60 protein-coding genes (2 of these 60 running past the window's edge) are annotated in these 54,430 nt (G+C 71.5%); 36 read left to right on the top strand and 24 right to left on the bottom strand.

Annotation, left to right across the window (positions count from 1 at the left end):
• The 5 genes in view from GQ466_RS14865 to GQ466_RS14845 are tightly spaced (at most 49 nt apart) and all read left to right on the top strand, a layout consistent with a single transcriptional unit that may run on beyond the window.
• Positions 1–1,166: the 3' portion of a purine-cytosine permease family protein gene (locus GQ466_RS14865; RefSeq protein WP_161103427.1), read on the top strand. Its footprint begins 226 nt before the window's first position; the window shows 1,166 of its 1,392 coding nt (coding positions 227–1,392); the start codon falls outside the window, past its left edge; the stop codon is at positions 1,164–1,166.
• The gene (locus GQ466_RS32780) at positions 1,163–2,107 is read left to right on the top strand and encodes a 2-oxoglutarate and iron-dependent oxygenase domain-containing protein (RefSeq protein ID WP_161103426.1); all 945 of its coding nucleotides are present in this window, start codon (positions 1,163–1,165) and stop codon (positions 2,105–2,107) included. Before GQ466_RS14865 ends, GQ466_RS32780 begins: the two co-directional genes overlap by 4 nt.
• Positions 2,104–3,129 (top strand): adenosine deaminase, encoded by a 1,026-nt coding sequence (gene add / locus GQ466_RS14855; protein ID WP_161103425.1) that lies wholly within the window; start codon positions 2,104–2,106, stop codon positions 3,127–3,129. Before GQ466_RS32780 ends, add begins: the two co-directional genes overlap by 4 nt.
• Entirely contained in the window at positions 3,117–4,139 is a 1,023-nt protein-coding gene (locus GQ466_RS14850) for an isopenicillin N synthase family dioxygenase (RefSeq protein WP_161103424.1), read from the top strand. Before add ends, GQ466_RS14850 begins: the two co-directional genes overlap by 13 nt.
• A 49-nt stretch (positions 4,140–4,188) precedes the next feature.
• Positions 4,189–5,043, top strand: coding sequence for an alanyl-tRNA editing protein (locus GQ466_RS14845; protein WP_161103423.1), 855 nt, complete (start codon positions 4,189–4,191; stop codon positions 5,041–5,043).
• Positions 5,044–5,061: 18 nt separating this feature from the next.
• Here GQ466_RS14845 and GQ466_RS14840 read toward each other — a convergent pair whose 3' ends face one another.
• Positions 5,062–5,775: a C40 family peptidase gene (locus GQ466_RS14840; RefSeq protein ID WP_337193474.1), complete on the bottom strand. Its 714-nt coding sequence runs from the start codon at positions 5,773–5,775 to the stop codon at positions 5,062–5,064.
• Between the two features lie 87 nt (positions 5,776–5,862).
• Positions 5,863–6,603: a M15 family metallopeptidase gene (locus GQ466_RS14835; RefSeq protein WP_161103422.1), complete on the bottom strand. Its 741-nt coding sequence runs from the start codon at positions 6,601–6,603 to the stop codon at positions 5,863–5,865.
• A gap of 127 nt (positions 6,604–6,730) precedes the next feature.
• On the opposite strand from GQ466_RS14835, the gene GQ466_RS14830 reads away from it, so the two are divergent.
• A complete protein-coding gene (locus tag GQ466_RS14830) occupies positions 6,731–7,135 on the top strand; it encodes a hypothetical protein (RefSeq protein ID WP_103561156.1) in 405 nt (134 codons plus the stop codon).
• A 3-nt stretch (positions 7,136–7,138) separates the two neighbouring features.
• Here the strand turns inward: GQ466_RS14830 and GQ466_RS14825 are convergent, their stop codons facing one another.
• The gene (locus tag GQ466_RS14825) at positions 7,139–7,597 is read right to left on the bottom strand and encodes a MarR family winged helix-turn-helix transcriptional regulator (RefSeq protein ID WP_161103421.1); all 459 of its coding nucleotides are present in this window, start codon (positions 7,595–7,597) and stop codon (positions 7,139–7,141) included.
• A gap of 144 nt (positions 7,598–7,741) precedes the next feature.
• Between GQ466_RS14825 and GQ466_RS14820 the strand changes: the two genes are divergently transcribed.
• The gene (locus tag GQ466_RS14820) at positions 7,742–8,749 is read left to right on the top strand and encodes a pirin family protein (protein ID WP_161103420.1); all 1,008 of its coding nucleotides are present in this window, start codon (positions 7,742–7,744) and stop codon (positions 8,747–8,749) included.
• Between the two features lie 224 nt (positions 8,750–8,973).
• A complete protein-coding gene (locus GQ466_RS14815) occupies positions 8,974–10,155 on the top strand; it encodes an ATP-binding protein (protein WP_446678597.1) in 1,182 nt (393 codons plus the stop codon).
• A 103-nt stretch (positions 10,156–10,258) separates the two neighbouring features.
• On the opposite strand, the gene GQ466_RS14810 is transcribed toward GQ466_RS14815, so the two are convergent.
• Positions 10,259–11,086, bottom strand: a complete 828-nt coding sequence (locus GQ466_RS14810; protein ID WP_161103418.1) for a MauE/DoxX family redox-associated membrane protein — start codon at positions 11,084–11,086, stop codon at positions 10,259–10,261.
• Positions 11,080–12,015 carry a hypothetical protein gene (locus GQ466_RS14805; protein ID WP_161103417.1) on the bottom strand — a complete coding sequence of 312 codons (936 nt, stop codon included), beginning with the start codon at positions 12,013–12,015 and terminating at the stop codon, positions 11,080–11,082. The genes GQ466_RS14810 and GQ466_RS14805 overlap by 7 nt, the downstream gene beginning before the upstream one ends.
• Positions 12,016–12,303: 288 nt before the next feature.
• On the opposite strand from GQ466_RS14805, the gene GQ466_RS31600 reads away from it, so the two are divergent.
• Positions 12,304–12,825, top strand: coding sequence for a SigE family RNA polymerase sigma factor (locus GQ466_RS31600; protein ID WP_337193473.1), 522 nt, complete (start codon positions 12,304–12,306; stop codon positions 12,823–12,825).
• Positions 12,826–12,962: 137 nt separating this feature from the next.
• The gene (locus GQ466_RS32340) at positions 12,963–14,687 is read left to right on the top strand and encodes an RNA polymerase sigma factor (protein ID WP_161103415.1); all 1,725 of its coding nucleotides are present in this window, start codon (positions 12,963–12,965) and stop codon (positions 14,685–14,687) included.
• Position 14,688: 1 nt separating this feature from the next.
• On the opposite strand, the gene GQ466_RS14790 is transcribed toward GQ466_RS32340, so the two are convergent.
• Positions 14,689–15,507, bottom strand: a complete 819-nt coding sequence (locus tag GQ466_RS14790) for a MerR family transcriptional regulator (protein ID WP_237417875.1) — start codon at positions 15,505–15,507, stop codon at positions 14,689–14,691.
• Positions 15,508–15,540: 33 nt separating this feature from the next.
• On the opposite strand from GQ466_RS14790, the gene GQ466_RS14785 reads away from it, so the two are divergent.
• Complete coding sequence (locus tag GQ466_RS14785) at positions 15,541–16,566, top strand: adenylate/guanylate cyclase domain-containing protein (RefSeq protein ID WP_161103414.1); 1,026 nt, start codon at positions 15,541–15,543, stop codon at positions 16,564–16,566.
• Positions 16,567–16,569: 3 nt separating this feature from the next.
• On the opposite strand, the gene GQ466_RS14780 is transcribed toward GQ466_RS14785, so the two are convergent.
• Together GQ466_RS14780 and GQ466_RS14775 are read right to left on the bottom strand one after the other, a co-directional pair.
• Positions 16,570–17,136 carry a class E sortase gene (locus tag GQ466_RS14780; RefSeq protein WP_161103413.1) on the bottom strand — a complete coding sequence of 189 codons (567 nt, stop codon included), beginning with the start codon at positions 17,134–17,136 and terminating at the stop codon, positions 16,570–16,572.
• 264 nt (positions 17,137–17,400) lie between these two features.
• On the bottom strand, positions 17,401–17,661 hold the full coding sequence (locus tag GQ466_RS14775; protein ID WP_103561145.1) for a hypothetical protein: 261 nt from the start codon (positions 17,659–17,661) through the stop codon (positions 17,401–17,403).
• A 529-nt stretch (positions 17,662–18,190) separates the two neighbouring features.
• On the opposite strand from GQ466_RS14775, the gene GQ466_RS30730 reads away from it, so the two are divergent.
• From GQ466_RS30730 to GQ466_RS14720, 12 genes are all read left to right on the top strand, one after another.
• Positions 18,191–18,730 (top strand): hypothetical protein, encoded by a 540-nt coding sequence (locus tag GQ466_RS30730; protein ID WP_202420433.1) that lies wholly within the window; start codon positions 18,191–18,193, stop codon positions 18,728–18,730.
• A 319-nt stretch (positions 18,731–19,049) separates the two neighbouring features.
• The gene (locus tag GQ466_RS14770; protein ID WP_237417874.1) at positions 19,050–20,477 is read left to right on the top strand and encodes an exopolysaccharide biosynthesis polyprenyl glycosylphosphotransferase; all 1,428 of its coding nucleotides are present in this window, start codon (positions 19,050–19,052) and stop codon (positions 20,475–20,477) included.
• Entirely contained in the window at positions 20,474–21,823 is a 1,350-nt protein-coding gene (locus GQ466_RS14765) for an O-antigen ligase family protein (RefSeq protein ID WP_161103412.1), read from the top strand. Before GQ466_RS14770 ends, GQ466_RS14765 begins: the two co-directional genes overlap by 4 nt.
• Positions 21,824–21,882: 59 nt before the next feature.
• Positions 21,883–23,388: a lipid II flippase MurJ gene (locus tag GQ466_RS14760; RefSeq protein WP_337193472.1), complete on the top strand. Its 1,506-nt coding sequence runs from the start codon at positions 21,883–21,885 to the stop codon at positions 23,386–23,388.
• Positions 23,385–24,089, top strand: coding sequence for a polysaccharide deacetylase family protein (locus GQ466_RS14755; RefSeq protein ID WP_237417873.1), 705 nt, complete (start codon positions 23,385–23,387; stop codon positions 24,087–24,089). Before GQ466_RS14760 ends, GQ466_RS14755 begins: the two co-directional genes overlap by 4 nt.
• Positions 24,086–25,270, top strand: a complete 1,185-nt coding sequence (locus GQ466_RS14750) for a glycosyltransferase (RefSeq protein WP_161103411.1) — start codon at positions 24,086–24,088, stop codon at positions 25,268–25,270. The genes GQ466_RS14755 and GQ466_RS14750 overlap by 4 nt, the downstream gene beginning before the upstream one ends.
• Positions 25,207–25,836: a YveK family protein gene (locus GQ466_RS14745; RefSeq protein WP_161103410.1), complete on the top strand. Its 630-nt coding sequence runs from the start codon at positions 25,207–25,209 to the stop codon at positions 25,834–25,836. Before GQ466_RS14750 ends, GQ466_RS14745 begins: the two co-directional genes overlap by 64 nt.
• 11 nt (positions 25,837–25,847) lie before the next feature.
• Entirely contained in the window at positions 25,848–26,918 is a 1,071-nt protein-coding gene (locus GQ466_RS14740) for a glycosyltransferase (protein WP_202420432.1), read from the top strand.
• A gap of 8 nt (positions 26,919–26,926) precedes the next feature.
• Positions 26,927–28,093, top strand: a complete 1,167-nt coding sequence (locus GQ466_RS14735; protein ID WP_337193471.1) for a carboxylate--amine ligase — start codon at positions 26,927–26,929, stop codon at positions 28,091–28,093.
• Positions 28,090–29,295 (top strand): FAD-dependent oxidoreductase, encoded by a 1,206-nt coding sequence (locus GQ466_RS14730; protein ID WP_161103407.1) that lies wholly within the window; start codon positions 28,090–28,092, stop codon positions 29,293–29,295. The genes GQ466_RS14735 and GQ466_RS14730 overlap by 4 nt, the downstream gene beginning before the upstream one ends.
• Before the next feature lie 341 nt (positions 29,296–29,636).
• Positions 29,637–30,074: a hypothetical protein gene (locus GQ466_RS14725; RefSeq protein ID WP_161103406.1), complete on the top strand. Its 438-nt coding sequence runs from the start codon at positions 29,637–29,639 to the stop codon at positions 30,072–30,074.
• A gap of 49 nt (positions 30,075–30,123) precedes the next feature.
• Positions 30,124–31,308 (top strand): homogentisate 1,2-dioxygenase, encoded by a 1,185-nt coding sequence (locus tag GQ466_RS14720; protein ID WP_161103405.1) that lies wholly within the window; start codon positions 30,124–30,126, stop codon positions 31,306–31,308.
• A 4-nt stretch (positions 31,309–31,312) separates the two neighbouring features.
• Here GQ466_RS14720 and GQ466_RS14715 read toward each other — a convergent pair whose 3' ends face one another.
• Positions 31,313–32,626: a DUF1266 domain-containing protein gene (locus tag GQ466_RS14715; RefSeq protein ID WP_161103404.1), complete on the bottom strand. Its 1,314-nt coding sequence runs from the start codon at positions 32,624–32,626 to the stop codon at positions 31,313–31,315.
• Positions 32,627–32,730: 104 nt separating this feature from the next.
• On the opposite strand from GQ466_RS14715, the gene GQ466_RS14710 reads away from it, so the two are divergent.
• Entirely contained in the window at positions 32,731–33,933 is a 1,203-nt protein-coding gene (locus GQ466_RS14710; protein ID WP_378186600.1) for a type III PLP-dependent enzyme domain-containing protein, read from the top strand.
• Here the strand turns inward: GQ466_RS14710 and GQ466_RS14705 are convergent.
• The gene (locus GQ466_RS14705) at positions 33,924–34,568 is read right to left on the bottom strand and encodes a TetR/AcrR family transcriptional regulator (RefSeq protein WP_161103402.1); all 645 of its coding nucleotides are present in this window, start codon (positions 34,566–34,568) and stop codon (positions 33,924–33,926) included. The genes GQ466_RS14710 and GQ466_RS14705 overlap by 10 nt on opposite strands.
• Before the next feature lie 83 nt (positions 34,569–34,651).
• Between GQ466_RS14705 and GQ466_RS14700 the strand changes: the two genes are divergently transcribed.
• A complete protein-coding gene (locus tag GQ466_RS14700; protein ID WP_161103401.1) occupies positions 34,652–35,353 on the top strand; it encodes an SDR family NAD(P)-dependent oxidoreductase in 702 nt (233 codons plus the stop codon).
• Positions 35,354–35,445: 92 nt separating this feature from the next.
• Complete coding sequence (locus tag GQ466_RS14695; protein ID WP_161103400.1) at positions 35,446–35,796, top strand: helix-turn-helix domain-containing protein; 351 nt, start codon at positions 35,446–35,448, stop codon at positions 35,794–35,796.
• Positions 35,797–35,826: 30 nt separating this feature from the next.
• Here GQ466_RS14695 and GQ466_RS14690 read toward each other — a convergent pair whose 3' ends face one another.
• Positions 35,827–36,027 carry a hypothetical protein gene (locus GQ466_RS14690; protein ID WP_161103399.1) on the bottom strand — a complete coding sequence of 67 codons (201 nt, stop codon included), beginning with the start codon at positions 36,025–36,027 and terminating at the stop codon, positions 35,827–35,829.
• Positions 36,028–36,344: 317 nt separating this feature from the next.
• Between GQ466_RS14690 and GQ466_RS14685 the strand changes: the two genes are divergently transcribed.
• A complete protein-coding gene (locus tag GQ466_RS14685; RefSeq protein ID WP_161103398.1) occupies positions 36,345–37,487 on the top strand; it encodes a tyrosine-type recombinase/integrase in 1,143 nt (380 codons plus the stop codon).
• A gap of 109 nt (positions 37,488–37,596) precedes the next feature.
• Here the strand turns inward: GQ466_RS14685 and GQ466_RS14680 are convergent, their stop codons facing one another.
• The 6 genes from GQ466_RS14680 to GQ466_RS14655 all read right to left on the bottom strand — a co-directional run bounded on the left by GQ466_RS14680 (position 37,597) and on the right by GQ466_RS14655 (position 42,660).
• The gene (locus GQ466_RS14680; protein ID WP_161103397.1) at positions 37,597–37,848 is read right to left on the bottom strand and encodes a helix-turn-helix domain-containing protein; all 252 of its coding nucleotides are present in this window, start codon (positions 37,846–37,848) and stop codon (positions 37,597–37,599) included.
• Positions 37,841–38,353: a hypothetical protein gene (locus GQ466_RS14675; protein ID WP_161103396.1), complete on the bottom strand. Its 513-nt coding sequence runs from the start codon at positions 38,351–38,353 to the stop codon at positions 37,841–37,843. The genes GQ466_RS14680 and GQ466_RS14675 overlap by 8 nt, the downstream gene beginning before the upstream one ends.
• Positions 38,354–38,592: 239 nt before the next feature.
• A complete protein-coding gene (locus GQ466_RS14670) occupies positions 38,593–38,898 on the bottom strand; it encodes a DUF4282 domain-containing protein (RefSeq protein ID WP_161103395.1) in 306 nt (101 codons plus the stop codon).
• Positions 38,888–39,355 carry a hypothetical protein gene (locus GQ466_RS14665; RefSeq protein ID WP_161103394.1) on the bottom strand — a complete coding sequence of 156 codons (468 nt, stop codon included), beginning with the start codon at positions 39,353–39,355 and terminating at the stop codon, positions 38,888–38,890. Before GQ466_RS14665 ends, GQ466_RS14670 begins: the two co-directional genes overlap by 11 nt.
• Positions 39,352–40,104, bottom strand: coding sequence for a replication-relaxation family protein (locus GQ466_RS14660; protein ID WP_161103393.1), 753 nt, complete (start codon positions 40,102–40,104; stop codon positions 39,352–39,354). The genes GQ466_RS14665 and GQ466_RS14660 overlap by 4 nt, the downstream gene beginning before the upstream one ends.
• Before the next feature lie 315 nt (positions 40,105–40,419).
• Positions 40,420–42,660 (bottom strand): type IV secretory system conjugative DNA transfer family protein, encoded by a 2,241-nt coding sequence (locus tag GQ466_RS14655; RefSeq protein ID WP_161103392.1) that lies wholly within the window; start codon positions 42,658–42,660, stop codon positions 40,420–40,422.
• Between the two features lie 464 nt (positions 42,661–43,124).
• On the opposite strand from GQ466_RS14655, the gene GQ466_RS14650 reads away from it, so the two are divergent.
• Positions 43,125–43,574, top strand: coding sequence for a hypothetical protein (locus GQ466_RS14650; RefSeq protein ID WP_161103391.1), 450 nt, complete (start codon positions 43,125–43,127; stop codon positions 43,572–43,574).
• A 138-nt stretch (positions 43,575–43,712) separates the two neighbouring features.
• Here the strand turns inward: GQ466_RS14650 and GQ466_RS14645 are convergent, their stop codons facing one another.
• Both GQ466_RS14645 and GQ466_RS14640 read right to left on the bottom strand, forming a co-directional pair.
• Entirely contained in the window at positions 43,713–43,898 is a 186-nt protein-coding gene (locus GQ466_RS14645; protein WP_161103390.1) for a DUF397 domain-containing protein, read from the bottom strand.
• Positions 43,889–44,713, bottom strand: a complete 825-nt coding sequence (locus GQ466_RS14640) for a helix-turn-helix domain-containing protein (RefSeq protein ID WP_161103389.1) — start codon at positions 44,711–44,713, stop codon at positions 43,889–43,891. The genes GQ466_RS14645 and GQ466_RS14640 overlap by 10 nt, the downstream gene beginning before the upstream one ends.
• Positions 44,714–45,444: 731 nt before the next feature.
• Between GQ466_RS14640 and GQ466_RS14635 the strand changes: the two genes are divergently transcribed.
• The 6 genes from GQ466_RS14635 to GQ466_RS32775 all read left to right on the top strand — a co-directional run bounded on the left by GQ466_RS14635 (position 45,445) and on the right by GQ466_RS32775 (position 49,870).
• Positions 45,445–45,750, top strand: coding sequence for a hypothetical protein (locus tag GQ466_RS14635; RefSeq protein WP_202420431.1), 306 nt, complete (start codon positions 45,445–45,447; stop codon positions 45,748–45,750).
• Positions 45,750–46,163, top strand: a complete 414-nt coding sequence (locus GQ466_RS14630; RefSeq protein WP_161103388.1) for a hypothetical protein — start codon at positions 45,750–45,752, stop codon at positions 46,161–46,163. The genes GQ466_RS14635 and GQ466_RS14630 overlap by 1 nt, the downstream gene beginning before the upstream one ends.
• 401 nt (positions 46,164–46,564) lie before the next feature.
• Positions 46,565–47,173 (top strand): phosphatase PAP2 family protein, encoded by a 609-nt coding sequence (locus GQ466_RS14625; RefSeq protein ID WP_161103387.1) that lies wholly within the window; start codon positions 46,565–46,567, stop codon positions 47,171–47,173.
• Positions 47,174–47,235: 62 nt separating this feature from the next.
• The gene (locus tag GQ466_RS14620; RefSeq protein WP_161103386.1) at positions 47,236–47,598 is read left to right on the top strand and encodes a BlaI/MecI/CopY family transcriptional regulator; all 363 of its coding nucleotides are present in this window, start codon (positions 47,236–47,238) and stop codon (positions 47,596–47,598) included.
• Between the two features lies 1 nt (position 47,599).
• Positions 47,600–48,553 (top strand): M48 family metalloprotease, encoded by a 954-nt coding sequence (locus GQ466_RS14615; protein WP_161103385.1) that lies wholly within the window; start codon positions 47,600–47,602, stop codon positions 48,551–48,553.
• Between the two features lie 36 nt (positions 48,554–48,589).
• Positions 48,590–49,870, top strand: a complete 1,281-nt coding sequence (locus GQ466_RS32775) for a glycosyltransferase (protein WP_161103384.1) — start codon at positions 48,590–48,592, stop codon at positions 49,868–49,870.
• On the opposite strand, the gene GQ466_RS14605 is transcribed toward GQ466_RS32775, so the two are convergent.
• The 3 genes from GQ466_RS14605 to GQ466_RS14595 all read right to left on the bottom strand — a co-directional run bounded on the left by GQ466_RS14605 (position 49,849) and on the right by GQ466_RS14595 (position 51,554).
• Positions 49,849–50,226, bottom strand: a complete 378-nt coding sequence (locus GQ466_RS14605; RefSeq protein ID WP_161103383.1) for a BlaI/MecI/CopY family transcriptional regulator — start codon at positions 50,224–50,226, stop codon at positions 49,849–49,851. The genes GQ466_RS32775 and GQ466_RS14605 overlap by 22 nt on opposite strands.
• A gap of 158 nt (positions 50,227–50,384) precedes the next feature.
• On the bottom strand, positions 50,385–50,981 hold the full coding sequence (locus tag GQ466_RS14600; RefSeq protein WP_161103382.1) for an Rv1733c family protein: 597 nt from the start codon (positions 50,979–50,981) through the stop codon (positions 50,385–50,387).
• A gap of 204 nt (positions 50,982–51,185) precedes the next feature.
• Positions 51,186–51,554, bottom strand: a complete 369-nt coding sequence (locus tag GQ466_RS14595) for a VOC family protein (protein ID WP_337193510.1) — start codon at positions 51,552–51,554, stop codon at positions 51,186–51,188.
• A gap of 190 nt (positions 51,555–51,744) precedes the next feature.
• Here GQ466_RS14595 and GQ466_RS14590 point away from each other — a divergent pair, with 190 nt between their 5' ends.
• Positions 51,745–51,957, top strand: coding sequence for a hypothetical protein (locus tag GQ466_RS14590; protein ID WP_161103380.1), 213 nt, complete (start codon positions 51,745–51,747; stop codon positions 51,955–51,957).
• A gap of 304 nt (positions 51,958–52,261) precedes the next feature.
• Here the strand turns inward: GQ466_RS14590 and GQ466_RS14585 are convergent, their stop codons facing one another.
• Entirely contained in the window at positions 52,262–52,984 is a 723-nt protein-coding gene (locus GQ466_RS14585; RefSeq protein WP_161103379.1) for a hypothetical protein, read from the bottom strand.
• A gap of 185 nt (positions 52,985–53,169) precedes the next feature.
• Between GQ466_RS14585 and GQ466_RS14580 the strand changes: the two genes are divergently transcribed.
• Positions 53,170–54,132 (top strand): hypothetical protein, encoded by a 963-nt coding sequence (locus GQ466_RS14580; protein ID WP_161103378.1) that lies wholly within the window; start codon positions 53,170–53,172, stop codon positions 54,130–54,132.
• A gap of 293 nt (positions 54,133–54,425) precedes the next feature.
• Here the strand turns inward: GQ466_RS14580 and GQ466_RS14575 are convergent, their stop codons facing one another.
• On the bottom strand, positions 54,426–54,430 hold the 3' end of the coding sequence (locus GQ466_RS14575; RefSeq protein WP_161103377.1) for a hypothetical protein. It continues 535 nt past the right edge of the window; 5 of the gene's 540 nt are visible here — the last part of the coding sequence; its start codon lies off the right edge, out of view; it ends in the stop codon at positions 54,426–54,428.

Genomic DNA, 54,430 nt, shown 5'->3' with positions numbered 1-54,430 from the left:
GCAATCTGACGTGGCTCGTCACGGGCGTCGCCAGCCTCGCCGGCCCGGCGGCGGGGACGACGACGTTCGCCGTCAGCCGCGCCGCGTTCGGCCACCACGGCAACCGCCCGATCGCCCTGTTCAACTGGACGATGCAGGTCGGCTACGAGGTGCTGGACCTGGTCCTGATGGTCCTCGCGGCGACGGCGCTGCTGGACCTCGCGGGCGTCCACGTCAACGGACCGGGCAAGGCCGCCCTGGTCCTCGTGCTGGCCGTCGTGCAGAGCGTCCTGCCGCTGATCGGCCACGCGGCGATCACCCGGGCGCTGCACCTGCTGGTCGTGCCGTTCGCCGCGCTGTTCTGCGTGCTCGCCTGGCTGACGGCCGACCGGCTCGACCACGCCGCGACCGCGCCCGCCGGGTGGGTCGCGTTCCTCGGCGGCGTCGCGCTGACCGCGAGCGGGTCCGGTCTCGGCTGGACGGCCAACGCGCCCGACTACTCCCGCTACCTCCCGAAGGACACCAGCAAGCGGGGCATCGTGGCCGCCGTCACGCTCGGCGGCGCGATCCCGCAGACGCTGCTGATGGTCGTCGGCGCGTGCGCGGCACTGGTCGTCCCGGCGGCGAACGACCCGGTCAGCGGACTGCCGAACGCCTACCCGCTGTGGTTCGCCGTCCCGTATCTGGTCTTCGTGATCGCGCAGATGACGGCGCTCAACGCGGTCGACCTGTACTCGTCGGGCGTGACGCTCCAGGCGCTCGGCGTCCCGATCGGCCGCTGGCAGGCGGTCGCGCTGGACGGTGTCATCTGCGCCGCGATCGGCCTCGCCGTCGTCTACTCCGGCGACTTCAACACGGTCCTGAGCGACTTCCTGCTGTTCATGATCATCTGGTTCGCGCCCTGGGCGGCGATCTTCGTGACGGATCTCCTCCTGCGCCGCGCGCGGTACGACTCCGCCGACCTGCACGGCGGACGGCCCTGGAACCGGCACGGAATCCTCGCGCAGCTCGGCGGCATGGCCGCCGCCGCGCTGTGGATCAACACGAGCGTGTACGTCGGCCCGCTGGCGAAGGCGGCGGGCGGTCTCGACCTCAGCGTCCCGGCCGGGCTCCTGGTCGGCGGCGGACTCTACCTCCTGCTGGCCCGCACGAGCGTCCGGGCCGCGACCGAAGGGACGACCGCGTGAACATCCCGCTCATCGACCTGCGCCGCTGGCGCGACGGTGACACTTCCCTGGCCGTGCAGCTGGACAAGGCTCTCCGGGAATCGGGCTTCCTCCTGGTCGACGGCCACGGCGTCGACCCGACGCTCGCGGCGGAGGTCCGCGCCGCCGCCCGGCGCTTCTTCCACCTGCCCGCCGACCGGAAGGCCGCGTACGCCACGGCCGTCGGCGGACGCGGCTGGATCCCGCCCGGCCGCGAGGCCAACGCCTACTACGGCGCCGAAGCGGACCGGACGCGCGCCGACCTCAAGGAGAGCTTCACGGCCGGCCGCGCGTTCCGCACCGGCGACCCGGGCGTGGACAACGTCTGGTTCGCCCGCAACGTCTGGCCCGGCGAGGTGCCCGAGCTGCGCGTCCTCTGCGCGGCGTACGAGGCGGCGCTCTGGACCGTCTACACCGAACTGCTCGAAATGTGCGCCGCGGCGCTGGACCTGGAACGATCCTGGTTCGTCGACCGCACGCGCCGGTCCCCGTTCACCCTCAACCTGAACCGCTACCCGCCGCTCAGCGAGACCGGCCCGGCCCGCGACGGCCAGTTCCGCATCGCCCCGCACACCGACTGGGGCGTCCTGACGATCCTCGACCGGCAGGTCGGCTACGGCGGCCTCCAGGTGGCGACCGTCGACGGCCGATGGGAGGACGCGCCGCACGTCGAGAACGCCCTGACCGTCAACATCGGCGACCTCATGGCCCGCTGGACCGGCGACCGCTGGCGCTCCACCCGGCACCGCGTGCTGCCGCCGTCCGACCGCGCGCCGGACGAGGAGCTGATCTCGCTCATCCTGTTCCTGGAGGCCGACGTGGACACCGTGGTCGAACCCCTGCCGGGCGGCGAGCGGACCTACCCGCCCGTGACCGTCGCGTCCTACCTGCGCGAACGCGCCGACGCCGCGACCGTCGCATGACGCCCGCCGAGTACGACGCCTTCGCCGCGCGGATCCCGAAGATCAGCCTGCACCTGCACCTGACGGGCTCGGTCGCGCCGGACACCGTCGTGGACCTGGCGCGCAAGCACGACGTCCCGCTGCCCGCGGGCCGCGACGTCTACGACGTCGACGCCCACGCCGACCTCGACGCGTTCCTGCGCGTCTACGACACGGTCGGCGAGGTCGTCCGGGACGCCGACGACTTCCACCGCGTCACCTACGAGACCCTGGCGCTCGCGGCCCGCCACAACGTGCTCTACCGCGAGATGTTCCTCTCCCCGCCCGCGCACCCGCACACGCCCTACCCCGTCATGCTGGACGGCGTGGTGCGCGGGCTGCGCGACGCCGAGACCGACCACGGCGTCGTCTGCCGCCTCATCGTGGCCCTCCACCGCGAGCGCGACGCCGACGAGGGCCGGCGGCTCGTCGAGACCGTCATCGAACACCGCGACGAGCACGTCATCGGCATCGGCCTGGACTACGCGGAGGTCAACGGCCCGCCCGAGCGGTTCCGCGACGCGTTCGCGCTGGCCGGACGCGCCGGACTGCACCGCACGGCGCACTCCGAGTCCGGCCCGCCGGCCAACATCCGCACACTGCTGGACGACCTCGGCTGCACCCGCGTCGATCACGGCTACCACGTCGTCACCGACGCGGCGATGACCGCGCGCTGCCGCGACGAGGGCGTTCCGTTCACGTGCACGCCCGTCAGCTCCGACATCGGCCGCTACTCCGGCAGCGGCGACGGCACGCACCGGCGCATCGTGGAGATGCTCGACGCGGGGCTCGCCGTCACGATCGACTCCGACGACCCGCCGATGTTCGGCACCGACCCCACCCACGACCTGCGCGTCCTCGGCCCGGCGCTGGGCTATGACCCCGCGCCGCTGCGCCGGATGCTCGGCCACGCCGTGGACGCCTGCTGGCTCGACGACACCGACCGCGCGGCCCTGCGCGCCCGCGTGGACGCCGCACTGAAGGAGGACCCATGCGTGAACTGACCGTCCCGACCATCGATGTGTCGGCCTTCCGCGCTCCCGGCGACGACGGACGCGACGAGATCGCCCGGCAGGTGGACCGGGCCGCGCGCGAGGTCGGGTTCATGCAGCTCGTCGGGCACGGCGCGGATCCGGACGCGCTGCGCGCCTTCACCGCGGCCATGGACGCCTTCTTCGCCCTCGACCTCGACGTGAAGAACGCCTACCGCTGCCCGCCGGGCGTCAACCGGGGGTACAGCCCGCCGAAGTCCGAGGCGCTGCGCGGCAGCCTGGGCCTGGCGAGCGCCGCCGACCTGTTCGAGGCGATGAACATCGGCACGTCCGCGGCGGACTTCCCCGGCGTGGACCTGCCCGCCGACGACTACGCGCCGAACGTCTACCCCGCCGAGGTCCCGGGGTTCGAGGCGGCCGTCACCGGCTGGTTCGCCGAGGCGGGCGCGGTCGCCCGCGTCATGATGCGGATCTTCGGCCGTGCGCTCGGGCTCGGCGAGGACTACTTCGCGGCGTTCGCCCAGCACCCCGTGGACGTGCTGCGGATGAACAACTACCGGCTGCCGTCCGCCGACGTGGAGCTGGAGCCGGACCAGGAGGGCATGGGCGCGCACACCGACTACGGCATGGTGACCGTCCTGTGGGCCGACCCGGTGCCGGGTCTGGAGATCCATCTCGACGGCCGCTGGCACCCGGTGACGCCGCGCGCCGACGGTCTGCTCGTCAACCTCGGCGACGCCCTCGCCCGCTGGACGAACGACCAGTGGATCTCCACGATGCACCGCGTCGCGCCACCGCGCGTCGACGGACGGCTCGTCCCGCGCCGCTCGGCGGCCTACTTCCACGACGGCGACGTCGACGCCGTCATCGCGTGCCTGCCGGGCTGCGTCACCGAGGACCGTCCCGCCGCGTACGAGCCGGTCACGGTCGGCGAGCACCTGCACGCCAAGCTGGCCGGATCGCGCGGCCGGCAGCTGAACGCGACCGCCGGACGGGAGGCCGCGCGGCTCGCCGGAGCATGACGGGAGGTCCCGCCGAAACGGCGCGAGACGGGCTGCTAGCGTCGAACGGGTGGGGGAGATCCAGGGATCGACGCGGGTGACCTTCCCGGCCGGAGCGGTGACGGGCTGGTCCACCGTGGTGGCCAGCCTGCCGGTGGACGGCGGGCGCGGCATCGTCGTGGACGAGACCCCCTTCCACCCGCTGGACCCGTTCTGGCCCGACCAGCCCGGCGACGTCGGCCTGCTCCAGAGCGACGGCCTGGAGCTGAAGGTCGTGGACTCGGTGACGGGAGCGGTCCCGGCGACGGGCGGCGACGTGCTGGTCGGCGCGGACATCCCGGTCAAGCGCGGCGATCCGGACTGGCACTGGCTCGTCGTCCACGTGGTCGAGCGGCGCGTGCCGCAGGGCGCGGAGATCCGGCTGATGGTGGACGGCGACCGCCGCCGCGCGTTCTCCACCGGCCACACCGCGTGCCATCTGACCGCGCTCGCGCTGAACGCCGCGCTCGCCGGCCGGTGGCGCAAGGACGCGCCGCCGGACGGCCTCGGCCGCCCCGACTTCGACCGGCTCGCGATCACCCGGTCCCGGATCGTCCCCGGCGGCAGCGTCGACACCTACCGCCTCGGCCGGTCGCTGCGCCGGAAGGGCTTCACGACGGACGGCCTCGCCGACGCCCTCCCGGAGATCGCCGGGCACATGGAGTCGCTGCTCGCGGGCTGGATCGCGTCCCGCGCGCCGGTGGCGGTCGAGGCGCCGAACGCGGAGCTGACCGCGCCCCGGACGTGGCGCTGCGACCTCCCCGACGGCGTCGCGCGCCTGCCCTGCGGCGGCACCCACGTGGACGACCTCGGCGAACTCGGCCGCGTCGCGGTCACGCTGGAACTGGCCCAGGACGAACTGGTGGTCGAGACCCGAACCGCCTGAGACGGGTCAGGTGAACGGTCAGTGGACGCGCAGGAGAACGCTCCACGTCACCGGCCCGACGACGCCGTCCACGGTCACCTTTCCCCATTTCTGGACGCCCCGGACGGCCTTCTCGACCGCCTCGTCGAACGGCCCCTCGACCGTCGCGATCTCCGGATGGCTGCGCGCGAGCAGCAGCCCGCGCAACGTCTGCACATGCTCGTTGTCGGCCTTCGCGCCCTTCGCCAGGGTCGGCAGTTTCCGCACGGCGTTCTCCGTCCAGTTCGAGGCGTAGCCGGGACGGCCGTAGCCGTAGATCCGGCCGGAACCGCGGTCGACGTTCTTGCGATAGACGCCGTCGCCGTTGAAATACTCGCCGTCCAGCGAACCGGACGTGTTCCCGCCGATCGTCGTGATGGTGCTCGACCCGACGGCGACGACCATCTCCACGTGCGTCCCGCCGCCGGGCCCGTAGAAGACCCAGTCGCCGACGTGCGGGGACGAGCCGAACCGTCCCTTGCCGCGGAACCAGTCCACGGCGGTGAAACAGCCGGCGGTGCGCGGATAGTCGGTGTTCGCGCGTCCGTCGGCGCGGTCGGCGACCCAGGACAGGAAACTCGCGCACCACGCGTAGCGGTAACTGCCCTCGATGGCCCCGAGCCAGTGGTTGTACTTCGTGTCGTTGACGGGCTTCTCGCGATAGCCGATCTCGCCCTCGGCGACCCTGATCGCGGCGTCCGTTGTGTAGGTCACGGTGGGCTCCAGTGAACGTCCGGAGTCCGAGCCTGCCCGTCCGCCGAGCGTTCCGGTAGGCCCACCCGTGACCGGGCGCGGCCATTCTCAGCGGCTGTTGCTGCTGAAGTGCTGATAGTCGCGGGCGCCGTTCCAGACGCCGCCCCAGCCCCAGCCGATCGACGCGAACGCCCGGACGGTCTTGTCGCCGTCGTGAATCACGCCCGGGTCGCGGTTGTCGCGGTTCTTGTACTTGACGCAGTGCTTGTGCGCGACCTCGCCGCCCGCCGTCACGTACGGGTTCTCGCAGGTGTTGATGTCGACGGCGAGACCGTAGGCGTGCTGCGACCAGGAGCCCGAGCCGGTCGCGTTGCGGCAGTTGAAGGCGGAGGTGTTGTCGGCCTCGATCGAGTCGAAGTCGCTGCCCTTGTAGACGTCCACGAGTTCCATGCGCCGGATCGGATAGCGGTTGTCGTAGAGCTTGCGGAACACCGTCACGATGTCGTCGGCGACTTTGGCGTTGACGACGAGCTGCCCGTTGTCGTGCGTCTTTCCGTCCATGCCCCAGTACGTCATGTCGATCCGGCGCAGCCCGGACGGCCCGACCGGGCAGCCCTTGTGCCACGAGTGCGGCAGATCGGCCGCCGTCACCCGGTGGACGGACGCGCGGAATCCCGCCGACGGTGTGGCCGACGGCGACGGCGCGGACGACGGCGTCCCGGTCGCGGTCGGCGGCGTCGCCGACGCGGTGGACCCGTTCCCGCCGTCCTTGTCCTGGCCGCATGCGGTCGCGGCGACGGCGAACACGGTCATGAAGGCTGCGGTGCGCAGCAGGGTTCTCCCTGGCATCCGAGCAGGATGGCACGGCGGGGTCCCTGCGCGCGGGAGGCATGGTTCGCTACGGTGCGAGTCAGGGAAGTGTCCACAGCGAGTGTTTTGGGACGAGCGGCGAATCGGGGATTTTGAGGAGCCGGACGTGACGAATCCCGGAAACGGGGAGCCCCCGAGCCTGGAGGACGAGATCTTCGCCGTCGCGGGCGAGGTCGAGACCGAACCGGCCGACGGTCCGCTGCTCCCGCTGCGCCTGGACCCGCCGCGCCTGCCGTCCGGCCGGGACCTGTGGCCCGGTTCGGCCGGGTTCGCGACGTTCCTGTTCGTGGACGCGGTCGTGATGTGGGCGCCGCTGATGAACTCGGTGCGCGCGACGCTCGTCCCGCAGACGGTCGTGCTGCTGCTCGTGGCGTTCGGCGTCGGCGGCCTGCTGATGTGGCGGGTCGGCGGCGCGTGGCGGCCGTTCGGCCTGGGGATGATGGCGTCCTGGGTGTTCCTGACGCTGGTGTCCGTCGGCTTCCTGACCGGCCTCGGCCCGCTGCTGTTCTAGCCTCTAGCCGGCCTCGATGCGCTTGATGACGGCGTCGAACGCGCGGCCGATCGCGTCGAGGTCGGCGGGGTCCACGACGTCCACGAGGTAGGTCCGGACGACCTCGACGTGGTCGCGGGCGGCGCGGTCGAGCGCGGCGAAGCCCTCGTCGGTGAGCAGGCAGATGACGCCGCGCCGGTCGCTCGGGCAGTCCTCGCGGCGGACCAGGCCCTTGCCCTCCAGCCGCGCGCAGGTGTGGGACAGGCGGCTGCGCGACTGGCTGGCGTGCTCGGCCAGCTCGGCCATGCGCAGCGAACGGCCGGGCGCCTCGGACAGCCGCACGAGGATCTCGTACTCGGAGACGGAGAGGCCGTGGCGGGTCTTGAGGTCGCGGTCCATCAGCTCGGTGAGGCGCGCGCTGCCGTCCACGTAGGCGCGCCACGAGCGTTGCTCGGTGGCGGTCAGCCAGCGGGGTTCGGTCATGGAACGGAGTATAGCCAACAGATTGAAGCTTCAACCACTTCTGGGATACGCTCGGTCACGCAGCTTACGTGATCCTCGCCCGCGGGAATAGTTGAGATTTCAACAAGGTTGACGCGATCACGACACCGACCCCGAGGAGCCGAGATGCCCGCCGTCACCGCCGACACGCTCACCCTTCCCCGCCTGCCGAAGCTCCCCGACGCGACCACCGGCTGGCGCCGCGTCGCCAAGGTCGTCACCGCCCAGAAGCACCTGGAGGGCGAGGGCTTCCAGGTCCGCCGCCCGTTCCCCGGCGTCGACCTGCCGCTGGCCGACCCGTTCCTGCTCCTCGACCACATGGGCGCCGTCGAGTACGCGCCCGGCGAGGCGAAGGGCACGCCGTGGCACCCGCACCGGGGGTTCGAGACCGTCACCTACATCATCGACGGCGCGTTCCAGCACCGGGACACGACGGGCGGCGGCGGCCGCATCGCCGACGGCGGCACGCAGTGGATGACGGCCGCGTCCGGCATCCAGCACATCGAGCAGCCGCCGCCGGAGCTGGTCGCGAAGGGCGGCCTGTTCCACGGCGTGCAGCTCTGGGTCAACCTGCCGCGCGCCCAGAAGTGGGTCGACCCGCGCTACCAGGACATCCGCGCGGGCGACGTCACGCTGCTGTCCTCGGCGGACGGCGCGTCGCTCGTCCGGGTCATCGCGGGCTCGGTCGGCGGGTTCGACGGCCCGGGCGTCACCTACACGCCGATCAACTACGTCCACGCGACGGTCGCGCCGGGCGCGCGGCTCGAACTGCCCTGGCCGCGCGACTTCACCGCGCTCGTCTACGTCCTGTCCGGACGCGGGACGGTCGGCGCCGAGCAGGTCGCGCTGGACGAGGGGCGGCTCGCCGTCCTCGGCGGCTCGCACCACGCCGGCGACCAGGACGGCATCGTCGTCCAGGCCGCCGACACGCAGCCGGTCAGCAGCAAGAACGGCTGGGAGATCCTGATCCTCGGCGGCCTGCCGCTGCGCGAGCCGGTCGCCCGGTACGGCCCGTTCGTCATGAACACCAAGGACGAGATCGTCCAGGCGTTCGAGGACTTCCAGGCCGGGCGGATGGGCCAGGTTCCCGCCGCCGAGCTGCCGCACCGCTCGGCCACCGACCAGGCCCTCTGACCTGGGGCGGCCCTCGTCCGGACGGAGAATGTCGGAGTTTTCCGTCCGGACGGGGGACAGGGCGGACGCCCGTGCGCTACTGTCTCGAACATTCGTTCGACGGGCGCGGGAGGTGTCCGATGGAACTCGTCCGCTGCCGGGCACGCGCGACACGCCGCAGGGATTTCTACGCAAATCTACGGCCTCAGCTATACCGCCTCATAGAGTCCGAGACCGTGGACCCCGTGCGCAACCCTTATGCACCGGGCGCGGGCCAGCGCCCCCCGGAGCTCGCCGGCCGCGACCGCGAGCTGAAGCAGTTCGAGGTCGTCCTCGAACGCGTGGCGCGCGGTCGTCCCGAGCGCAGCATGATCATCACCGGGCTGCGCGGCGTCGGGAAGACGGTCCTGCTCAACACGTTCCGGTCGATGGCGATCCAGCGGCTCTGGGGGACCGGCAAGATCGAGGCCCGGCCGGACCAGTCGATCCGGCGGCCCGTCGCGTCCGCGCTGCACATGGCCGTCCGCGAGCTTGCGCCCCGGCACCGCGCGCCCGACCGCATCGAGGCGTTCCTCGGCGTGCTCAAGGCGTTCGCGCAGGCGGGCGAGGAGGACGGCCGGACGAAGGCCCGCGCGCACCGCTGGCAGCCGGGCATCGACGTCCCCGCGTCCCGGGGCCGCGCCGACTCCGGCGACCTGGAGATCGACCTCACCGAGCTGTTCGTGGACGCCGCGTCCGTCGCCACCGACGTCGGCGCGGGCATCGCGCTGTTCGTGGACGAGATGCAGGACGTCCCCGCCGACGACGTCTCCGCGCTCTGCGCCGCGTGCCACGAGCTGTCCCAGAACGGCGGCCCGCTGATCGTCGTCGGCGCGGGCCTGCCGCACCTGCCCGCCGTGCTGTCGGCGAGCAAGTCCTACTCCGAGCGGCTGTTCCGGTACGCGCGCATCGACCGGCTCGACCGGGAATCGGCCGATCTCGCCCTGCTCGCCCCCGCCGAGCGCGAGGACGTCACGTTCACCCCCGAGGCGCTGGACGCCCTGTACGGCGCGGCCGACGGCTATCCCTACTTCGTCCAGGCGTACGCGAAGGTCGTCTGGGACGTCGCCCCCGACACCCCGATCACCGCCGAGGACATCCGCGTCGCCGCGCCCGAGGCCGAGAGCGAGCTGGCGGTCGGCTTCTTCGGCAGCCGGTACGAGCGCGCGACGCCCGCCGAGCGCGACTACATGCGGGCGATGGCCGTCCTCGGGGACGACCCGGTGCCGACGGCGGCGGTGGCGAGCGAGCTGGGCCGCAAGCCGTCCAGCCTGTCGCCGGCCCGGGACGGCCTGATCAAGAAGGGCCTCATCTACAGCGCGGAACGCGGCCTGGTGGCGTTCACCGTGCCGCATTTCGGCCAGTTCCTCCGGGCCCAGCCCGCCTGATTCGCCTCTCTACCCGTTTCTAGGACGAGCGCTAGACACCGTCGCTCGTCATCCACCTATAACGGACTCTTGGATTTTCCCTAGAGAGCGATAGAAAACCCGATCAGCGCAGCGCCGGTTCCTCCGCCGGGACCATCGCGACGCGCACCCGGCGCCCCCGCGCGGCCGTCGACACCGCGAAGATCAGCTCGGCCGGACGTCCGTCCGACACCGCCCGGTAGGCCAGGAACCGCCAGCAGCCCTCGCGCCACACGTCCAGCGGGACGGCGCTGACCACGGTGTCCTCGTGCGCGGACCACGCGGCGCTGGCGCGCAGCGTCCGCATCGTCTCCGCCAGCGGGCTGTGCCGCCGGTCGCAGGGCTCGTCCTCGCGCCGGATCCGCCACGCCGCGCGCTTCTCCCACAGCGTCGCGACCTCCGGCGAGATCAGGCTGAACAGGGCCACCTCGACGGCCAGCAGCGCCAGCCCGACCGTCGCGTGCGCGTCGTGCAGCCACGCGAACCCGGCCCGCGGCGCGCCGAGCGCGGCCACGGCGGCGAGCGTGAACAGCAGGGCGCGCGCGACCGTCCGCCGGTCGACCTGCTTCGCGCTGAGCCCGCCGAAGCAGCCGCACCCCGCGTCGGGACGCCGGACGCGCAACTCGCTCACCGTCCACGTCGCCACCGCGAACGCCAGCGCGGTCACCAGCCGGACCGAGAACTGCGACGTCACGAGCAGCGCGATGCCGAGCCCGCCCTCCACCAGCGCGACCGCGACCGCGAACGGACGGCTGTCCAACCGCGTCGCCTGCGGCAGCCAGCCCGGCAGCGGCACGCCGTGGACGTGGTCGTGCGCGGGCGCCGGATGCCGGACGGCCAGCTTCGCCAGACACGCGGCCAGCAGCACGAACGACAGCAGCAGCACCTGGGTGTTCTGGAACGCGGTCACCATCGTCGGGTCCCCCTGTCATGGCGCAGGACGGCGTTGAAGCACCCCGTCTCCAGGTCGCCGCCGAGCGCGGCGAACGCGACCGGCGTCAGCTCGACCAGCCGGCCGCGCGGCGAGGTGCCGCACTGGACGCAGCGGTCGCAGAACCGCGCGGCGACGCAGCCGCACTCGGTGACGGGGATCCGGGCGGTACGGCCTGTGCAGGCGTTGTGGACGGTCAGGCCGCTCCCGATCGACAGCAGCGGCAGCGGGACGCAGCCGCGCGGCGCGTCCGCGCAGCCGCCCGCGCGTCCCTCGGGGTCGACGGCCGGGTAGGCGGCGCCGGGCGCGTCGCCGCCGTCGAACCAGGTGGCGGTGCCGTGCGACTCGCCGGGGACGGACGCGTCGGGCTCGGGCGCGGTCAGCGCGTCCGCGCGGTAGCCGGGCTGGGACGTGCCGGGCGCGACGGCGCGGGGGCCGTCGGGCGTCCTCACGCACACGGTGTCGAACAGGTAGCCGGGCTCCAGGCGCGGGTGCCGGACGCGGATCCGGTCGTACACCGTCTCCGGGATCGTCACGGTCGTCGTCCCGCGATGGGGGCCGAGGTCCACGTCCACGGAGCGTCGCGTGGCGGCGGTGATCGTGCCGGTCACGCGGGCGGCGTCGATCCAGACGCGTTCGGTGCCGGGACGTCCCCGGTAGGGGCGGGCGACGGCCCTGCGGCCGGGGCGCAGGACGTCCGGCCCGGCGCGGTCGCCGTGCCAGATCGCGGTGGTGTCGCTGAGCGGCAGGCGGACCTCGCCGCCGGGGACGGCGAGGACCAGCAGGTGGGGACTGGCGTCGAGCACGGTCCCGGCATGGGCGCCCGGGCGTGCGGGGGGACCGGCGCTGTCGGGCGGCGCGCCGAGGACGGCGGCACGGCGACGGCGCCGCGCGGCTTCCGGATGGTGCATGCGGGGCTCCGGCTTCCAGGCGGGGCGGCTGCGACGGGAGGCATTGCAGGGTCTCCCACCGTAGTTAGTGCTGTGAGTCAAGCGTCACGCCCTGTGACCCTACCTGTCGACGGATTTGTCGGTATACGTCGTGCCGGGGATAAGAATTCCTTGCCGACGGGTAAGGATTTTCCACCGGTTGAGCCGAATACCGCGTTCTGTTGGGACCGGAACAACGATCATCGTGCCACGCTGACAAGCGACGGGACGTGCTTTCGCAACCGGACGCGAGTCGGGGAATCGGGTGACGTGAGGGAGACCACGGACGAGGAGTTCCGCGCGTACGTCGCGGCGCGCCGTCCCGCCCTGCTGCGCGCGGCGACGCGGATCGCCGGCGAGGACGCCGAGGACCTGCTCCAGGCCGCGCTGGCCGACACCTACCTCGCATGGGAGCGCATCGGCTCGCGCGCGGCGGTGGACGGCTACGTGCGGCGCGCGATGGCCAACACGCACATCTCCTGGTGGCGGCGCCGCCGGAGGCTGGACGTCCACCCGTCCGGCGACGTGCCCGAGCGCCCGGTGGCCGACGACGCGCCGCGCTGCGACCTGCGCGACGCCCTCGGCCGCGCCCTGCGGCGCCTGCCCGAACGGCAGCGGACGGCCGTGTTCCTGCGCTACTACGAGGACCGTCCCGAGCACGAGGTAGCCGCCCTGCTCGGCGTCAGCGTCGGAACGGTCAAGAGCACGGTGTCCCGCGCGATGGCCCGCCTGCGCGACGACATGCGCGACGACACGCGCAACGACACCGTCCTCAGCACCGCGCGCCACTGACCCGGCCCCGGAAGATCGACTGAATAGCCCGATTTCGGGCCATCTGGTGGTGCGCGGGGGCCGTGAGGGTGTATCACTGTCCGACGGACAGGAGCGCCCTTCGCGGGGCGGTCCCATTTCGGTGCCGGGGAGCACGTATGCCGAGGTGGTCCCCCTTCGACGCGGCGGCCGACCGGAGGTTGGTCCACGGCCTGCACGAAGGTGACGATCGCGCTCTCCGCGACCTCTACGACGCCTACGCCGAGCGCCTTTTCGACTACGCCTCGTCGCTGACGGGCGACCGCCGCACCGCCGCCGACGTCGTCCACGACGCGTTCGTGGACGCCTGCCGCCGCGCCCCCCGGATGCGCACCGTCCGCGTCGGCCTCGGCGCGTGGCTCTACGGGGCCGTCCGCCGCCGCTGCCTGCGCCAGGACGTCACCGGCACGCCGACCTTCCCCGACGCCGCCCCGGCCGCCGCAGCCCTCCTGGCCGCCCTCGCCGACCTGGACCCCGCCGACCAGGAACTGATCGTCCTCGCCGAACGCCACGGCCTGACCCCGGCCGACGCGGCGGCGGCCACCGGCGTGAGCCTCCGCCGCGTCCGCACCCGCCTCGACCACGCCCGCGCCCACCTCGCCACCACCGAACCCCCCGCGCCCGACGCGCAGCCCGCCGCCGTCGCCGCGTCCGCCGCCGCGCCGCCCGCCGCCGCGTCGCCCGCACCTTCCGCTGCCGCACCGCCCGCCGACACCGTCGCACCGCCCGCCGCCGCGTCGCCCGGCGGCCCCGCCGCGCCGCCCGGCGATGCGCCTGCCGACGCGTTCGGCGCGTTGCCCGCCGAGCCCGCTGCACCGCCCGCCGAGCCCGCTGCGCGGTCTGGTGAGCCCGCCGCGCGGTCTGGCGATCCCGCCGCGCTGCCCGGTGATCCTGCTGGGCGGTCCGGCAGGCCCGGTGCCACGGTCGGCGGTGCGTCCGGCGAGGCCGGTGGGTCGGGCGGCGGGGCGCTGCCCGTGTTGGCGGAGGACGACGAGGACTCCGTGGCGGTGCTCGCGGCGCGTGATCCGCGTCCCGTCACGGGGCCCGCCGGGCTCGCGGCGCCGGCGCCGCCGGTGCTGCCCGCGTCGCTGCGGCACCGCTTCATGCACACCGCGACCGACCCCGAGCTGGCGGGCTACCGCGCCGACATCGCCGCGCGCGGCGGCACGCTCACGCCCGACGGGATGCCGACGCAGCCGGACGTCACCTCGCCGTTCACCCGCCGCTGGCTGTTCACCGGCGGCGGGATGCTGGGCGCGCTCGTCACGGCCGTCGTCGCGGTGCTGCTGATGGGCCCGGGCATCGCCGGGACGACCACGTACTGGCCGCCGGGCAGGCCGAAGGAGACGCCGCGCACGACCGTCGGCCCGTCCGGCGGGACGACCGGCAGCCCCACCCCGCAGCCGACCGCGCGGGCGCCGAGGCTCCGCGCCGGCGCCCCGCCGCTGACCCCGGGCGCGAGCGGCACGCCGAGCGACACGCCGGAGCAGGGCCCCGGCAGGCCCGGCGGCGGTCCGCCCGGCGGCGGTCCGTCCGGCGCGCCGGGGCCGCGCGACGGCACGCTGCGCGTCGACCAGGCGAAGGTCGAGCTGTACGGGACGAAAACGGCGCGCATCACGCTGCACGCGACGGGCGGTCCGGTGAGCTGGCAGGGCGTGGCGTCGTCGGAGCAGCTCACGCTGTCCCCGGCGGCGGGCACGCTGGCCGACGGCGGCACCGGCGCGCTGACCGTCACCCTGCAGACGGGTTTGCTGAACCTTCCCGGCAAGGCCACCGTCACGTTCGCGGACGCGCGCGGCGCGCTGCACCAGGTCGCCGTCGAGTGGGGCGCCTCGCTGCTGTGAGTCACCCGTCGGCGGGGGCGCCCAGATGGTCGCGGATCAGCTCCAGCCGGTCGCCGAGGGACGCCTCCACGCGCGCCTCCATCGCCCGCGCGATGAACGGGTCCACGACCATCCGGACGAGGGGCCGCATCCGCTGCACGACGGCGGCCAGCTCCGACACCTCCTCGCCGGACGGGTTCTCGCCGTCCGCGAGCCGGGTGAAGACGTGCTCCTCGACGAGCGTGACGAACCGTCCGGCGATGACGGCGCAGTCGGCGCGGATCCGGTCGGCGATGTCGAGGACGGCGTCCAGCGGGATCCCGGCCGCGACCAGCTCGGCGCCGACGTGCAGCAGGCGCGGGCTCGGGACGCGGTAGTGGTCGCCGTCCGGCTCGATGAGCCCGAGGTCGCGCGCGCGGTCCAGCAGCCGCGCGACGTAGGACGGGTCCAGCCCGGCGCCGAACCGGTCGATCAGCTCGTCCACCGTGACGGCCCCGGGCAGCTCGTCCGACCAGGGGTCGGTGAGGACCTTCTCCAGCCCGAGGACCTCCCCGACGTCCTTGCCGGTCTCCCACGCGCCCAGCAGGTCCTTGATGATCGCGGCGGTGTAGCCGCGGCCGAGCAGCTTGCCGATGAGGCGCAGCCGCGCGAGGTGGGAGTCGTCGTAGATGCCGACGCGTCCCTCCAGCCGGGGCGGTGGGAGCAGGCCCCGGTCCTGGTAGGCGCGGATGTTGCGCACCGTGCTTCCGGCCGCGTGGGCCAGTTCGTCGATTCGGTAGTCGCCCATGCCCTGCCCGCACTCGTCTTCTTGACCGTCGGGATCGCCCTTCGGCACAATCATTACATCGTCCGATGACACATTAAGGGTTGTCTTATGGCGGAATCCAACGTCCCCGGCCTCACCGCGCAGATCCCCATCGAGGAGACGCTCCTCGGCGGCCCCCTGCGCTACACGCGCAAGGAGGTCGAGGCGCTCGCGGACGTGGACGAGGAGTACGCCCGCCGGATCTGGCAGGCGCTCGGCTTCCCGACCCCGCCCGACGACGAGACGGCCTTCACCGACGGCGACGTCGACGCGCTCCGCGAGATCCGCAAGCTGCTGGAGAACGACCTGGTCGACGAGGAGATGGTCGTCCAGCTCTCCCGCGCCGTCGGCCAGACGATGGGACGGCTCGCGAGCTGGCTCGCCGACGTCTGGGTGCGTCGGCTGAGCGAGGAATGGCCCGAGGACGAGCCCATCACCGCCGAGATCGTCAGCGTGGCGCTGGAGGCGACCAGCGAGCTGGAGCCGGCGTTCGAGCGGCTGATGCTGCACGGCTGGCGCCGCCAGCTCGCCGAGGCCGCGCTGCGCACCGCCGCCGCGACGGTCGGCCCGGCCGCCGCCGACCCCACGGTGGGCGTGTCGCAGCTCACCGTGGGGTTCGCGGACGTCGTGTCGTTCACCCGCATGAGCCGCCGCATGGACGGCGGCGAGCTGGCCGAGTTCGTCGAGCGGTTCGAGCGCGTCGCCGCCGAGGTGATCGCCGAGCAGGGCGGCCGGGTCATCAAGACGCTCGGCGACGAGGTGCTGTACGCGGCGACCGACCCGGCGGCGGCCGTGGAGATCGGGCTGCGCATCGCCGAGCTGTGCGACACCGACCCGTCGTTCCCGCGCGTCCGCGTCGGGATCGCCTACGGCGAGGTGCTCCAGCGGCTCGGCGACGTGTTCGGCACGCCGGTCAACCTCGCCGCGCGGCTCACCGCGATCGCCTACCCGGGCACGGTCGTCGTGGACGGCCAGCTCGCGCGGGCGATCAAGGGCGCGGCCGGCTACGACGTGTCGACGCTGCGGTCGCGTCCGGTCCAGGGCCTCGGGAAGGTCCGGCCGCGCGTGGTGCGCCGCCGGACGGCCCGGTCCTGACGGTCAGCGCCCGTCCAGCGTCGCGATCGCGACGAGCCGCCGCGCGTTGGAGTAGCGCGGCGTGCAGGTGACGAGCGTCAGGTAGCTGCCGGTGCGGCGGTCGCCGCCCCGCAGTGGGGTGGGGTTCAGGACGTCGGTCCGGTCCGGGGTGATGACGCGCAGCGACCGCACGCGGTAGCGGTAGCGGTGCGCGCCGGACCGGACGTCGATCACGTCGCCGCGCCGCAGCCGGTCCAGGTCGGCGAACGGCTTGGCGCCGACCGTCCGGTGCCCGAACAGCACGGCGTTCCCCGTCTGGCCGGGGAGTTGCGTGCTCGGGTAGTGCCCGACGCCGGACTCCAGGATGCGCGGCGAGACGCCTTCGCGGACGACGGCCTTCTTGTGCAGGCGCGGCAGGGACAGGAACGCGATCTCCTCGCCCCGCACCGGCGCGGGCGGCCGGGCGGACTCGGCGACCTGCATCGGCGCCGCGAGGCTCGCGGCGCCCACCGCGCCGGTCAGCCCGACGGCGGCGAACCCGGACCGCGCGGCGCGCAGCGGGAAAGAACGAAGGAATCGACTGCGGAACATGACGCTCCCGGCATGATCGGCCGTACCGGAGAAATCGGTCACGGCGGAGGGCCCGGAATTCGGGTGGACCGAGCGTAACCGCCGACGTGATCCGCCGGAGTGCCGTCCTGGGAAATTCGATGCTCAATTCTCCGGGCACCGACCCATAATCCGGTTCTATCGTGCAAGTCGGTCGGGTCGGATTTCCCCGGAAAATGGGCGAGGCCGCCCGGACGGAATCCGGACGGCCTCGCCTGTGGACGGTGCCCGCTAGAGGCGAACTCGTCAGTGGTGCGCCTTGACCTGCGTGTGCTGGTTGGTGACCGACGAGTTGTTGAAGCACGGCCCCGACTCGTCGTCCGTCGCGAGCAGGTTCTTGATCGGCACGCCGATGAGGGCGGCGACCTGAACGTCGCGGCAGGTCTGGATCGGGATGAGCGAGTTGGCCGAGGGGTCGTCCCCGGCCACGCTGGCGGACGCCGGAACGGCGAAGGCCGAAAGGGCGGCGCCGGCGACGAGGCCGGAGACGATCGCACGCTTGAACATGGAGACTCCATTCGATGAAGTGTGTCCGGATTGCGTCCCGTGACCGGTGATGGCCCAACCGGGACACGGAAGAATGGCACCTCAGATGTGACCTCGCCGCAACCGAAGAAAACGCACTTTAAGGAATCTTGACATTCTCCCGTCGTGAGACGGAGGTGCTTCGTCGGGTCTTGTGGGGAGATCGGGGAATATCGCTTGCGGTGGTTGGTCCGATTTCGGCGAACGCGGCGCGCACACGGTTCATTTCGGGCATGGTTGAGCTTGCGTGCAATGTGCCGATTCCGTGGCCGTCCGGCCGGACGGCGCCGGTGAATTCCGCGACCGGCCGTCACGGCGTCGCCGGTCCTGCTACTGTCCGTGACTCGACCGCTACGCACGGCGCTGCGCGAGTGGGCGTCCCGGGTTCGGCACCCGGCGCCGCGACCGCGCACCGGCGCTCCGGTGCGGCGCCGACGGCGCCCCCGCGGTCCGCTTCGTCCGGCCGGGCGCCGGGCCACCACTCGGGTCACACAGAACACAGGAGAACGACATGCGCACGTGGATCACGAACGTCGGCCGCGCCTTCCTGCTCGCCGCGGGGGTCGCGCTGCTCGGCTCCGGGCTCGCCGCGGGCCCGGCGCACGCCGCCGGGCCGCTCCCCCTCCCGGCGGACGGCCTGAAGAACCCGACCGACCTGCCCGTCGTCGGCAAGCTCACCCAGACGCTCGGGCTGAAGACCACCGCCGACTCGGCCGAGCAGAAGGCCCAGCAGGCGCAGCAGCTCCAGCAGTTCGAGATGGCCCAGCAGGCGAAGGAGGCCAAAAAGGCGCAGCAGGCGAAGCAGGCCCAGCAGGCGCAGCAGCAGGGCCGCCAGGCGCCCGCGGCCGACCGCCCCGCCAACGACCCGAAGGCCGAGGTCCAGCAGACCGTGCGCGGCCTGCTCGCCTCGCTCGGCGTCCAGGCGCCGGTGGCGCGGACCGACGCCAACGGCCACATCGTCGGCCCGGTGACCGACACCGCGCAGAAGCCCGCGCTGCCGCTCGTGAAGGGCGCGACGGTGACCTTCCACGGCCAGCAGATCCTGCACTGACCACCGCCCGGAAAAAGGGACGGCGCCACGGCGCCGTCCCTTTTTCTTTTTCCCCGCGAGCAGGTTGATGCCGGTTATCGCGCGATACGAGGTGAAAGTGGCCGGGATTGTCGTCCGGAGTCGTTAAAAAAGACACCGCCATCGCCGAAAGAGGCGAGTGTCGCGGCGTCGTCGGCTGCCATGCTGGCGTGTGCTTCCCAGGAGGTCCTGAGTCCTTCGCCCCTGGTGGAGGACGCTCCCGGGCTGTCGGACGCCTGGGGAGAACGGACCGGTTCGTGCTGAGGCTGTTTTCTTTCTCTTCGCACAAGGGGCAGTCGGGATGGGTACGCAGAGGCCGGTCGCCAAGACCCTGCCGGACGGCGCGCAACGGCGCGCGCCGACGATCTCCGGCTCGGGCGCGCCGGAGATCGGACCGCGTCCGCGCCCGCGCGCGCGCAGATCTCCGCTGCCGTTCCTGCTCGCCCTTTCCGACGCCGGACTGGCCTTCGCCGCCGCCCGCGCCATGCTCGGCGGCCGGGCCGTCGACCTGGCCGCCGCGGCCGGGGGCGCGCTGGTCCTGCTGAACCTCGCGGCGGGCCTCTACCGCGTCCGCCGCCTGCACGTCCTGTCGGACGCGCGCCCGCTCGCGGTGCGCGCGGCGGCGATCGTCGCGGCGCTCGGCGTGCTGGCGCCCGCCGTCGGCCCGGCCCGGCCCGCCGTGTGGTTCCCGGCGGCGGTTCTGTTCGTCCTCGCGCCCGGATCGGTGCGGCTCGCCGCGCGGCACGCCGTGCGGATCGGCCGACGCGGCCCGCTGCGCCCGCCGCTCGCTCTGATCGTCGGGACGGGCGTGCTCAGCGACTACCTCGTCTGGTCCCTGCGGCGGCGGCCCGAGATCGGCCTGCTGCCGCTCGGCCGCCTCGCCGCCGGCCTGCCGGACGCCGCGGGCGACGCGCCCGACCTGCGCCGCCTCATCGCCGCGCACCGGGTCGAGACCGCCGTCGTCGTGCTGGACGAGATCGAGCCCGAGGACGTGGAGCCGACCGTCCGGGCGTGCGCGGAGGCGGGCTGCGAGACGCTCGTCGTGCCGCTGTCGGGCGGGGCCCACGGGCTGCCGCCGGGGCCGTCCGGACGCGTCCGGTACCTGGCGGGCGTGCCGTGCGTGCCGCTGACGCGCCGTCCGTACGGCCCGGTCGCGCGCTGCGGGAAGCGGCTGTTCGACCTGGCCGGGGCGCTGGCGCTGCTCGCCGTCCTGTGGCCGGTGCTGCTGGCGTGCGCGGCGGCGGTGCGGCGCGAGTCGGGTCCTGGCGTGCTGTTCCGGCAGTCGCGGCTCGGGCTGGCGGGGCGCCCGTTCGTCCTGCTGAAGTTCCGGACGCTGCGGCCCGCCGACGACACCGAGTCCGACACGCGCTGGTCCGTCCACGGTGACGCGCGCATCGGCCCGGTCGGCGCGTTCCTGCGCCGCACGTCGCTGGACGAGCTGCCGCAGCTCTGGAACGTCGTGCGCGGCGACATGAGCCTGGTCGGGCCGCGTCCGGAACGTCCGCACTTCGTCCGCCGGTTCGCCGAGACGTGCCCCGGCTACGTGCTGCGGCACCGCGTGCCGGTCGGCATGACGGGCTGGGCGCAGGTCCACGGGCTGCGCGGCGACACCTCGATCGAGATGCGCGCCCGGTTCGACAACCACTACATCGACCACTGGTCGTTCGCGATGGACCTGCGGATCCTGCTGCTGACGTTCAACGCGATGATCCTGCGGCGGACCGCATGACGACCGCGCTGCTGCGTCCGCCGCGTCCCGGCCACGCCCGCGTCCGCCGCCCGGTGCCGCTCGGGCCGCTGCGCCCGCTGCTGCGACGGCTCGGGCGGCGGCCGAGCTGGCTGGTCGCCGCGACGGTGCTGGCGACGGCCGTCCCGCCCGGCCCGCGCCCGCCCGGCGGCGGCGCCCCGACGGTCGCGGACGCGGTCAGCGGCGTGCTCGTCGTCGCGGTCGTGGCGCTGGCGGTCGCGCGGCGGCGCGCGCTGCCGTCCCGGGCGCCGCTGGCGTTCGGGCCGCTGGTCGTCGCGGCGGGCGTGACGACGCTCGCGTCGCAGGACGTCGCGGCGAGCCTGCCGGGGTTCGTTCGGACGGTCCAGATCTTTGTGCTCGTCCCGCTGGCGGTCGTCCTGGCCGTCCGGGACCGCCGGGACGTCGCCGTCATCGGCGGGTCGGTCGTTGTGACCGCGCTCGGTGAGTCGGTGTTCGGTCTGTGGCAGTCGGCGTCCGGGCACGGCGCGTCGTACGGCGGGCGTCCGGTCCGCGCGGTCGGAACGTTCGGGTCGCTGGACGTCATGGCGCTGTCCACGCTCGCGAGCTTCGGCGTCCTCGTCGTGGTCGCGTTCGCCCTCGCCGGGTCGCGGCGGGCGCGGTGGGCGGCGGTCCCCGCGCTGGCCGTCCTGCTGGCCGCGCTCGCCGCCGGACTCAGCCGGGGCACATGGATCGCGCTCGCGGCGGCCGTCGCCGTGCTGCTCCTCCTCTGGGACCGACGCGCGCTGATCGCGGCGGCCGTTGGGTCGGTCGCGCTGGCGGTCGTGCTCGTCGGCGGCTTCGGCATCGGCGCGGACCTGGTCGGGCAACGGCTGCGCTCCATCGCGTCGTCGGTGGACGCGCCGGACCGCTCCGTCAGCGACCGCTACGGCCTGTGGGGCACGGCCCGCGACATCTGGGCCGCCCACCCCGTCACCGGCGTCGGCCCGAAGAACTTCGCCGCCTTCCGCGACACCTACGCGCCGCTGGACCTGTCGTCCGGCGCGGAGACGGCCGACGAGGTGAACGGCTATGTCCGCCAGCCGCTCCTGTCCCCGCACAACGAATACCTGCTGCTGCTCAGCGAACAGGGCCTGCTCGGCCTCGGCGGCTTCGCCGTACTCGGCGCCGCCCTCGCCCGCGGCCTGTGGCGCAACCGCGAACTCGGCCGCGCGGTCGACGCGGGCTGGTGGCTGTCGGCGGGCTTCCTGGCCTGGCTGGCCGTGGACTTCGTGTACTCCGACCTGGGCGGCCCGACGTCCGTCCTGGTCGGCGTCCTCCTCGGCCTCGCCACCGTCCGCGCCCTCACCCCGCCGGGAGAGAACCGGTGACCGCGCCTGCGCCGGTCGTTGCGCCGGCCGGGGGCGCTGCTGCTGTTCGGCGGGTTTCGGTGGGGCGGGCTGCCGCGCTCAGCGCCGTGCTCGTCGCGGGTGGGACGGGGCTCGGGTTCGTCCGGGACCTGATCATGGCGCACACATTCGGGGCGGGGCGGGACACCGACGCGTTCCTCATCGGGTGGATGATCCCCGAGACGGCGTCGCCGCTGCTCATCGAGGACGCGATGGCGTTGCTCGCGGTGCCGCTGGTGACGCGTGCGCTCCGCGATCGGGGGAGTGCCCGGCCGCTCGCCGCCGCCGTCCTGCCGCCGCTGGTCGGTGCGCTGTCGGTCGTCGCGGGCGCGCTCGCGTTGGGGGCTCCGGCGCTCGTGGCGGCGCTCGCGCCGGGGCTGGCCTCGCCGGAGGACGCGGTGCGCTGCGTCCGCGCCGCCGCGGTGACGGTCGTGATGTTCGGCGTCGCCGGGTTCATGAGCGCGACGCTGCGCGCGCACGGGCGGTTCGGCCCGCCCGCCGCGATCTACCTGGCCTACAACGCGGGCATCATCGCGTCGATCCTGCTGCTGCGGGACCGCTGCGGCGTGCTGAGCGCGGCCGTCGGCGTCGCGGTGGGCAGCGTGTTCATGGTGCTGGCGCAGCTCCCGGCGTTCGTCCGGTGCCTGCGGCCGGCGCCGCGCGCGCTGCCGTCCCCGGCGACCGCGCTGCTGCCCGCCGCCGTCGCGTCCGTCGCGGTGTTCACGCTCGCGCGGCAGGCGCAGGTGTTCGCCGAGCGGTTCCTCGGCTCCGGGCTCGCCGCAGGGACGATCTCCGAGCTGAACTACGCGCAGAAGGTCGCGCAGGTCCCGATGGTCCTGTCGCTGCTCGTCGTGACGGTGACGTTCCCCCGGCTCGCGCTGGCGTCCGCCGAGGAGGACAGGCGCGCCGTCCGCGACCGCGTCGAGCGCGACATCCTGCACGTCAGCGCGCTGGTCCTCGCCGCGACGGCGTTCCTCGTCGCGTGCGGCGGGGACGTCGTCGCGCTGCTGTTCCGGCACGGCGCGTTCGGCGCGGACGCCGCCGACGGCACCGCGCGGATCCTCCGCGTCTACGCGCTCGGGCTGTGGGGCCAGACGATGGTCGGCGTCGCGGCGCGCGCGTTCTTCGCGAAACGCGGCCCGATGTGGCGGCCCGCGCTCGCCACCGCCTGCGGCCTGGCCGTGACGGGCGTGGTCGGTGTGGTTGGCGTGCGTTTCTGGGGCGCGCCCGCCCTCGCCGCCGCCAACGCCGCCGGGATCACCGCCGGGGCGCTGCTCATGCTCGCCGGGGTCCGCGCGCGCGTCGCGCCGATCCGGTTCCGGGTGCTCGCGCGCGGGCTCGTCCGGCTCGGCGTCGCGGCCGGCGCCGCGTGCGCGGCCGGGCTCGCGGCGCGCGACGCCGTGACCGCGCCCCTGCCCGCCGCCCTGCTCGGCGGGCTCGCGGTGCTCGCCGTCTTCGCCCTCGTCGCGCTGCCCCGCGCGCCCGTGCTCCGACTCGTGCTCCGGCCGCCGTCCCGTTTCGCCCGCCGCTCGGAAGGACTCCGATGACCCCGCCCATGCCGCTGGTGCTGATGTACCACTCGGTGGACTACTACGAGGACGACCCGCACCTCGTCACGATCACACCGCCGCGCTTCGAGCGGCAGCTCAAGTGGCTGGCCGCGCGCGGGCTGCGCGGCGTCAGCGTCCGCGAGCTGCTGGCCGCGCAGCGCGACGGCACCGCGCGCGGCCTCGTCGGGCTCACCTTCGACGACGGGTACGCCGACTTCGCGACCCGCGTCGTCCCGGTGCTCGTCCGGCTCGGGTTCACCGCGACGGTGTTCGCGCTGTCCGACCGGCTCGGCGGGCACAACGCGTGGGACACCGGGCCGCGCAAGCACCTGCTCACGGCCGAACAGCTCGCGTCCGTCCACGACCTCGGGATGGAGGTCGCGTCGCACGGACGGCGGCACGTGTCGCTGACCGGCCTGTCGACGTCCGAGATGGAGGACGAACTTTCCGGCAGCCGCACCGAGCTGGAGGACGTCGTCGGCGCGCCCGTCACCGGCTTCGCCTACCCGTACGGGCACGCGGGGCTGCGGGAGGTCACGGCGGCGCGGTGCGCGGGCTACGACTACGCGTGCGCGATCCGTCCGTCGTTCGGGTCGCGGCACGCGCTGGCCCGCACCTACGTCGGCGAGCGGGACCGGCGGCTGCGGCTGCACGCCAAGCTCCGCCGCCACGAACTCCAGTGGCGAGTGCGCGTATGACCAGGGTGCTGCAGGTCATCACGGGGCTCGGGCGCGGCGGCGCGGAGCGGCAGCTCGCCGGGCTGGTGCGGCGGCTGCCGGTGGAGTGCGAGGTCGTCTCGCTCACCGGCGGCGGGCCGGTCGCGGACGAGATCCGCGCGCTCGGCGTGCCCGTCCACGAACTCGGGATGCGCGGGAACCGGGACGTGGCGGTGCTGCCGCGCCTCGTCCGGCTGATGCGGGCGCGGCGGTTCGACGCCGTCCACACCCACCTGTACCGGGCGTGCGTGTACGGACGGGTCGCGGCGCGGCTCGCCGGGGTCCGCCGGATCATCGCGACCGAGCACTCCCTCGGCGTCGGCGAGATCGAGGAGCGGCGCGCGACGACGGCCGTCCGCCTTATCTATCGGTCGACCGAAAGGCTCGGCGCGGTGACGGTCGCGGTGTCCCCGACCGTCGCCGACCGGCTGCGCGAGTGGGGCGTCCGGGACGTCGTCGTCATCCCGAACGGCATCGACGCCACCGCGTTCGCGTTCGACCCGGGCCGCCGCGCCGCGCTGCGCGCCGACCTCGGCGTCCCGCCCCGCGAGCCCGTCTACGGCTGCGCCGGACGGCTCGTCCCGGGCAAGCGCGTCGACGTGCTCATCCGCGCGTTCGCCGGACTGCCCGGCGGACGGCTCCTCATCGTCGGCGACGGCCCCGAGCGCCGCGCCCTGGAACGCCTCGCCTGGCGCCTCGGCGTCGGCCCCCGCGTGGTGTTCCGCGGCGAGACCGGCGACGTCGCGGGCGCGCTCGCCGCGATGGACGTGTACGCGACGCCGTCCCGGCAGGAGACGTTCGGGCTCGGCGTCGTGGAGGCGATGGCGGCCGGGCTGCCCGTCGTCTACACGACCTGCCCGGCCCTCGACGACCTGCCCGCCCGGCTCGCCCCGCACGCGCGGCGCGTCCCGGCGGACCCGGCGGCGTTCCGGGAGGCGCTCGCGCGCTTCCCCGTCCCGGACGCGGTGCGGCTGCCCGTCCCGGCGGCCGTCGCGACCTACGACATCGGCGAGCACGTGCGGGCGCTCGCCCACCTCTACACCGGCGTATTCACCGGCCCCTCGACCGGCCCGGCCCCAGCGGAAGGCGGATCGACTCCATGGCCCACTACCGGGGAACTGCCCGAAGTCTCGTCCGGCGCGGCGGTCTCGCCGCCTCGCTGATCATCGCGGGCACCGCGACCGGCGCGGGGTACGCGCTGCTGCGGACGCCCGAGTACGCGGCGACGGCGCACGTCATCGTCGTCGACGACGCCGGCGCCGGACCGGCGGGGGTGAACTTCGCCCAGGCGTACGGACGGCTCGCCACGCTGCCCGAGACGTTGCGCTGGTCGGAGCGTCCGTGGCCGGGCGAACGGGCGGGCGGCGGGGTGCCCGCCGCGGCGCAGGGGAAGCTGCGCGCGTCCACCTCGCCCGACGCGCCGCTGATCCGGATCACCGGCACCGACCCGTCGCCCGAGCGCGCCGCCGCCTACGCCAACGCGGCGGCGGACGCGCTCGTCCGGTTCGGCGAGGTGCGGCGCCGCGAGACCGGCGTGCGGCCGACGCTGATGAACGACGCCGCGCCGCCGCTCGTCCCGGCGTCGCCGCGCGGCCCGCTGGACGTGGCGGTCGGCACGGCCGTCGGCGTCCTGCTGGCGGGCCTGGTGTCGCTGGCCGGGCTGCGGCCGTCGCGCCGCCGCAGGCCCGCGCCCGCCGCGCCCCTCTCGCGTGAGCCGGTGTGGCCGTGAGGGTGCTGCATGTGACGCAGCCGACGGACGGCGGGGTCGCGGCGTACGTCGCGGCGGCCGTCGCCGACCAGGCCGCGCGCGGGTTCGAGGTCACGGTCGCCTGCCCGGACGGCCCGCTCGCCGACCACGTCGGGCACGCCCACCGCCCCTGGCCGGCGCGCCGGTCCCCGACGCGGTCGGTGTGGCGCGAGGTCCGCGCGCTGCGGCGGGTCGTGGACGAGGTCACGCCGGACGTCGTGCACCTGCACTCGTCCAAGGCGGGCCTGGCCGGACGGCTCGCCGGGCTGGACGCGACCGTCCTGTTCCAGCCGCACGGCTGGTCCTGGTGCGCCGCGCAGGGCATGTGCGCGGTCGCCGCGCTGCTGTGGGAGCGGCGGGCCGCGCGCCGCGCCGACCGGATCATCTGCGTCGGCGACGGCGAGCTGGAGCACGGCCGGGCCGCCGGGGTGGACGCCCGGTACGCCGTCATCCGCAACGGCGTCGACCTGAAGCGGTTCGCGGTCGCGGGCGACGCCGAGCGGGCCGCCGCGCGCCGGGCCCTCGGCGTCCGGGGCGGGCCGCTGGCGCTGTGCCTCGGCCGCGTGACGCCGCAGAAGGGCCAGGACGTCCTGCTGTCGGCGTGGCCGCGCGTCGTCGCGCGCCGCCCGGACGCGCGGCTCGCGCTCGTCGGCGACGGCACGCCCGACCGCAAGGTCCCGCGCGGCGTCCTCACCGTCCCGGCGGTCGCCGATCCGCGGCCGTGGCTGGTCGCGGCGGACGTCGTCGTGCTCCCGTCGCGCTGGGAGGGCCTGCCGTTCGTCGCGCTGGAGGCGATGGCCACCGGACGGTCCGTCGTCGCGAGCGACATCCCGGGCCTCGCCGAGCTGGTCACGCCGGACGTCGGCGCGCTCGTCCCGCCCGAGGACCCGCGCGCCCTCGCCGTCGCGCTCGCCGAACGGCTCGCCGACGGCTGCCCGCGCACCGCCGCCGAGGGCGTCGCCGCCGCCCGCGCCGCCACCGCCTACGACGCGGACGTCACCTACGCCGCGCTCGCCGCCCTGACCCTCGACGTCGCCGGCTTCGGCGCGCCCCCCGTGAAATGAGAGCGCCCGTGCTGGACCCCGAGCTGCCCGTCCTGCTGCTGCGCACCGATCCGAACCCGTTCCACCACGGGACGCTCGGGGCGATCCGGTCGTTCGGGCGGCGCGGCGTCGCCGTCCACGCCGACCTGGCCGGACGGCCGCAGCCCGCGGCGGCATCGCGGTACCTGCGGTCGCGGATGCCGGGGGAGCCGTCCGCCGCGCGGCCGGGCGCGCTGCTGGCGCGGCTCGCGGCCGACGCGGAGCGGATCGGGCGGCGCGCGCTGCTCGTCCCGCTGGACGACGCCATGGCGATCTTCACGGCCGAGCACGCCTCCGCCCTGGCCGCGCATTTCGTGCTGCCGCCGTCCGGGACGCCGCGCCGCGTCGCCGACAAGGCCGCGCTGACGGACGCGTGCGAGCGGCGGGGCATCGCCGTCCCCGAGTGCCACCGGCCCGGGTCGCGCGACCACCTGGACGAGCTGGTCGCCAAGCTCGGCCTGCCGCTGATCGCCAAGTGGGCGCGGCCGTGGCTGCTGGCGCCGGGGGCGCGGAGCACGACGCTCGTCCGTTCCGCCGAGCACGCCGAGCGGTTGTTCGCGGCGGCGGGGGACGCGGCCGGGCCGCTGTTGCTCCAGCGGCTCGTCCCGCCCGGCGGCGACTGGTTCTACCAGGCATATTTCGACGGTTCCGGCGTGTGCCTGTTCAGCGCGACCGGGCGCAAGCACGTCGCCTACCCCGAGCACACCGGCCACACGGTCGCGGGCGAGTGGGTCCACAACCCGAAGCTGGACGAGCTGGCGACCGGCGTCGCGGGCGCGCTCGGCTGCCGGGGCGTCGTGGACCTGGACTTCCGCTACGACGCGGCGGCGGGCGTGTACCGGCTGCTGGACGTCAACCCGCGGCTCGGCGCGCAGTTCCGGCTGTTCACCGACGGGCGCGGGCTGGACCTCGCGGCCGTCCTGCACCTCGACGCGTCGGGCCGCGCGGTGCCCCCGGCCGTCCCCCGGCCCGGCCGGACGCTCGTGGTGGAGAACCAGTACCTGCGGCGGGCGCTGCGCACGCCCGGCGCGCTCGGCCGCTTCCGGGAGCTGACGGCGTCCGGGGAGACGGCCTGGTTCGACCGGGCCGATCCCGGCCCGTTCTTCGCGATGGCCCGGGCGAGCGTCGCCCGGGTCCTGACGAAAGGATTGAAATGACGCGGATCGGTGCGGTGGTTGTCGGTGCGGGTCCTTATGGCCTGTCAGCGGCGGCGCATCTGCGGGAGCGTGGTGTCGAGACGAGGCTGATCGGTACGCCGATGCAGTTCTGGGACGAGCACATGCCGGTCGGGATGTGCCTGAAGTCGGAGCCGTTCGCGTCCAGCCTGGGCGCGCCGCTGCCCGGCCTGGCGTTCCCGGACTACGCGCCGGACGCGGCGGCCATCGGCGACCCCGTCCCGCTGGAGGTGTTCACCGCCTACGGCCGCTGGTTCGCCGAGCGCGCCGCGCCGCCCGCCGAGGTCACCCGCGCGGAGCGGATCGAGCCGGACCACACCGGCTACCGGGTCGTGCTGGCGACGGGCGAGACGGTGCGGACGGCGTCGGTGGTCGTCGCGGTCGGCGTGGGGCCGTTCGCGCACATCCCCGGCGAGCTGATGGACCTTCCGGCGCCTTTGGTGTCGCACAGCTCCGACCACCGCGACCTCGGCGCGTTCCGGGACCGGGACGTCGTGGTCGTCGGCGCGGGCCAGTCCGCGCTGGAGACGGCCGTGCTGCTCGCCGAGCAGGGCGCGCGCCCGACGCTCGTCGCCCGGACGTCCCGGCTCATGTGGAACACGGTTCCGCATGAGGCGGGCGGGCGGCTGCCGTCCGCGCCGCTGCACGGCCTCGGGCGCGGCTGGCGGACGTGGCTGTGGTCCGAGCGGCCCGCCACGACCCGCCTCCTGCCCTACCGGACGCGGCGCCGGATCGTCGCGACCACGCTCGGCCCGGCGGGCGCGTGGTGGCTGCGCGACCGCTTCGACGAGCGCGTCCGGACGCTGCTCGGCCACCGCGTCACCCGCGCCCGCGAGGACGCCGGCCGCGCCGTCGTCTTCACCCAGGGCCCGGACGGGCCCGAGCGCGTCACGGCCGACCACGTCATCGCCGCGACCGGCTTCGTCCCGGACCTGGACCGCATCCCGGCCCTCGCCCCGGCTCTGCGCGCGGGCCTCGCCCGCTGGAACGGCTCGCCGCGCCTGGACCGGACGTTCCAGTCGTCCGCGCCGGACCTGTACTTCGCGGGCCTCGCGGCGGCGGCGTCCTTCGGCCCGGTGATGCGCTTCGTCCACGGAACGGACTTCGCGGCGTCCCGCCTGGCCCGCGCCATCGCGTCCCGCACCCGCGGCCCCCGCCCCACCGACCACCTCACCCACGTCTAACGACCCGGCGGGCGGGCGTCCGAAGGGGTGGCCGTTCGTCGCTTGATATCGACCGTCCGTCGCAGGGTGATGACAACACGTGAACTTACCGTGGAGTAGGCCCTACCTTCACAGAGTCGGTGCGGGTGGCCGTCTCGGGGGGAGCGGCCACCGCCCGCGTTTCGCCGGCGCACACCCGGACGGGTCGTTCAGGGGCTGACCCGTCCTGCGCGCCGGGACGACGAGAGCGCACGCGGCGCCACCCGGTTCGGGGTGGCGCCCCGTGCGCTCATCGCGTTTTCCGTACTCTCCGTGTTGGAACATCACTCAAGGTAATGATCCTGTCGCGAGGGGGAACGACCATGAAGCTCCGCCGCAGTCTCACCGGGACGGCGCTCGCCGCGCTCGCGCTGGCGGCCCCGCAGACCACGCTTCCGCGCGCGCTGGCGAAGGGCGTCGTGCCGTGCCACGGGGGCACCGGCGACGCCAGGGCGCTTGCGAAGGCGTTCCGCGCGGGCGGGGAGATCCATCTGGCGAAGGAGTGCGTGTACACCGTCAAGGCCCCGGCGGCGGCGCGGGCGGCGCTGCCGCGCGTCACGCGCGACACCGGGGTGGACGGCGCGGGCTCGGCCATCCAGTGGAGCGGTCCACGCGCGCTGCTGGACATCGCGCCCGACGCGAACGTCACGTTCACCGACGTCCGGCTGGAGAACACCTCGGGCGGCGCGCAGATCGCCGTCGGCAAGGGCGGGCACCTCATCATCGGCGGCGGGAGCCACTTCTTCGGCCTGAACGCCTGACGCTCCGGCGGCCGGGGTAGGGATCACGGAGCACGTCCGAGGAGGAACCGTGGCCCACTACCGCCGGGTCGGCGACGTACCGCCCAAACGCCACACGCAGCACCGGGACGCGTCCGGCACGCTGTACTACGAGGAGCTGATGGGCGAGGAGGGCTTCTCGTCCGACGCGTCGCTGCTCTACCACCGCTCCCTGCCGTCGGCGATCACGGACTCCCGCGTCTGGGAGGCGCCCGAGGCGAGGACGGTCCCGAACCATCCGCTGAAGCCGCGCCACCTCCGGCTGCACGACCTGTTCCCGGAGGCCGCGCACGCGCGGACCGACGTCGTCACCGGACGCCGTCTCGTGCTCGGCAACGCCGACGTGCGGCTGTCGTACGTCGCCGGGACGGCCCCGTCGCCGCTCTACCGCAACGCGACCGGCGACGAGGTCGTCTACGTCGAGTCCGGGACGGCGACGGTCGAGACGGTCTTCGGCGCGCTCCCGGCCGAGCAGGGCGACTACGTGGTGCTGCCCGCGTCCACCACGCACCGCTGGGTGCCGACGGGGGACCGGCCGCTGCGCGCGTACGTGATCGAGGCGTCCGGGCACATTGCGCCGCCGAAGCGGTACCTGTCGCGGTACGGCCAGTTCCTGGAGAGCGCGCCCTACTGCGAACGGGACCTGCACGCACCGAACGCCGTGGTCCAGCACGAGGGCGCGGACGTGGAGGTGCTCGTCAAGCACCGCACGTCCGCCGGCCTGGCGGGCACCCGCCTCACCTACGCCGCGCACCCGTTCGACGTGGTGGGCTGGGACGGCTGCCTCTATCCCTACACGTTCAACATCCGGGACTTCGAGCCGCTGACGGGCCGCGTCCACCAGCCGCCGCCCGTCCACCAGGTGTTCGAGGGGCCGAACTTCGTGGTGTGCAGTTTCGTGCCGCGCAAGGTGGACTACCACCCGCTGGCGATACCCGTCCCGTACTACCACTCGAACGTCGATTCGGACGAGGTCATGGTCTACGTCGGCGGTGACTACGAGGCGCGCAAGGGTTCGGGCATCGCGCAAGGCTCGCTGTCCCTGCACCCCGGAGGCCACCCCCACGGTCCGCAGCCCGGCGCCTACGAACGGGGCATCGGCGTTGAGTTCTTCGACGAATTGGCCGTCATGGTCGACACGTTCCGTCCGCTGGAGCTGGGCGAGGCGGCCACGGCGTGCGAGGACCCGTCCTATGCCTGGTCCTGGTCGCGGTAGGTCACTAGTCGGGATCGAGCGGGAGGTCCCACGGGAGGCTCCACGGCCCGTCCGGGTCGGCGGCGAGGTCGCGGACGACGTCCTCGTAACGACCCTGGTTGATCGGTTCGCGTCCCGCCCAGAGGTAGCGCGCCTGCAAGTAGCAGGCCGCCATGTCCCGCCACGACACGTACCGCTGCTGGACGGCCCGCGCCGAGGGCAGGATGCGCCTCCAGCAGTCCTCGGCGTCGAGCCAGCCGACCATGTGGCCCCAGCGGAGCACCATGAGGGCGCGTCCGGCGTCCCAGATCAGGTAGCGGCCCCGGTTGGCCTGGAAGGCGAGGTCGGCGTGCAGCTCCAGCCGGTCGGCCTCCACGTCGGCGAAGTCGGGACGGCCGAGCGCCTGCGTCAGGAACCAGTTCAGCTCGGCGGCGCCCGGCCCGGGCGGACGCTCCCCGGTCAGCAGCGGGACGAGATGCGGCAGCAGATCCACCGACGCCGACCCGTACCGCAGCTCCACGAGCCGCGCGAGCGGGCCGACGTCGTCGCCCACGTCCTCGCCGAGCCCGATGCGACGCGCGACGCGCAGCAGCCGGACGTACTCGTCCCGCTCGTCGTCGGCGAGCGCGGCGGCGACGGCGGCGCCCTCCTCGAACTCGGCGCGCATCCCGTGCCGGAGCAGGAAGCGGACCTGCTCGTCCAGGAGGTCGGCGTCGTAGGCGCCCCACACCTCGAACAGCATCCGCAGCGCGCCGATCCGGTCGTCCGGGGAGCCGCCGAGCCGGTCCACCGGGTAGCCGTTGATCGCCGCGAAGTGGGCGCAGAGGCCGAGCAGCCAGCGCTGCACCGGCGTCGGCGGGCCCTCGGGCGCCGTCCCGGCGTGCCACGGCGTGACCCGCGCCCGGTCCAGGCCGTGGACGACCGGCGCGTACACGTCCGGGTCGCCCGGGTCGAAGTGCTCCCGGACGAGTTCGGCGGGGTCGAGCGTGCGGGTCCGCTCGTCCAGGCCGGTGACGCGGAGGACGAAGGAACTCTGCGCGGGGCGTCCGGGGACGTCCTCCACGACCCACCGCGCGCCGTGCGACCGGATGAGGACGTCCGCGAGGTAGGCCGCGAGGGCGATCTGGAGGGCGACCCAGGGGTCCTCGTCCGCGTCGTCGTCGGGGAACTCCGCGATGTAGTCCTCCAGCGGTTCGAGCAGTGCCAGCGGACGCCGTTCGTAGGCGTCGTGGTCCATCCCGACCTCGTCGATCAGCCATGCGACGTGGGTCCACGCGTCCTCGGCGAAGTCCGAGAGCAGCGCGCGGGCCCGTACGACGTCCATGTCCTCGCTGATCACCTGGCACGCCTCCCGGAGAGTCGCGAAAGTCCGTAATGTTACCGTCCGGTGGCGCTGCGTCCAGGTGGGCGGTTTTCCGGCGCCGGACCGATCGGAGGTTCCCGGTGGACATCCCCGACGAGGTCGTGGACTGGCGGACCAAGGGCCTCTGGCTTCCGGGCGGCCCGGTCGCCGCGTCCGCGTTCGCCGCCGCCCGCCACCCCCTGTTCGGCGGCCCGTTCACCTGGCCGGTCCTGGTCGCGCGCCGCGCCGCGCTGGACCGCAACATCGCGACGCTCGCCGCGTTCGCCGACCGGCACGGCCTGGCGTTCGCGCCGCACGGCAAGACGACGATGGCGCCGTCGGTGTTCGCCGCGCAGCTCCGCGCGGGCGCGTGGGGCATCACGGCCGCCACCGCGAACCAGGTGCTCGCCTACCGGCGGTTCGGGGTGCCGCGCGTCCTGCTCGCCAACGAACTGCTGGACCCGACCGCGCTGCGCTGGCTCGCCGCCGAGATCGCCGACGGCTTCGACGTGCTGCTCTACGCCGACTCGCTGGACGGCGTCGCCGCGCTGGCGGACGCCGCCGGGCCGCGCCCGTTCCGCGTCCTGGTCGAGCTGGGCCACGCGGACGGGCGCACCGGCTGCCGGACCGTCGCCGAGCTGACGAAGGTGGCGCGGGCCGTCGTGGACGCGCCCGGCACCGAGCTGGCCGGCGTGTCCGGCTACGAGGGCATGTTCACCGACCCGGACGGCGCCGCCGCCTACCTGGACGCCCTCCGCGAGGCCACCTGCGCACTCGCCGGCCTGCTGCCGGACCACGTGATCGTCAGCGCGGGCGGCAGCGCCTACTTCGACCTGGTCGCGGACCGGCTCGGCGGCGACTGGCTGCCCGGGCACGACCTCACGGTCGTCCTGCGCAGCGGCGCGTACGTGTCGCACGACCACGGGCTGTATGTCGAGAAGACGCCGTTCAACCGCGTCCCCGGCTCGCTGGACGCGGCGCTGGAACTGTGGGCGCAGGTGACGTCCGTGCCCGAACCGGGCCTCGCGATCGTCGGGATGGGCAAGCGGGAGGCGCCCTACGACGCCGGGCTGCCCGTGCCGCTGCGCGTCCGCCGTCCGGACGGCACGGCCGAGCCCGCCGACGGCCTGCGCGTCACCGGCACGGCCGACCACCACGCGTTCGTGGCGGGCGACGGCGTCCGTCCGGGCGATCTGGTCTGCTTCGGGATCTCCCACCCGTGCACGGCGTTCGACAAGTGGCAGGTCATCCCGGTCGTGGACGACGCCTACACCGTCGTGGACCTCATCCGCACCTACTTCTGATCCGCGCGGTGGGCCGCCGCGGCGGCCTGCTCGGCGGTCAGCGGCCCGACCGGCAGCGGACGCGCGGCGGCGGCGCGCAGCCCGTCGAGCGTGAACGCCAGCCCGCGCCGCCAGGCGTCCGGCGCGGCGTGCCGGACGGCGGCGGCTTGCGCGGCGACCGCCTCGAAGACGAGCACGAGGTCGTGCGGGCTGAAGTCGGCGCGCAGCGACCCGTCCGCCCGCGCCGCCGCCGCGAACGCGTGGCCGCGCGCGAAGGATTCCGCGCAGACGGCCGCGAGCCGGGGCGTGTCGGCGAAGCGGCGGGTGACGACGTCGCCGAGCGCGGGGTCGTCGGCCATCAGCGCCCCGATGCCCTCCACGTACCGGACGAACCGGTCCCACGGCTCGGCGCCCTCCTCGGCGTGCCGGACGACGGCGTCGAGCTTGGCGGCGGCGACGTCCGGCACGACCGCGTCGATCAGCGCCTCGCGCGTCCCGAAGCGGTGGTAGAGCGTCCCGGTGCTCACCCCGGCGCGGCGGGCGATCTCCTCCAGCGGGCAGTCCAGGCCGCGTTCGGAGAACAGCTCGACCGCGGCGGCGGTGAGCTTGGCGACGCTGCGCTGCGCGTCCGCGCGCAGGCGCGGCTTGGCGGTCATCGGCCCCCCATAACTTGATGGTCGTCTCAAATTAGCTGCTACCGTCGAACTTGACGGTTCCATCAACTTACCGGGAGTCCCCCATGCCCAAGACCATCGCCGTGCTCGGCGCCGGACCCGGCCTCGGCGCCGCCACGGCCCGCCGGTTCGGCCGCGAGGGGTTCGACGTCGCGCTCGTCGGCCGCCGCCCCGAACCCCTCGGCGCCCTGGTCGAGATCCTGGACCAGGAGGGGATCCGCGCCGCCGCGTTCCCCGCCGACCTCGCCGAGCCCGCGGGCGTCCCCGCGCTCGTCGACGCGATCACCGGACGGCTCGGGCCCATCGACGTCGTGGAGTACGCCCCCATCGGCTCCGCCCCGCCGTTCGCCCCCGCCGCCGGGCTCGCCGCCGCGACGCTGCGCGGCCTCATGGACCTGCACCTCTACACGCCCGTCGAGGTCGCCCGCGCCGTCGTCCCGGGGATGGTCGCGCGCGGCGACGGCGCGTTCCTGCTGGCCCAGGGCGTGTCCGCGCTGGCCGGCGCGCCCGGCATGAGCGGCGTCGGGCCGGTCATGGCGGCGGCGCGCAACTGGATCCAGTCGCTGCACGCCGAACTCGCCGACCAGGGCGTCTACGCGGGGACGCTGACGATCGGCGCGTGGATCGAGGGCAGCGCCGCGCACCGGGCCGCGGCCGAGCACGGGCGCGGCGGGCCGGTCGTCGCACCGGAGGACCTGGCCGACCACTACTGGGACCTCTACACCAAGCGCGACCGGTCCGAACAGGTCGTCCCGGAACGCGGTTAGGCTCCCGGGCGGGCGGCGACGGAACGGTGAAACCGCTGGACATCCCCCGTCACCCGACGAAGGGTTGTCATTCGGTCACGCTGCGTGGCAAGATGGCGGAGCGCACGACCGTCGTCCGCCCCGGCCGTCCCCCGCCGGACGACGCCTCCCGAGGCCAGGAGTTCCGCATGACCGAGCCGCCCGCCCGCGACCCCGACGTGCTCACCACCGCCGAGCTGGCGGCCAGACTCGCCCTGTCCCCGCAGACGGTGCGGCGGATGGCCAACGCCGGTCAGCTCCCCGCGCTCAAGACCGGCAAGGACTTCCGCTACTCGTGGGAGGCCGTCCGGCAGTGCCTGCGCCGCCCCTGGGAGGACCCGGCGGCCTCGGACGCGCCGAAGAAGGGCGCGGGCGGCCAGGCCCAGCGCCGCGCCCGCGCGGGCGCCGCCCGCCACACCGAGTAGCGGCACGCCCGCCGGCGGTCCGGTCGGCGGCTAGGGGCGGGGCGCGCCGCAGGACGGGCAGTGGCGCGCGTCGGCGCGCAACGGCGCGGCGGCGCGGATGCCGTCCTCGCCGCAGGCGTGGCAGCGGGCGGCGCCGAGGTCGGGCGCGACGATGGCGGCGAGCCCGCCCGCGAGCGCGGCGCCGTCCAGGTGACGGCCGCGGCGGCGCGGCGGGGTGGACGGTGCGGTCATGGCGTTCCTCCTGCGGTTCGGCGGATTCCCAGTGCATCAAGACCGCCCGGACGGGGTCGACCGCGACATCCCCACCGGGCCGGTAGCGCGGCTACCGTGGGTACCCCCGGATGACCTGGGGGAACAACAGAAGATGAGTGCTGAGAGAGCCATCACGGGAGCCATGATCATGGGTCCCGGAACGCCCGGAGTCGCAAGGCCGTTCTAGCTCTCGAAGGCTCTCAACAGGCGGAAGGGCCGGACGCTGGAACGTCCGACCCTTCCTGACACACACCGCGTCGTGGAAGGACTGGTGGCGTCTGATGAGTACTCTACTCGTGAACGGCTACAAGGCCAGCATCTACCCGGAGGGCAAGGGCTTCACCGGCGTCCTTGATCTGGGGTTGAAGGCCGACGGCACGCGGAACCGTCCCAAGCGCAAGGGTCCCACTAAGGCCGTTGTGAAGGACAAGCTTGCGAAGCTTGCCAAAGACATTGATGACAAGGTCGCCACCGACCGATCGGTTACCGTTCTCCGGGTAGTCACCGAATACGTAGATGAACTGGAGCGCGGAGGGAAGGCGCCCCGGACGATCCGGAGTTACCGAAGTTTCGTCAAGACTCACGTATCGAAAATCGGTGCGATCAAAATTAAGGACCTTGAGCCTCTGCACGTGTCTGTGTGGCTTGTGGAGATGGCCACGCAGCTTTGCCCCGAATCCTTGCGCAAGGTTCACGCGCTACTGACGAAAGCGATCAATCGCGCCATCGTGTACCGGTACGTCAAGGAGAACGTGAGCCTTCCTGTCGCGCGTCCGCAGGGAACGAAAGATGGGTTGCGCGAAAGCAAGTCTTTCAGCGTGGCTCAGACGGACTCGATCCTCAAGACGTGCCTGTCTCCGCACCAGCGGTTCGGCGGGTATCTGGCGTTGGCGCTCACGTCCGGGCTTCGGATTGATGAGCTGAACGGACTGACGTGGGAATGGCTGGATCTGGACTCGGAAGAACCCACGGTTTATGTCGAGCGCGCTGCGCGAACCGATGGGAAGCTTAAGACGGAGAACAGCCGCCGAGGGCTGACGCTCGGCGGAGTTTCCGTTACCGCTCTCATGGATTGGCGGAAGGTCCAGCGCGCGGAGTTCGCCGCGCGCGGCCAAATCGTGTCAAAGGAAACGCCGGTGTTCACGCGCCCCGATGGAAGCGCCTACACCGCCTTGACCGCGCGGCATGAGTTTCGCGCCTTGATCGCTGCGGCCGGTATCGCCAACCCTGCCGAGTGGACGCTACGCGAGACGCGCACCACGTTCGTTTCTGTGATGAGCCATCACGGCATCGCGCGCGAGATTATCGCGGACATGTGCGGGCACACGCTCAAGACGCTTGAGCGTCATTACCGCAAGGTTCTCGCACCGGTTCACCAGCAGTCGGCAAGCGTGATCGACGCTGTGTTCGCTCAGGCTGCGCACGGCCTAGCGGCGTAGGCAGCGCACAGAAACGCCCCTGACGGTTCGTCAGGGGCGTTTCTGCGTCCTTCCACGACGGCTTAGGGAGTCTCACGCGGGACGCGCTGCGCGAGGCTCTGAGAGAGCGCTAGGCGCTGTCGCTGTCTGCACCGTCTTCCTGGCGCTTGAGGTAGGCGCGCAACTGGCCGTGCGTCACACGCCGTCCGCGCTCCCGGATACGGATGGAGCGGAGTTCACCCGTACGCAGCAGCGCGAAAACGGTATCCCTCGAAACGCCGAGAAGTTCGGCAACCTCCAAGACCGTGAAGACGCGGAGTTCGCTTGTCGCGTCGTCGGTGGGTTCGCCTGAAATGCTGTCTGGGTCGTGCCGGTCAGTCATGAATTCTCCCCGTGATGGTCGCAAAGTATCGGTCGGCGCGCTGCCAGGTTTTCTGCGGGCTTTCGTGGTGCGGACCGGATGAGACTTCCGCGAAAGTCATGGTGAGCATGAGCGGTCCGCGCGTGAGGACGTAAGAGACTTTTTCGCACGTTCCGCCTTTCGTGCATCCCAATGATTCGACCCGGCGAAAATACTTCCAGCCGAATTTTAGGGTCCCATTTTTGCCGGCCGCTGCCTTGCAATTTCTGGAAATCTGGTCGAAGTATGCGGCGGCTTTTTCGGTGGTCTCGAATTCAAGTGCGGACTGATAGAGGGAACGGCGCAAGTCGCTGCCCATTCCCCGAATGTAGTCGTTCCAGCGCTGGCCGAAGACCCGAAGTTCTCCGGCATGGACTCCGGTAGGCGCGTCGTCGGTCCATCCGCACAGCGCGTCAACTCGCGCGCTGTCGGTCTCGGCGCGGTAGTCCGGCAAGTCGCGTCGGGACACGTCGGCACGGGTGAGCATGAGACGCAGGACATCCCGCAGGCGTTGACCGTTCGCGGCGCATCCCGCGCCGTTGCCGACTGGCGCGCACGGCGCTGTGCTGCCCGTGGACGGCCGCACAGAGCTGGGGCCGGTCGGCAAGACGGGTGAGAACCGGCCGGGCGGCTGGTGACTCCCTCCGCACGCGGACGCCGCCAGGACGACCGCCAGGACGACCGCCGGGGCGAACGCGACCCCTAGGCGTCTACGTGGTGACATGGCTACTCCTTTTCCGGGTTGATCCGCTGGATTTCCGCGTGAATCGCAAATCCAATTGCCACCGCTTCAAGCGCAACGCGCACGGCCATAACGAAGACGATCCACCCGAGCGGAAGAAGCGTGACGAATGCCGCCGTTGCGACCGGTCCGAGCCACGAGCGAAAAGCGATGATGACGGCAAGAAGGATGCTGACCCACAGAGCCGCCGTAATGCGCGTCACGCGGTACAGGACTGAGACGATTGTCGGAGTCACGAAACGCTGAAACTGTGTTTCGGTGAGCGCGGCGGACAGGGAGTTACCTTTCATCGAAGACCTTCCATTTCTGTGCTTGGCGCACTGCGGCGAGTATGTGACCGGTAGCGGCGAACGACGCTATGCCGATCCAGAGCCATTCGGGAATCGTCGTTGCCCCAAGGAAGACAACAGCGGGGAACGTGCTCAACGGCAGGATGAACAGGATGGTTGAGATGTAGCGGCGGAAGGTGGGTCCGCGCAGCCACTCGAAAGCCGGTGAGACGAGCCACGTGAAAGCGCCGTAGTCCGGGTACTGAGCCGGACGCGCGAGCGCGAGGCCGATTTCAGCAGACGTTTGCGCGACCCATGCGGCCAGCGTTGCCGACAGGACGGGAACGATCGGGCGGTGCGGCGAGTCGAATGCGTCCGTGAAAATCGGGAACTGAACGGCCGCGAGTGCGGCGAGCGCATAGGTTACGGCCAGCGCCGCCGACCAACCGGCGACGATCGCAGCCGGAAAGCGTGTCATTGTTCGTCGTCCCGGAAAAGGTCGCGCGTTAGTCCGTCTACCGTCGCCAGACCTTGGGAGCAGATCACGAAAAGCCGGTCAGCAGGGGCCGGGAATTCGCGCGCCGCACGGGTGAGTGCTCCCGTGCGTCGATTGTCGGGAGTAGAGAAGAGGACACGCGGAATAACGCCGCCCGGACCGGTGGCGTCGGACTGCGCAATGCGCAGATAATTGCGCATCTTCTCTTGTAGGACAGGAACGCCTTCCGTGCCTCGATCGACCTCAATCCACCAGTGATCCGTGACCTGGTGATTGCGCCTGACAAGGGCCGCATAGGCGTCGGGCTTGACGACGTCACCGAGATCGGTGGTCCACCAGGATTCCGGCTCGGTTTGGAACTCCGCGACTGCGAACGGCAGTCTCCGGGACGACTCGATGAGCTGCACGTAAATTTCCGAAACGGCCAGAATATGCGAGTGCAGACGCGGTGAAACACGTCCTCCGATCACCTTCTTTTGCCTTTCCGGGATCCCGTGAATGGTCCGAATGAGCATCGAACCGGCCGGGTCAATCGCGTAAATCGCCGGACTGCTTCCGCCGAAGTTTCCCCCAACACGTCGCGGAAGAATGACGAGCGCACGGCTTTCCACAAGCCGGTGCATGACCCGCTTGCGCACCGTGAATCGGCTGGCCATGCCGGAGAAGTACAGTCGCTCGATTTGCGAACCGGTTACCAATCCGAGCCGGTAAACGGTTTCGAGAATCGACAAGTCACGGTCATTGAGCCGCATTTCAAGCCAGACCGCACGCTCAAATGTGTTCGATGGTGGAATCAACGTGTCCGTCCCTTCTGTTTGTTTTCAATTTCATTTACTTGGCGAATTCCCACAGGTCGGCAAAGTGGGAACATTGGGGGGCGGGAAGTGGAGGATGAGAGGCCGGGCCGGGTGAGGGTAAGAATTTCAGCAGGAGGGGAGGAGGAAGGAAGCGCTGTGACCTGGGGTGATGTGGCCGGTATCGTGTTGCCCGGAGGTATCACCCCAGGCCACGCCGACTGCGACACCGAACATTGCGCTTTTCTCGACCTAGCTCCCACGTCGTTTCTGATCAGTGGATCGGCCGATTCTTGTTTCCGGGACGACGCGGATGCGCGGCTTGACGCGCTCAGCGATTTCCGTTTCGACGTCCGCGCGGAGCGTCCCGAACCGCTGTGCGCTTTCGCGGATGAAGTCGCGTCCGTCTCTCAGCGGTTCGCCTAGAGGTCGCGTCCGCCCGGTCACGGGTGATGCCGTCCGCGCGTCAATACAAGGGCGCATGGCGATCTCGAATGCGTCCAGCGCTCCAAGGTCGTCTCGGGTCAATGGCGCAAAACGCGGCGCGAGCGTGGAAGCGTCGCGGTATTCCACCTGGAAAGTGACTTGGGTACGGACGGTTCCGAGTACCGCGTTTGTGACATCTGCGCTCAGTTGGTCTAGGTACTGGTAAGCCATGTTGACGCCCAGTCCGAGCCCGCGCGCTTGTGCGAGCATTTCGGCGAAATCGTCCGCTCTCCCGAAATGCATGAATTCCTGAAATTCATCAAGGTAGGCGAACGTTGCGCGTCGGCGGTCCGCTGGAACGGACGCCCGACTAAGCGTGATCTGCCACAGGGTCGAGACGAGAAGCGCACCGAGCAAATGCGCGGCGTCCGGCCCGATCCTGCCTTTCTGCAAAGGCACGAGAATGATGCGGTTGTCGCGGTACAGGGTGGACAGGTCAACGCCGTTGCTCTGTCCGAGCATCAGACGCAGCGCGGTGCGAGTGGAGATCGCCCGGATCTTGTTCATTGAGGGTCCGATGACTTGTGCCCGATCGGGCTCGCTCATCGCGTCGTATGCGGACCAGAATCCGCGCACGGCATCCGGAATCGGTTGCCGCAGGATGCTTCGGCGAAATTCGTCGTCGGTGAGCAGGGCCGGTATCTCAACGACCGTGAAAGCTCGTCCCCCGGGCGCTCTGGTGTACGCCAGCGTCAATAGGCAATTGCGCATGACGTCCGCTGTTCGCGGTCCCCACGAATCGCGCCACAAGGAAGCGAACACGTGAACAACTTGGTCCACCATGAGTTCCCGTGCGTGCTCATCAGATGTGTTAACGGAAAGCAGGTTGAAGCCGGTCGGATAGTTTAGCGCCGCAGCGTCGATCACCACGACATCATCAATTCTGTTGTCGGGAATCCGGGCCGCGATGTCCTCAATCAGGTCGGCTTTTGGGTCAATTACCAGCACCCCACGGCCGGCGTCGATATCCTGCAATATCAGATTGGCGAGAAGAACGGATTTGCCTGATCCGGTCGGCCCTTGAATCATGACGTGCCTTAGCCGGTCATCTGCCGTAAGCGCCAATGGCCGGGATTCCATCCCCGGATAGTTGCTGTCAGCGATGACGAGACCCGTCCGCCGCATTCGCGACGACGGCGGCAACTGGCGCGCGGACCCGACGCTGAGACCGGGGACGGTGAGTCCCTGTGTCGGCAACGCCAGCAGCGCCGCCGCTTCGGCCGCAGACAACAGCATCGGCCACCATGCGGACGTGACCGGAATCGCGCGGCGCGCAGCTCGCCGCGCGACTACTCGTGTCGGCAAGGCGCGTGTCCGTATGCGCGTCTCAGGGCCGCTCACAGCCGACAGGCCACCGAGGACACCCGCCAACAGCAGCGCCGCGCGTGAGCGGTGCGACGCGCGCACCGCAACCCGTCCGGCCGCGTCCAGCAACGGAAACCGGTTCTTCTCTGCAATGGCCTTAGCGATGTCGTCGGGCGCACCGCGCGCCACTTTCACGCGCCGGGTAGCCGAGACGACCCATTGCACGCAGATCAGTTCGTCGGACCCGAGTGGGTACATCGTTGCGAGCACGCCAGCGATAGCGCTTTCGCCGTGCCCGTAGTCGAGCGTCCGCCATCGTCTACTACTCCGGAGTTCACGCGCGCGGCGGAACCTTGGATATTCCAACCCTTCCGGATCTTCTTCAAGGCGAAGCCCTGGCATCGCTGCCGTCAGCCTCGTGATCATTGCTGGCGCTAGATGCGCCTGAATGAGTATGTGATGCGTGATGCCCCGAGCCGTTCCGCGTACTTCTACGACAACCGGCCACCGACCCGAAAGCGGACCGATCAAGTACAGGGCCGCCGTTACCGTCTCCACCGAGAGATCGGCGGGAAGCCGCATCCTGTAGGCGACCAAACCCGCACGCCACTTCCGGCGGTCCACCCAATCCCCTGTCACGACGATCACGGCGCACAAACCCGCGACTGCGAGCACAAAAATTGCCGATTCCTGGTAGGTCAACGTCGGCCGCCTAGTAACGGCGGCGGAATCCGACCGCCCAAAACACGATGACGAGAATGGCCGCACCGACTAGAGGGAGGACCGGGATCAGCCACTCGCTGACGAGGCGACCCACGTACGCGAGAACAGGGATTGCAATGAGGAACGCGAGGATTCGGCCCATCCACGGGCGTCGGTAGTACATGCGCATGTTGCGTCTCCCATCGGCTGGTGTTTCATCAATACCGATGGTGCGAGAACACGTCCGTTTGAGACAAGCCACATTTAAGGGCAGGCCGACGGGCGTCCCTCACGGCAGTCAGTTAGGAAGTTACCAAGTGAGGGAAAACGTGGCAGTTATTGGCATCGGTGCAGGTCAGCGGAAGATGATCTAGTATGGGTCGGGTACGAAAGTTTCCCACCGATGGCCCGCAAAGATGCAGGTCACCGGAAGACGCCGCGAACAGGGGGAGCCCTCAAGTCCGATGATCAGTGACGATCAGCCCGCCGACACGACACCGCCACCGAGTCGGGAACAGGTTCACGAGGCGCTACGCGCGACAGTCCGGCATGGCGCGCTCGCGGCGAACCTCACCGTCTTCACGCCTACCGTCATTGACCTTCTCGTACCGCCCAACGGGGACGAGGAATCAAATATGACACGAGCCGCTATAGCGGAAGACCTCATTCGCAAAGGGATAACAGCCGTTGAAGAACATGACGGCCCGGCGGTCGGAAGCGCTCTGCGTATCATGCTCGGACTCGCGTCCGGTACCGCAGTGCTTTCGGTCGAGGAACGCAGACGCCAAGCCGCACGCGCCATCGGTATACAGCCAGACACGTTCCGGCGGGACAACCACTCACGCCGGTACTTCCTCGAACTCGCCTTCGCGATTCACTCGCTTATCGAGAGCCGGTCGGCGGGCGCAAGATAGCGTACTGTCGGGCGAAAAGGCCGGGCGAAGGTCCCAAATGGGAACCCCGCCCTTCCCCGGTACACCGGACAGCAGAAACGCCCCCCATTCGTTTGAACAAGGGGCGCTCTGTAGGCGAAGCGGGTACCGCCGGTTCGGCTAGAGGTTCTTAACCGCTCCGATGAATTCCCGGAACTTCTGCCGAGGAAGGGGAACCTTCGGCCCGTCCGGGTTCTTGCTGTCGCGCACAAGGACGGTTTCGGCCGTGTTAGCGAGTTCGACGCATTCGCCTCCATTGCCAAGGCTTCTCTTGGCCTTTCGCCAAGTCAGTTCAATCAAGTCCATCGCTCTGCAATCACCTTCCGAATGAACTCCCGTGATTGGTCCACGGGAAGCGCGTTAGCCCTGAGTTCGATCAGGATTCCATGCAGGACCGTCAGATCGTGACGATCGTCTACAGTGAAGCCTCTTAGCGAGTTTTCCACGTAGGCGACTTGCCCGGCATCGTCCATTGTACCAACTACGAAACTGCTTCCGTTCCCCAGGTGGTCTCCGCTTGATCGAACAATCTGTACGGTGACATTGGGAAGGTCGCCGAGCGCAAGCAAGTGTTCCAGTTGCTCGCGCATAACTTCTACGTCGCCGACTTTCCGGTAAAGAACCTGTTCGTCTACGAGAAATACGACGTTGGGAGGTCGGGGGTCTTCCCGTGTGAGTACGGCTTGCCGTGCTAGTCGCTTTTCGATCTCCTTCGCGTCGCCCTTGAGCAGGACCGTCATGTACGCGCGTGTTTGCGCGAGTCCCGACAAGACGCTCAGTTGATAACTTTCAAGGATATCCGCGTGTTCTTCCGACTCCTGCCAGTCGAACCATACGCTAGCGGGATATCCGTCCTGCGAGAGGTTATCCCAGAGTCGGATGAGAGATCCGCTCGCGTTGAGGTATTTGTCTGCCTTCTCCACAAAATCCGGACTCGGGCGATGCCTGCCGTTTTCGATCTTGCTTACGGCAGACTCCGTGACGTTCGTTGCTGCTGCGAGAGCCGCTTGTTTGATTTTGAGTTTTTCGCGGAGTCCGCGCAGATGTTCACCGAAGGCTTTTTTTGCTGGTGTGGGTGCCGATCTGTCTCCGGAGCGCTTCCGGCGCAACTGATCTGCCACCTTGCCTACCTTTCGACTTGAGCCGACTTGCGTGGCCCTTGCGTGACTTGCGTGCAGTCCCTCAAGGATGACACATCTGGAGCGTTCGCGGCGCTCAAGCTGCGCACCGCTTCGGCAAGTGGCTTCATGGGTGGCACACGAACACCGACCAGGGCAGGAACCCCCGTGAAATCTGCGCCTCCACCCAAACCGGTCACACCCGCCGAGACGATCACGCTTCTGGTGCGCGCCGACCCACCGAAGGGAGCGCGAGACTCCGCCGTCACACTCTGCCGCCCTCGCAACTCCAGTGAGTACACGGCCGGTTGTGAGTCGCTTGGAGTCTCCGAACTGACGATTGGTCGGAGCGCATGACCGCGCGAACGCCGGAACAGGCAGGCGAATGGGGGCGCCTGCCGAACGCACGCCGAATGTATCTCGGAGGTCTCCGGACCGCGTTGAGCGACCCGTCCCTGTCCGTGAAGACGGTTGATCACCGAGGGTTGGTGTACTTGGAAGTCACCAACGTCAAGCGAGGTTTCGCGGTAGAGGTCTGCGCGGACTTCATCGGCGGTCAGTGGACGTTTATCCGACGCGAGAACGGCTCAGCTATCGGACGCGTATCGGATTACGTGGGAACCGTGCGTGCAATTCGGATTATCCTCGGGTTCGGGTGACGCTCCCATTCACTCCGCACGGCGGAAGGTCAACCCTCCGGGGTCGCGATCACCGCCGAAGATAGGACACACGGCATGAAGAGATCGAGTCTTCCCCCGCACATCGGCCGATACTTCGCTGCCAAGGACGACCAGCAACGCAGTGCCAAGGCCACGTCATCGGAACTCCAAGAAAGCCGGTGGTGCAAGCCCCGCCTTTCCCGCGACGGCACGTGGTCGTGCAGACTGCGCGCACCGCTCACCTACGCCCAAGAGAAGGCGGGCCTTCTGTATTTCGTGATCGCAGCGACGCACGAGGAACTTGCGCGTCTCATGCAGCACGAGGACGAGCGCGCCGCACGTTTCAAACTTCCCGCCTACCGCCACCGGGACACCTGCTGATGAGCACATACGAGCGAATCCCCAACCTTGGTCACGCCTTAGACCTGGTCGGAGCCGCCTATCAAGAAGCCATGCGAAACGCGGGACTACTGGAAGGAATGATCACAAAAGTCAATGCCCTTGCCATTGACCAACTACGCAAAATTTACACCGACGTAGAGCGCGAACCGGGCTACACGATCATGGTCAGCAGCAAGACCGTACATCTATCCGGACTGCGATCGGTGACCGGCACGAAGGGACGGACGTGCAACGCGATGACTCGCGCATGGCAGTCCTTCACCCCTGTCACGACTCACATCGACCTCAAAGAGGCGATCGAAGCAATGCGCGCCGCCGCGAAAAAGTGGGATCTGTACGTCTGCCACCACTGCCAGCGTGCGACCGCATGGCAATGGAAACCCGCCGATTGAACCCCTCCGGCCGGACGGTTGCCACTGTCCCGTGTGGCCCGACGAAGCAAGTCCCGTCCGGCCGGAGGTAACCACGGGCTCCCCGGACCAACAGGGACAGTCCGGGGAGCGCTCACAAGGCGACACACGCTGAGAGTGCAAGCCCTGTGAGCACAGACCCCCCGGGGGATCAAGCCTCCCCTTTCTCTCCCCGGGGGGTCTGCCCACTGTCCGACGCGAGCGGACAGCGGGAGCCACCACAGGGAGCCAACCCCAGCATCCCCGCCCCTACGGCTCCCCACTTCATGAGGTGGCTACACGGCATCCGCGCAGGTCAGCTACCCTCCGTCTGACTCCGTCAGATTCGATGCGCAATCCCCTTGCTACCGGGCCGTCAAAATCGTCCGCATAAGGTGGCGACGATGATCCTCCGAGCGGTGGTGCCCGTCCTTCTCGCCCTGGCGGCGGTCTTCGCGGCCGTCCTGGCGCGGCACGGCCAGCCGTTCGGCGTGGACCGCGCGCTGCACGACTGGTGCGTCGCGCACCGTCCTGGCGCGGTGCGGGACGCGGCCGTCGTGGTGACGTCCACCGGCGTCGGCGTCGTCCCGTACGCGGTGGCGGCCGGGGCGGGGATGCTCGTCTATCGCCGCGTGCGCGGTGCCGTCGGCGCGGCGCTGTTCCTGCTGGTCGTGGCGGTCGTCCGGCGGGTGCTGGCGGACGCGATCGAGCGCCCGCGCCCGTCGGCCGCCGACTGGGCCGTCCACGCTGGCGGCTTCGCCTTTCCGTCCGGCCACACCACGACCGCCGCGACGGCGGCCGGGCTCCTGGTCTGGGCCGCCTGCGCGCAGCTGCGCGGCCCGCGCCGGACGATCGTCGTCGCCGCCGCCGTGACCTGGGCCGTCGCGGTCGGCGTCACGCGGATCTGGCTGGGCGTCCACTGGCCGTCGGACGTCGTCGGCGGCTGGCTGCTCGCGGCCGGGGCGGTCGCCGTGACGGCCGCGGCGCTCCGCCGACCCGGAGCCCCGCGGTGAGACACCCATGTCAAACTGTTCTTCTACGGATGGGTAGAAGGCCGTTTGTGCGGGGGTGCTCGATGGCCAACGGCGGTGCGCGGCGTGCGGCGGGCACGCTCGAATCGAAGATCATGGCCGTCCTGCACCGGGCGGGCGTGCCGCTCACGACGAGCGCGGTCCAGGCGCGGCTCGGCGAGGAGCTGGCGTACACGACGGTCGTCACGATCCTGACCCGGCTGCACGCCAAGGGCCTGCTCGTGCGCGCGAAAGAGGGCCGCGCGTACAGCTACGCGCCGATCAGCGACGAACCGGGCCTCGCCGCCCGCCGGATGCGCGCGGTGATGGACGGCCGCCCCGACCGCGCGGCCGTCCTCGCCCGCTTCGTCGACTCGCTCACCGACCAGGACGAGCGGCTGCTGCGCGATCTCCTCGAAGGCGCGTGACGTGGACCTGGACGGCTGCCTGCCGCTCGCGGTGCCCGTCGTCGTGGGCCTGGCCGCCCGTCCGCTGTCGAGCCTGCTCCCGCCGCGCACCGCGACCTGGCTGCTCACCGCGACCGGCGCGCTCCTCGCCCTCACCGGCACGGCGACGCTCGCGCTGTTCGCGCTCGCCGGAGCGCTGCGGCTGCCGCTGATCGCCGCGCTCGCCGACCTGTCCCAGCGCGTCCTGCACCGCGACGACCCGACGAGCCCGCCGGTCGCGGCCGTCGCGGGCGCGCTGACGGTCGCGGCGCTCGTCGCGGCCACCCGGACGGCCGTCCGGGAGGTCCGGGCGCTGCGGGCCGCCGCGCGGACGGCCCGCGACCTGCCCGGCGACGGCCTCGTGTCCGTGGTCGAGGACGCGGGCGTCGAGGCGTTCGCGCTGCCCGGCCGTCCGGGACGCATCGTCGTGTCGACCGGGATGCTGGCGCTGCTCACCGAGCCCGAGCGGCGCGTCCTGCTCGCTCACGAGCGCGCCCACCTGGCCGGGGGTCACCATCTGTTCCGCGCGGTCGTCCGGGTGGCGAGCGCCGCGAACCCGGCATTGTGGCCGCTTCGGGCGGCGGTGACGTACACGACCGAGCGGTGGGCGGACGAGCGCGCCGCCGCGACCGCGGGCGACCGGCGCCGCGCCGCCCGCGCGATCGGCAAGGCCGCGCTGGCCGCCGCGCGCGACCCCGGACGGGTCGTGCTCGGCATCGGCGCGCCGCCGCTGTGCCGCCGGTCCCGGACGCGTCCCGGCCCGGTGCCGCGCCGGGTCGCCGCGCTGCTCGCCCCGCCGCCGCCCCACCGGCACGGGCTCGTCGCGGCGGTGGCGCTGCTGGCGGTGCTCGCGGTGACGGGCGTCCAGGACCGGGCGAGCGATCTGCACCAGGTCATTCACCGGGCACGGCAGGGGACTGCCCAGTCGCGCGGATAATCTACTACAATTTTTGTAGTAGATCGGGGGTCGGTCGTGTCAATCCGGAAATGGCGCCGTCTCGTCCTGCGCACGCTCCTGCGCGCGCTTCTGGCCGTCGCCGAGCCCGCGCTGCGCGCGCTCCTGTGGCCCGCGAACCTCTGGCGCGCGCGGCGGGCGCCCGAACCGTCCCGGCGTGTCGTGTTCCTGGTGCAGCACGCGTACGGCCAGGGCGGGACGATCCGGACCGTGCTGAACTGCGCGGGCTCGCTCGCCGATCGGTACGACGTCGCGGTCGTCGGCCTGGTCCGCACCCGCCGCACGCCCGCGTTCCCGCTGCCGGACGGCGTCGCGGTGTCCTGCCTGGACGACCGCGTCGAACCGCCGTCCGGGCTCGTCCGCAAGGTCCTGTCCCGGGTGCCGAGCGTGCTGGTGCCGCGCGGCGAGGCGTCCCGCAAGCACTGCTCGCTCTGGACGGACCTGCTGCTCCTGCGCTTCCTGCGGTCGCTGCGCGGCGGCGTGCTGATCACGACGCGGCCCAGCCTGAACCTGGCGGCGGCGGCGTTCGCGCCGCCCGGCGTCCGGACGATCGGGCAGGAGCACATGAACCTCGGGCGGCACCGCGCGGACGTCCGCGCCCGGATCGCGCGCCGGTACGGACGCCTCGACACCGTCGTCACGCTCACCCCGACCGATCTCGCGAGCTACGAACGCGAACTGCCGCAGGTGCGGGAACTGCGCTGCATCCCGAACGCGGTGCCGCCGCTGGACGGCCCGCCCGCCGACCCGCACGCCAAGGTCGTCGTCGCCGCCGGACGGCTCGTCCCGCAGAAGGGCTTCGACCTGCTGCTGGCCGCCTGGGAGCGCGCCGCCGACGGGCGTCCCGGCTGGGAGCTGCGCGTGTTCGGCGCGGGCCGGCTGGAGGACGCCCTGCGCGCCGACATCGCGGCGCGCGGCCTGACCGGCAGCGCGTTCCTCATGGGCCGCACCGCCGCGATGGGCGAGGAGCTGGCGCGCGCGTCGGTGTACGCGCTCAGCTCACGGTTCGAGGGGATGCCGCTGGTCCTCATCGAGGCGATGAGCAAGGGCCTCGCGGTCGTCGCGTTCGACTGCCCGACCGGGCCGCGCGAGGTCATGACCGACGGCGACGACGGGCTGCTCGTCCCGGCCAAGGACGTCGCCGCGTTCGCGTCCGCGCTGGGCCGCCTCATGGACGACGCCGACCTGCGGATCCGCCTTGGCCGCCGCGCGGTGGAGACCGTCACGCGGTACGCGCCGTCGATCGTCGCGGACCAGTGGGCCGCGCTGCTGGACGATCAGCCCCGCTCGTCGTCCTGACCGAGCAGGCGCAGCAGCAGGCGCTCGTCGGCGGGGGACAGCTCGTCCACGAACCGGGCGAGCACGCGGGCGCGCTCGTCCTCCTCGCCGAGCAGGTGCCGCATCTGCGCGGCGCGGCGGGACGCGTCGTCGCGCAGGAACGAGTAGGCGTAGGCGCGTCCGGCCCGCACGCGCCGCACCGAGCCCTTCTCGTGCAGCCGGACGAGGACGGTCATCACCGTCGTGTACGCGGGGGCCCTGCGCAGGCGCTCCACGACGTCGCGGGGGGTGAGCGGAGCGTCCGCCGCGCTCAGCACCGCGAGGACCTCGGCCTCCAGATCGCCCTTGCCGCGGCGGCCACCTGCGGGTGTGGGCACGTCTCGATCCCCTCCATCGCGCGCCGCCTGGGACGACGGACATCGTTGCCCATTCTATGTACTACTCAGTTGTAGTAGGAGGGTCGGGGGCGGACCGCTCACCCCTGACAGCGCCCCGGCGTGCGGGAACGTCACGCGGCGGTGGCCGACCTCACGCGTCAGATGATGCGGTGCCGCCCGAGCCGCGCCAGCTCGGTCTCCCACTGGATCCTCCGGCGGCGGTCGCAGCTCTGCCGGACGAGCAGGTACGCGGCCAGGAACGGCAGCCCCGCCGCACCCGTCGCGACGATCCCGGCCAGGGACGCGTTCGCGATCGTCTCGGCGTGCTTCTGCGGGCGTCCGGTCAGCCGGCCGTCGGTGTCGGCCCAGATGCCGCGCCGGTCGCCGGGGGCCGCGCCGAACCAGGCCCAGGTCTCGGCGGTGCGGATGGTGCCGTCGGGGGCGTCCCAGCGCAGCACGGCGTACTTGGACGAGTTGCGCCCGCCGTCCTGCTTCACCCTCACGTCCGTGACCCGCGCGACGGCGTGGTACCGGGACGCGCCCTGCACCCGCTCGGTGCGCACGCCCGCGTCGTACGTCCGCGTCGCGGTGCGCCCGGCGACGAGCGGCGCGACGACGAGGAACAGCCCGAGGAGCACGAGACCGACCGTCCACTGCACGCGGTCGACGGGACGCCGCAACGGATTGCGGTCGAACCCCAGCCGACGGCGCAGTCGGCCGACCCCGGCCGCTCCGGCGCGCACGCGCGTGATCATCGTGACTCCCTCAGAAGTTCCGCCCACCTCCACGGTAAGCGCCCGCGGACGCCGCGGACCACGGGTCGAAGGTCCCTGCCGCACGGGCCGCCCGCCCTCGGACGACCACCCGCCCCACCCGGTTCCCCGCGCACCACCAGCCGCGCCCGACCGGACCCGCGCGGCGACCCGTCCCCCGTCCCCGCCGGGACCGGAGTCGGGCTTTCACGCCACCGTTCCCCCTATGGGCGGGGCGACCTCCCGGTGGAGGAATTCGAGCCGGTTGCCGACGGGGTCGAACGCGAAGAACCGCCTATGCCCTGGAAAAGCGTCGTCCCAGGTGACCTGCACGCCGTTGTTCGCGAGCCGACGCGCGAGCCCGTCCAGATCGCCGACGTGAATCCCCGGATGCGCTTTGCGCGCGGGCCGGAAGTCGTCCTCGACGCCGAGGTGGATCTCCAACGTCTCCGCCCTGACCCACAGCCCGCCCCGCGCGGCCAGGACCGGCGGCTTCTCGATCTCGGTCATGCCCAGAACACCGACGTAGAACGCCCGGCATGCGTCCTCACTCCCGGCCGGAATCGCCAACTGCACATGATGCAACGCGAACCCGAACGGCGACGCGCACTCAGGCCCGTACCCCCGCTCCGAACTCTCCATGACAACCCCCTCACCTCATTCTCGCGCCGACCGAAATCCCGCCCGCTCACCCGCACCCGCTCCTGAACCCCGACGGCGCGCACATCGTCTGAACGACGACGATCCGCCACGCGATGGGACGGCCATGCACAAGCCAGCACGTCCGGAAGAACTACCCGCCCCCTGGACCCTGTGGTCCCGCGCCGCCGCGATGGCGGCCCTGGAGGCCGCGATCCCGTACGACGGCTACCCGACCTTCGCCCTGCACGGCCCCGAGGTCACCCACGACGACGGCGGCGGCAACACCTGGACGCTCCTGCGCAAGCCCAACCGAGCCGTCCGAGAGACGACGGTGTAGCCGTCACCGGTCGCTCGACCCCCCGGCCAGGGCAGCCAGTGCGTCGATGATCGACTCATCGAAGTGCAACCCGCCGGTGCTATTTCGCCTCCTCTTCTTGAAATTACGCCCGAGCTGCTTTTGGTCGCCGTCGCCGAAACCGCTTATTCGCTCGTTTCTTCGTGTCTCTCGTCAAGTGCTCGACGGACCGCTCGGAAATCTCGTATCAGCCCGGGAATCTTTCCCAGTAGTTCCCTTAGCTGACTGATCAGCAGAGTGAGGACCCCGAATCCGGCGAGTATGAAGAGCGTTATGTCATCCCATCTCATGAGGGTTCCTGCTTGCTGTTGGCGTACCGAATCTTGTCCATGTCTCGTATGAGAACGCCGTGTTGTTCGGCCAATTCCTCGTAGATGCTGTCCGGGCCGCAGTCGATGTGCTCGGCGTCATGGCGTCCCTGGCATTCCGGTGGGCACTCCATTTCGGCGCACAGCTCGGGCTCAGCCGGGGAAGCCTCGTTGATGACGTGGTAGATCAGGATATTTGCGGCGAGGCTTCTGACCTGGACCATTTGGATAAAAAGGTCGAGTTCGGCCTGCTTTGTAGCCTGTGTGTCCGCTATGTCGCTTCTCTCCTCGGCGGCCCAATCGTGCGCCGATTCGAGCGAGACCATGAGCCAAGCGAGTTGAGGCGGTTCGAGTTCTCCGTTCTCGGCGAGGTGTTGCACCGCCTCGCCTGCGCGCCGGACGTTGTCGATGGACGTGAGGTAGCGCGTGAGCAGCGGCGGGGTCTTGCTGTTCTCCTCGTGGGCGGCGTGTTCAGCCGCGGCGTGGCGCTGGCGGCGAACTTTGGCCACGAACGCCGTCAGGCAACCTCGGCACGCGTGCAACGAGCCGTTCTCGCCCGACACCACCTCGATCGGCCGTTCCCGGGCGACGGCGAACGGTGTGTCGCAGAGGAAACAGTTCGAGCCCCGCGCCTGCTCCTCGCTCGGCTCGGACGGCATGGCGTCCAGCAGCTCCCGACGTGCGTACGCAGGTATATGCATGATCCCTCCATCGAGTCGCAGCACAAGGTTTCTCGGCTTCGCCGTGACCCATCTTCGCTGGAGCTTTCTCGAAGGTGTCAGCTTCTGGCGAGCCGTCGTCGGACTTGACGAAAGCTGGCTTGATCAGCCGCCTCGGCGTCTAAGCTGCTGACAAAATCTGACACCGGGAAGCGAGGTCACCGTTCATGTCGGCCGCACCGGACCAGCAAGGGCGGAAGGCCCTCGATGATCTGACGAAGGCGCTCCAAGAGCTTCACCGAGCGGCGGGGCGTCCCAGCCATCGCCGTGTCAGCGATGCGATCAGGAGAGGCGCGTACCCCGCGACGGTCAGTCATGAGGGTGTACGGTCCGCGCTCAATGGCCTGCGCGAGCCTCGCTGGGAGACTGTCGAGTCGATCGTCTCGGTGCTCGCCGAGTCATGTCATCCGCCGCGGGACCCGCAGGCCGAGGTGGCACGCTTCCTGCCGCTCTGGCGTGCGGTGAAGGAAGGCGATGCGGGTTCTCTGAAATCTGCCCGCGAGTTGTTCCTCCAGGGCTGGGGCGGCGAGGATGGAACTTGGACGCCCGAGATGGTCGCCGGCATGTTGATCAATCCCTTCAATGCAGTCGAGATCGATCCCGCCCTCGTCGCCCCTCACGAACCGCTGATCGCTGAAGAGGACTGGGTGAAGGTCGCTCTTCGGGTCATCGAAGAGTCCGGCGCCGAATTCTTCCTGCACGCTCTCCTGCGTATTCTGAAGGGTGACTACCTCGGTGGGGAGCACGGTGCCCCGTTCGGTTATCGGTCGGCTACGGATGAATTGAACGAAGACGAGGCTCAAGAGGTCTTCGACTTCGTTTGCGAGCAGATGGTTCGGCGCCTGCGCACCGAGCCGAACCTTCTGGCGCGCTCGATCAAAGCATTTCACGATGACGGCGATATCGACGACGAGGAGCGGGAGAGGGTTCTGCGTGCCGAGTCGGATCCGAGTCTCATGCGAGAAGTCATGACGCTTTCACCGGAGAGTTGGGACGAAGTCTCCGAGGAAGCCCACTGGCTGGTCTTCGCCTACCTCGTCGAAGAGGGCGCCGTGGTAGGCCGACCAAACCTTCCGCCAGAGCAACGATTTTCGATCACGTGGCGGATTCCTGAACCTGAAGGGGCCTAGTACGGAAGGCAGCTCGAGGCGAAAGCCGCTTCCCCGCTCCAAGATCGTGCCTGCGGGCAGTCACGTTGCGCACTCACGGTGAAAGCGGAGGAAGACGCGGCCGATCGCCTGGCCCCATACGCGAAGCCCGGGCGCATGCGTCGTCTGAACGATGACGATTCGCCATGGAATGGGACGGCCATGCACGAGTCGGCACGTCCGGAAGAACTCCTCACCGATCCCGGGCGTTCGGACGGCGCCACGCCGTCGAGCATGCGGGCCGTCGGCCGTCCACCGCCGGACGGGACGCGGCATCAGT

Origin of the sequence: Actinomadura rayongensis, assembly GCF_009831215.1 — a bacterium.
Lineage (GTDB): Bacteria > Actinomycetota > Actinomycetes > Streptosporangiales > Streptosporangiaceae > Spirillospora > Spirillospora rayongensis.
This window is presented reverse-complemented; position numbering and strand designations above follow the sequence as displayed.

Excerpts from the sequence above, each read along its gene's own strand:
- add (WP_161103425.1), top strand. The coding sequence starts at position 2,104 with ATGACGCCCGCCGAGTACGACGCCTTCGCCGCGCGGATCCCGAAGATC.
- GQ466_RS14850 (WP_161103424.1), top strand. The coding sequence starts at position 3,117 with ATGCGTGAACTGACCGTCCCGACCATCGATGTGTCGGCCTTCCGCGCT.
- GQ466_RS14835 (WP_161103422.1), bottom strand. The coding sequence starts at position 6,603 with ATGCCAGGGAGAACCCTGCTGCGCACCGCAGCCTTCATGACCGTGTTC.
- GQ466_RS14825 (WP_161103421.1), bottom strand. The coding sequence starts at position 7,597 with ATGACCGAACCCCGCTGGCTGACCGCCACCGAGCAACGCTCGTGGCGC.
- GQ466_RS14820 (WP_161103420.1), top strand. The coding sequence starts at position 7,742 with ATGCCCGCCGTCACCGCCGACACGCTCACCCTTCCCCGCCTGCCGAAG.
- GQ466_RS14810 (WP_161103418.1), bottom strand. The coding sequence starts at position 11,086 with ATGGTGACCGCGTTCCAGAACACCCAGGTGCTGCTGCTGTCGTTCGTG.
- GQ466_RS14805 (WP_161103417.1), bottom strand. The coding sequence starts at position 12,015 with ATGCACCATCCGGAAGCCGCGCGGCGCCGTCGCCGTGCCGCCGTCCTC.
- GQ466_RS32340 (WP_161103415.1), top strand. The coding sequence starts at position 12,963 with ATGCCGAGGTGGTCCCCCTTCGACGCGGCGGCCGACCGGAGGTTGGTC.
- GQ466_RS14790 (WP_237417875.1), bottom strand. The coding sequence starts at position 15,507 with ATGATTGTGCCGAAGGGCGATCCCGACGGTCAAGAAGACGAGTGCGGG.
- GQ466_RS14785 (WP_161103414.1), top strand. The coding sequence starts at position 15,541 with ATGGCGGAATCCAACGTCCCCGGCCTCACCGCGCAGATCCCCATCGAG.
- GQ466_RS14780 (WP_161103413.1), bottom strand. The coding sequence starts at position 17,136 with ATGTTCCGCAGTCGATTCCTTCGTTCTTTCCCGCTGCGCGCCGCGCGG.
- GQ466_RS14775 (WP_103561145.1), bottom strand. The coding sequence starts at position 17,661 with ATGTTCAAGCGTGCGATCGTCTCCGGCCTCGTCGCCGGCGCCGCCCTT.
- GQ466_RS30730 (WP_202420433.1), top strand. The coding sequence starts at position 18,191 with ATGCGCACGTGGATCACGAACGTCGGCCGCGCCTTCCTGCTCGCCGCG.
- GQ466_RS14770 (WP_237417874.1), top strand. The coding sequence starts at position 19,050 with ATGGGTACGCAGAGGCCGGTCGCCAAGACCCTGCCGGACGGCGCGCAA.
- GQ466_RS14765 (WP_161103412.1), top strand. The coding sequence starts at position 20,474 with ATGACGACCGCGCTGCTGCGTCCGCCGCGTCCCGGCCACGCCCGCGTC.
- GQ466_RS14755 (WP_237417873.1), top strand. The coding sequence starts at position 23,385 with ATGACCCCGCCCATGCCGCTGGTGCTGATGTACCACTCGGTGGACTAC.
- GQ466_RS14750 (WP_161103411.1), top strand. The coding sequence starts at position 24,086 with ATGACCAGGGTGCTGCAGGTCATCACGGGGCTCGGGCGCGGCGGCGCG.
- GQ466_RS14745 (WP_161103410.1), top strand. The coding sequence starts at position 25,207 with ATGGCCCACTACCGGGGAACTGCCCGAAGTCTCGTCCGGCGCGGCGGT.
- GQ466_RS14730 (WP_161103407.1), top strand. The coding sequence starts at position 28,090 with ATGACGCGGATCGGTGCGGTGGTTGTCGGTGCGGGTCCTTATGGCCTG.
- GQ466_RS14725 (WP_161103406.1), top strand. The coding sequence starts at position 29,637 with ATGAAGCTCCGCCGCAGTCTCACCGGGACGGCGCTCGCCGCGCTCGCG.
- GQ466_RS14705 (WP_161103402.1), bottom strand. The coding sequence starts at position 34,568 with ATGACCGCCAAGCCGCGCCTGCGCGCGGACGCGCAGCGCAGCGTCGCC.
- GQ466_RS14700 (WP_161103401.1), top strand. The coding sequence starts at position 34,652 with ATGCCCAAGACCATCGCCGTGCTCGGCGCCGGACCCGGCCTCGGCGCC.
- GQ466_RS14695 (WP_161103400.1), top strand. The coding sequence starts at position 35,446 with ATGGCGGAGCGCACGACCGTCGTCCGCCCCGGCCGTCCCCCGCCGGAC.
- GQ466_RS14690 (WP_161103399.1), bottom strand. The coding sequence starts at position 36,027 with ATGACCGCACCGTCCACCCCGCCGCGCCGCCGCGGCCGTCACCTGGAC.
- GQ466_RS14680 (WP_161103397.1), bottom strand. The coding sequence starts at position 37,848 with ATGACTGACCGGCACGACCCAGACAGCATTTCAGGCGAACCCACCGAC.
- GQ466_RS14675 (WP_161103396.1), bottom strand. The coding sequence starts at position 38,353 with ATGCTCACCCGTGCCGACGTGTCCCGACGCGACTTGCCGGACTACCGC.
- GQ466_RS14670 (WP_161103395.1), bottom strand. The coding sequence starts at position 38,898 with ATGAAAGGTAACTCCCTGTCCGCCGCGCTCACCGAAACACAGTTTCAG.
- GQ466_RS14665 (WP_161103394.1), bottom strand. The coding sequence starts at position 39,355 with ATGACACGCTTTCCGGCTGCGATCGTCGCCGGTTGGTCGGCGGCGCTG.
- GQ466_RS14650 (WP_161103391.1), top strand. The coding sequence starts at position 43,125 with ATGATCAGTGACGATCAGCCCGCCGACACGACACCGCCACCGAGTCGG.
- GQ466_RS14645 (WP_161103390.1), bottom strand. The coding sequence starts at position 43,898 with ATGGACTTGATTGAACTGACTTGGCGAAAGGCCAAGAGAAGCCTTGGC.
- GQ466_RS14635 (WP_202420431.1), top strand. The coding sequence starts at position 45,445 with ATGAAGAGATCGAGTCTTCCCCCGCACATCGGCCGATACTTCGCTGCC.
- GQ466_RS14630 (WP_161103388.1), top strand. The coding sequence starts at position 45,750 with ATGAGCACATACGAGCGAATCCCCAACCTTGGTCACGCCTTAGACCTG.
- GQ466_RS14625 (WP_161103387.1), top strand. The coding sequence starts at position 46,565 with ATGATCCTCCGAGCGGTGGTGCCCGTCCTTCTCGCCCTGGCGGCGGTC.
- GQ466_RS14620 (WP_161103386.1), top strand. The coding sequence starts at position 47,236 with ATGGCCAACGGCGGTGCGCGGCGTGCGGCGGGCACGCTCGAATCGAAG.
- GQ466_RS14600 (WP_161103382.1), bottom strand. The coding sequence starts at position 50,981 with ATGATCACGCGCGTGCGCGCCGGAGCGGCCGGGGTCGGCCGACTGCGC.
- GQ466_RS14590 (WP_161103380.1), top strand. The coding sequence starts at position 51,745 with ATGCACAAGCCAGCACGTCCGGAAGAACTACCCGCCCCCTGGACCCTG.
- GQ466_RS14585 (WP_161103379.1), bottom strand. The coding sequence starts at position 52,984 with ATGCATATACCTGCGTACGCACGTCGGGAGCTGCTGGACGCCATGCCG.
- GQ466_RS14580 (WP_161103378.1), top strand. The coding sequence starts at position 53,170 with ATGTCGGCCGCACCGGACCAGCAAGGGCGGAAGGCCCTCGATGATCTG.